The 55303-nt window shown below is 41.4% G+C and carries 67 protein-coding genes and 7 tRNA genes (2 of these 74 only partly in view); 17 read left to right on the top strand and 57 right to left on the bottom strand.

The window, feature by feature from the left end; translation table 11 throughout:
* On the bottom strand, window positions 1-362 hold the 5' portion of the coding sequence (locus NSQ25_RS02830) for a LysE family transporter (protein WP_326136018.1). It extends 226 nt beyond the left edge of the window; 362 of the gene's 588 nt are visible here — the first part of the coding sequence; it begins with the start codon at window positions 360-362; its stop codon lies off the left edge, out of view.
* A gap of 109 nt (window positions 363-471) precedes the next feature.
* On the opposite strand from NSQ25_RS02830, the gene NSQ25_RS02825 reads away from it, so the two are divergent.
* Window positions 472-1035, top strand: coding sequence for an XRE family transcriptional regulator (locus NSQ25_RS02825; protein WP_034284073.1), 564 nt, complete (start codon window positions 472-474; stop codon window positions 1033-1035).
* 33 nt (window positions 1036-1068) lie between these two features.
* Here NSQ25_RS02825 and NSQ25_RS02820 read toward each other — a convergent pair whose 3' ends face one another.
* The 6 genes from NSQ25_RS02820 to NSQ25_RS02795 form a co-directional block, all read right to left on the bottom strand.
* A complete protein-coding gene (locus NSQ25_RS02820) occupies window positions 1069-1362 on the bottom strand; it encodes a hypothetical protein (RefSeq protein WP_041116804.1) in 294 nt (97 codons plus the stop codon).
* Window positions 1363-1712: 350 nt separating this feature from the next.
* Entirely contained in the window at window positions 1713-2765 is a 1053-nt protein-coding gene (locus NSQ25_RS02815; RefSeq protein ID WP_024425426.1) for an LLM class flavin-dependent oxidoreductase, read from the bottom strand.
* Between the two features lie 17 nt (window positions 2766-2782).
* Window positions 2783-3406 carry a nitroreductase family protein gene (locus tag NSQ25_RS02810; RefSeq protein WP_061110612.1) on the bottom strand — a complete coding sequence of 208 codons (624 nt, stop codon included), beginning with the start codon at window positions 3404-3406 and terminating at the stop codon, window positions 2783-2785.
* On the bottom strand, window positions 3390-3863 hold the full coding sequence (locus NSQ25_RS02805; RefSeq protein WP_041116800.1) for a MarR family transcriptional regulator: 474 nt from the start codon (window positions 3861-3863) through the stop codon (window positions 3390-3392). Before NSQ25_RS02805 ends, NSQ25_RS02810 begins: the two co-directional genes overlap by 17 nt.
* A 108-nt stretch (window positions 3864-3971) precedes the next feature.
* Entirely contained in the window at window positions 3972-4514 is a 543-nt protein-coding gene (locus NSQ25_RS02800; protein ID WP_034284082.1) for a dihydrofolate reductase family protein, read from the bottom strand.
* A 78-nt stretch (window positions 4515-4592) separates the two neighbouring features.
* Window positions 4593-5144, bottom strand: a complete 552-nt coding sequence (locus NSQ25_RS02795; protein WP_070326730.1) for a TetR/AcrR family transcriptional regulator — start codon at window positions 5142-5144, stop codon at window positions 4593-4595.
* Between the two features lie 149 nt (window positions 5145-5293).
* Here NSQ25_RS02795 and NSQ25_RS02790 point away from each other — a divergent pair, with 149 nt between their 5' ends.
* The 3 genes from NSQ25_RS02790 to NSQ25_RS02780 all read left to right on the top strand — a co-directional run bounded on the left by NSQ25_RS02790 (window position 5294) and on the right by NSQ25_RS02780 (window position 6917).
* The gene (locus tag NSQ25_RS02790; RefSeq protein ID WP_326136020.1) at window positions 5294-5917 is read left to right on the top strand and encodes a GNAT family N-acetyltransferase; all 624 of its coding nucleotides are present in this window, start codon (window positions 5294-5296) and stop codon (window positions 5915-5917) included.
* 68 nt (window positions 5918-5985) lie between these two features.
* Window positions 5986-6381, top strand: a complete 396-nt coding sequence (locus NSQ25_RS02785) for a VOC family protein (protein ID WP_024425420.1) — start codon at window positions 5986-5988, stop codon at window positions 6379-6381.
* On the top strand, window positions 6378-6917 hold the full coding sequence (locus NSQ25_RS02780; RefSeq protein WP_326136021.1) for a GNAT family protein: 540 nt from the start codon (window positions 6378-6380) through the stop codon (window positions 6915-6917). The genes NSQ25_RS02785 and NSQ25_RS02780 overlap by 4 nt, the downstream gene beginning before the upstream one ends.
* Here NSQ25_RS02780 and NSQ25_RS02775 read toward each other — a convergent pair.
* The gene (locus NSQ25_RS02775) at window positions 6914-7183 is read right to left on the bottom strand and encodes a YesK-like family protein (protein WP_034284090.1); all 270 of its coding nucleotides are present in this window, start codon (window positions 7181-7183) and stop codon (window positions 6914-6916) included. The genes NSQ25_RS02780 and NSQ25_RS02775 overlap by 4 nt on opposite strands.
* A 41-nt stretch (window positions 7184-7224) precedes the next feature.
* Here NSQ25_RS02775 and NSQ25_RS02770 point away from each other — a divergent pair, with 41 nt between their 5' ends.
* Window positions 7225-7698 carry a GNAT family N-acetyltransferase gene (locus tag NSQ25_RS02770; protein ID WP_326136022.1) on the top strand — a complete coding sequence of 158 codons (474 nt, stop codon included), beginning with the start codon at window positions 7225-7227 and terminating at the stop codon, window positions 7696-7698.
* Here NSQ25_RS02770 and NSQ25_RS02765 read toward each other — a convergent pair.
* The 3 genes from NSQ25_RS02765 to NSQ25_RS02755 all read right to left on the bottom strand — a co-directional run bounded on the left by NSQ25_RS02765 (window position 7690) and on the right by NSQ25_RS02755 (window position 10458).
* Window positions 7690-8478 (bottom strand): GNAT family N-acetyltransferase, encoded by a 789-nt coding sequence (locus NSQ25_RS02765; protein WP_326133507.1) that lies wholly within the window; start codon window positions 8476-8478, stop codon window positions 7690-7692. The two genes, NSQ25_RS02770 and NSQ25_RS02765, sit on opposite strands and share 9 nt — an antisense overlap.
* Before the next feature lie 140 nt (window positions 8479-8618).
* Entirely contained in the window at window positions 8619-9821 is a 1203-nt protein-coding gene (locus tag NSQ25_RS02760) for a tetracycline resistance MFS efflux pump (protein WP_034284096.1), read from the bottom strand.
* A 31-nt stretch (window positions 9822-9852) separates the two neighbouring features.
* On the bottom strand, window positions 9853-10458 hold the full coding sequence (locus NSQ25_RS02755; RefSeq protein WP_326136023.1) for a TetR/AcrR family transcriptional regulator: 606 nt from the start codon (window positions 10456-10458) through the stop codon (window positions 9853-9855).
* 423 nt (window positions 10459-10881) lie between these two features.
* Here NSQ25_RS02755 and NSQ25_RS02750 point away from each other — a divergent pair, with 423 nt between their 5' ends.
* Window positions 10882-11334, top strand: coding sequence for a helix-turn-helix domain-containing protein (locus NSQ25_RS02750; RefSeq protein WP_034284102.1), 453 nt, complete (start codon window positions 10882-10884; stop codon window positions 11332-11334).
* A gap of 56 nt (window positions 11335-11390) precedes the next feature.
* Window positions 11391-12284: an alpha/beta hydrolase gene (locus NSQ25_RS02745; RefSeq protein WP_326136024.1), complete on the top strand. Its 894-nt coding sequence runs from the start codon at window positions 11391-11393 to the stop codon at window positions 12282-12284.
* Between the two features lie 35 nt (window positions 12285-12319).
* Here NSQ25_RS02745 and NSQ25_RS02740 read toward each other — a convergent pair whose 3' ends face one another.
* Window positions 12320-13468, bottom strand: coding sequence for a type II asparaginase (locus tag NSQ25_RS02740; protein WP_034284104.1), 1149 nt, complete (start codon window positions 13466-13468; stop codon window positions 12320-12322).
* A gap of 277 nt (window positions 13469-13745) precedes the next feature.
* Here NSQ25_RS02740 and NSQ25_RS02735 point away from each other — a divergent pair, with 277 nt between their 5' ends.
* Complete coding sequence (locus NSQ25_RS02735; protein ID WP_025093561.1) at window positions 13746-14114, top strand: UPF0715 family protein; 369 nt, start codon at window positions 13746-13748, stop codon at window positions 14112-14114.
* Here NSQ25_RS02735 and NSQ25_RS02730 read toward each other — a convergent pair.
* The 3 genes from NSQ25_RS02730 to NSQ25_RS02720 form a co-directional block, all read right to left on the bottom strand.
* A complete protein-coding gene (locus NSQ25_RS02730) occupies window positions 14111-14260 on the bottom strand; it encodes a hypothetical protein (RefSeq protein WP_252050118.1) in 150 nt (49 codons plus the stop codon). The two genes, NSQ25_RS02735 and NSQ25_RS02730, sit on opposite strands and share 4 nt — an antisense overlap.
* An 86-nt stretch (window positions 14261-14346) precedes the next feature.
* Window positions 14347-15108: an SDR family NAD(P)-dependent oxidoreductase gene (locus NSQ25_RS02725; protein ID WP_252050117.1), complete on the bottom strand. Its 762-nt coding sequence runs from the start codon at window positions 15106-15108 to the stop codon at window positions 14347-14349.
* A gap of 81 nt (window positions 15109-15189) precedes the next feature.
* Window positions 15190-15486 (bottom strand): DUF1433 domain-containing protein, encoded by a 297-nt coding sequence (locus tag NSQ25_RS02720; protein WP_163115559.1) that lies wholly within the window; start codon window positions 15484-15486, stop codon window positions 15190-15192.
* Window positions 15487-15605: 119 nt separating this feature from the next.
* Here NSQ25_RS02720 and NSQ25_RS02715 point away from each other — a divergent pair, with 119 nt between their 5' ends.
* Window positions 15606-17015 carry a lipase gene (locus tag NSQ25_RS02715; RefSeq protein WP_326136025.1) on the top strand — a complete coding sequence of 470 codons (1410 nt, stop codon included), beginning with the start codon at window positions 15606-15608 and terminating at the stop codon, window positions 17013-17015.
* Between the two features lie 13 nt (window positions 17016-17028).
* Window positions 17029-17328, top strand: coding sequence for a hypothetical protein (locus tag NSQ25_RS02710; RefSeq protein WP_163115561.1), 300 nt, complete (start codon window positions 17029-17031; stop codon window positions 17326-17328).
* Window positions 17329-17447: 119 nt separating this feature from the next.
* Here NSQ25_RS02710 and NSQ25_RS02705 read toward each other — a convergent pair whose 3' ends face one another.
* The 3 genes from NSQ25_RS02705 to NSQ25_RS02695 form a co-directional block, all read right to left on the bottom strand.
* Window positions 17448-18350, bottom strand: coding sequence for an alpha/beta hydrolase (locus tag NSQ25_RS02705; RefSeq protein WP_326136026.1), 903 nt, complete (start codon window positions 18348-18350; stop codon window positions 17448-17450).
* Window positions 18351-18543: 193 nt separating this feature from the next.
* Window positions 18544-19983 (bottom strand): DHA2 family efflux MFS transporter permease subunit, encoded by a 1440-nt coding sequence (locus tag NSQ25_RS02700; RefSeq protein WP_087975221.1) that lies wholly within the window; start codon window positions 19981-19983, stop codon window positions 18544-18546.
* Window positions 19984-20062: 79 nt separating this feature from the next.
* The gene (locus NSQ25_RS02695; protein WP_025093568.1) at window positions 20063-20635 is read right to left on the bottom strand and encodes a TetR/AcrR family transcriptional regulator; all 573 of its coding nucleotides are present in this window, start codon (window positions 20633-20635) and stop codon (window positions 20063-20065) included.
* Window positions 20636-20906: 271 nt separating this feature from the next.
* Between NSQ25_RS02695 and NSQ25_RS02690 the strand changes: the two genes are divergently transcribed.
* Entirely contained in the window at window positions 20907-21635 is a 729-nt protein-coding gene (locus tag NSQ25_RS02690) for a glycoside hydrolase family 16 protein (RefSeq protein WP_046313988.1), read from the top strand.
* A gap of 42 nt (window positions 21636-21677) precedes the next feature.
* On the opposite strand, the gene NSQ25_RS02685 is transcribed toward NSQ25_RS02690, so the two are convergent.
* Window positions 21678-22079, bottom strand: coding sequence for a MerR family transcriptional regulator (locus NSQ25_RS02685; protein ID WP_326136027.1), 402 nt, complete (start codon window positions 22077-22079; stop codon window positions 21678-21680).
* A 218-nt stretch (window positions 22080-22297) separates the two neighbouring features.
* On the opposite strand from NSQ25_RS02685, the gene NSQ25_RS02680 reads away from it, so the two are divergent.
* Window positions 22298-23347 carry an NAD(P)-dependent alcohol dehydrogenase gene (locus NSQ25_RS02680; protein WP_041116774.1) on the top strand — a complete coding sequence of 350 codons (1050 nt, stop codon included), beginning with the start codon at window positions 22298-22300 and terminating at the stop codon, window positions 23345-23347.
* 329 nt (window positions 23348-23676) lie between these two features.
* Window positions 23677-24138 carry a CarD family transcriptional regulator gene (locus NSQ25_RS02675; RefSeq protein WP_098677662.1) on the top strand — a complete coding sequence of 154 codons (462 nt, stop codon included), beginning with the start codon at window positions 23677-23679 and terminating at the stop codon, window positions 24136-24138.
* A gap of 277 nt (window positions 24139-24415) precedes the next feature.
* Here NSQ25_RS02675 and NSQ25_RS02670 read toward each other — a convergent pair whose 3' ends face one another.
* From NSQ25_RS02670 to NSQ25_RS02600, 15 genes are all read right to left on the bottom strand, one after another.
* On the bottom strand, window positions 24416-24619 hold the full coding sequence (locus NSQ25_RS02670; protein ID WP_003214229.1) for a cold-shock protein: 204 nt from the start codon (window positions 24617-24619) through the stop codon (window positions 24416-24418).
* 367 nt (window positions 24620-24986) lie between these two features.
* The gene (locus tag NSQ25_RS02665; RefSeq protein ID WP_034284113.1) at window positions 24987-25364 is read right to left on the bottom strand and encodes a hypothetical protein; all 378 of its coding nucleotides are present in this window, start codon (window positions 25362-25364) and stop codon (window positions 24987-24989) included.
* Between the two features lie 338 nt (window positions 25365-25702).
* Window positions 25703-25786 (bottom strand) — tRNA-Leu (locus tag NSQ25_RS02660).
* Between the two features lie 48 nt (window positions 25787-25834).
* Window positions 25835-25917: transfer RNA gene (locus NSQ25_RS02655), tRNA-Leu, on the bottom strand.
* A gap of 7 nt (window positions 25918-25924) precedes the next feature.
* Window positions 25925-26000 (bottom strand) — tRNA-Lys (locus NSQ25_RS02650).
* A gap of 31 nt (window positions 26001-26031) precedes the next feature.
* Window positions 26032-26106: transfer RNA gene (locus tag NSQ25_RS02645), tRNA-Gln, on the bottom strand.
* Between the two features lie 20 nt (window positions 26107-26126).
* Window positions 26127-26198 (bottom strand) — tRNA-Glu (locus NSQ25_RS02640).
* A 9-nt stretch (window positions 26199-26207) separates the two neighbouring features.
* Window positions 26208-26298 (bottom strand) — tRNA-Ser (locus NSQ25_RS02635).
* A 4-nt stretch (window positions 26299-26302) separates the two neighbouring features.
* Window positions 26303-26377, bottom strand: a tRNA-Asn gene (locus tag NSQ25_RS02630).
* 223 nt (window positions 26378-26600) lie between these two features.
* Entirely contained in the window at window positions 26601-28448 is a 1848-nt protein-coding gene (locus tag NSQ25_RS02625; protein WP_326136028.1) for a sigma-54-dependent Fis family transcriptional regulator, read from the bottom strand.
* A gap of 103 nt (window positions 28449-28551) precedes the next feature.
* A complete protein-coding gene (lpdA, locus tag NSQ25_RS02620) occupies window positions 28552-29931 on the bottom strand; it encodes a dihydrolipoyl dehydrogenase (RefSeq protein ID WP_326136029.1) in 1380 nt (459 codons plus the stop codon).
* Window positions 29932-29947: 16 nt separating this feature from the next.
* The gene (locus tag NSQ25_RS02615; RefSeq protein WP_326136030.1) at window positions 29948-31078 is read right to left on the bottom strand and encodes a dihydrolipoamide acetyltransferase family protein; all 1131 of its coding nucleotides are present in this window, start codon (window positions 31076-31078) and stop codon (window positions 29948-29950) included.
* Window positions 31079-31095: 17 nt separating this feature from the next.
* Window positions 31096-32133: an alpha-ketoacid dehydrogenase subunit beta gene (locus tag NSQ25_RS02610; protein ID WP_070326714.1), complete on the bottom strand. Its 1038-nt coding sequence runs from the start codon at window positions 32131-32133 to the stop codon at window positions 31096-31098.
* Window positions 32134-32153: 20 nt separating this feature from the next.
* Window positions 32154-33131, bottom strand: coding sequence for a thiamine pyrophosphate-dependent dehydrogenase E1 component subunit alpha (locus NSQ25_RS02605; RefSeq protein ID WP_065215277.1), 978 nt, complete (start codon window positions 33129-33131; stop codon window positions 32154-32156).
* Window positions 33132-33331: 200 nt separating this feature from the next.
* Window positions 33332-33805, bottom strand: coding sequence for a SprT family protein (locus tag NSQ25_RS02600; protein WP_046313976.1), 474 nt, complete (start codon window positions 33803-33805; stop codon window positions 33332-33334).
* 98 nt (window positions 33806-33903) lie between these two features.
* Between NSQ25_RS02600 and cmpA the strand changes: the two genes are divergently transcribed.
* On the top strand, window positions 33904-34038 hold the full coding sequence (cmpA, locus tag NSQ25_RS02595; RefSeq protein ID WP_008346893.1) for a cortex morphogenetic protein CmpA: 135 nt from the start codon (window positions 33904-33906) through the stop codon (window positions 34036-34038).
* 20 nt (window positions 34039-34058) lie between these two features.
* Here cmpA and NSQ25_RS02590 read toward each other — a convergent pair whose 3' ends face one another.
* From NSQ25_RS02590 to acpS, 14 genes are all read right to left on the bottom strand, one after another.
* Window positions 34059-36218 carry a Tex family protein gene (locus NSQ25_RS02590; RefSeq protein WP_326136031.1) on the bottom strand — a complete coding sequence of 720 codons (2160 nt, stop codon included), beginning with the start codon at window positions 36216-36218 and terminating at the stop codon, window positions 34059-34061.
* A gap of 76 nt (window positions 36219-36294) precedes the next feature.
* Window positions 36295-36894: a PP2C family serine/threonine-protein phosphatase gene (locus NSQ25_RS02585; RefSeq protein WP_034283944.1), complete on the bottom strand. Its 600-nt coding sequence runs from the start codon at window positions 36892-36894 to the stop codon at window positions 36295-36297.
* Window positions 36894-37682, bottom strand: coding sequence for an RNA polymerase sigma factor SigB (gene sigB / locus NSQ25_RS02580; protein WP_024427378.1), 789 nt, complete (start codon window positions 37680-37682; stop codon window positions 36894-36896). Before sigB ends, NSQ25_RS02585 begins: the two co-directional genes overlap by 1 nt.
* Complete coding sequence (gene rsbW / locus NSQ25_RS02575; RefSeq protein ID WP_034283945.1) at window positions 37648-38136, bottom strand: anti-sigma B factor RsbW; 489 nt, start codon at window positions 38134-38136, stop codon at window positions 37648-37650. Before rsbW ends, sigB begins: the two co-directional genes overlap by 35 nt.
* Window positions 38133-38462 carry an anti-sigma factor antagonist gene (locus NSQ25_RS02570; protein WP_024425392.1) on the bottom strand — a complete coding sequence of 110 codons (330 nt, stop codon included), beginning with the start codon at window positions 38460-38462 and terminating at the stop codon, window positions 38133-38135. Before NSQ25_RS02570 ends, rsbW begins: the two co-directional genes overlap by 4 nt.
* Window positions 38463-38521: 59 nt before the next feature.
* Window positions 38522-39529: a PP2C family protein-serine/threonine phosphatase gene (locus tag NSQ25_RS02565; protein WP_024427377.1), complete on the bottom strand. Its 1008-nt coding sequence runs from the start codon at window positions 39527-39529 to the stop codon at window positions 38522-38524.
* Between the two features lie 10 nt (window positions 39530-39539).
* On the bottom strand, window positions 39540-39941 hold the full coding sequence (locus tag NSQ25_RS02560; RefSeq protein ID WP_024427376.1) for an anti-sigma regulatory factor: 402 nt from the start codon (window positions 39939-39941) through the stop codon (window positions 39540-39542).
* 2 nt (window positions 39942-39943) lie between these two features.
* Entirely contained in the window at window positions 39944-40312 is a 369-nt protein-coding gene (gene rsbS, locus NSQ25_RS02555; RefSeq protein ID WP_003214235.1) for an RsbT antagonist protein RsbS, read from the bottom strand.
* A gap of 4 nt (window positions 40313-40316) precedes the next feature.
* Complete coding sequence (locus tag NSQ25_RS02550) at window positions 40317-41147, bottom strand: RsbT co-antagonist protein RsbRA (protein WP_034283948.1); 831 nt, start codon at window positions 41145-41147, stop codon at window positions 40317-40319.
* Between the two features lie 115 nt (window positions 41148-41262).
* Window positions 41263-41613, bottom strand: a complete 351-nt coding sequence (gene ndoA, locus NSQ25_RS02545; RefSeq protein WP_024425388.1) for a type II toxin-antitoxin system endoribonuclease NdoA — start codon at window positions 41611-41613, stop codon at window positions 41263-41265.
* 4 nt (window positions 41614-41617) lie between these two features.
* Window positions 41618-41899, bottom strand: a complete 282-nt coding sequence (locus tag NSQ25_RS02540) for a hypothetical protein (protein WP_003214273.1) — start codon at window positions 41897-41899, stop codon at window positions 41618-41620.
* A gap of 293 nt (window positions 41900-42192) precedes the next feature.
* Window positions 42193-43374 (bottom strand): alanine racemase, encoded by a 1182-nt coding sequence (alr, locus tag NSQ25_RS02535; protein ID WP_070326713.1) that lies wholly within the window; start codon window positions 43372-43374, stop codon window positions 42193-42195.
* Window positions 43375-43501: 127 nt separating this feature from the next.
* On the bottom strand, window positions 43502-44518 hold the full coding sequence (locus NSQ25_RS02530; RefSeq protein ID WP_098677666.1) for an outer membrane lipoprotein-sorting protein: 1017 nt from the start codon (window positions 44516-44518) through the stop codon (window positions 43502-43504).
* Between the two features lie 160 nt (window positions 44519-44678).
* Window positions 44679-45044 (bottom strand): holo-ACP synthase, encoded by a 366-nt coding sequence (acpS, locus tag NSQ25_RS02525; protein WP_041116756.1) that lies wholly within the window; start codon window positions 45042-45044, stop codon window positions 44679-44681.
* Window positions 45045-45138: 94 nt separating this feature from the next.
* Here acpS and NSQ25_RS02520 point away from each other — a divergent pair, with 94 nt between their 5' ends.
* The gene (locus tag NSQ25_RS02520; protein ID WP_041116754.1) at window positions 45139-45744 is read left to right on the top strand and encodes a rhomboid family intramembrane serine protease; all 606 of its coding nucleotides are present in this window, start codon (window positions 45139-45141) and stop codon (window positions 45742-45744) included.
* A 54-nt stretch (window positions 45745-45798) separates the two neighbouring features.
* Here the strand turns inward: NSQ25_RS02520 and NSQ25_RS02515 are convergent, their stop codons facing one another.
* The 7 genes from NSQ25_RS02515 to NSQ25_RS02485 all read right to left on the bottom strand — a co-directional run bounded on the left by NSQ25_RS02515 (window position 45799) and on the right by NSQ25_RS02485 (window position 53237).
* Window positions 45799-47295, bottom strand: a complete 1497-nt coding sequence (locus NSQ25_RS02515; RefSeq protein ID WP_061110632.1) for a PH domain-containing protein — start codon at window positions 47293-47295, stop codon at window positions 45799-45801.
* Window positions 47285-47764, bottom strand: coding sequence for a PH domain-containing protein (locus tag NSQ25_RS02510; protein ID WP_024425383.1), 480 nt, complete (start codon window positions 47762-47764; stop codon window positions 47285-47287). Before NSQ25_RS02510 ends, NSQ25_RS02515 begins: the two co-directional genes overlap by 11 nt.
* Before the next feature lie 112 nt (window positions 47765-47876).
* Window positions 47877-49367, bottom strand: a complete 1491-nt coding sequence (locus NSQ25_RS02505) for a DEAD/DEAH box helicase (protein ID WP_061110633.1) — start codon at window positions 49365-49367, stop codon at window positions 47877-47879.
* 165 nt (window positions 49368-49532) lie between these two features.
* Complete coding sequence (locus NSQ25_RS02500; protein WP_034283957.1) at window positions 49533-49871, bottom strand: glutamate synthase; 339 nt, start codon at window positions 49869-49871, stop codon at window positions 49533-49535.
* 127 nt (window positions 49872-49998) lie between these two features.
* The gene (locus NSQ25_RS02495; RefSeq protein WP_070326712.1) at window positions 49999-50691 is read right to left on the bottom strand and encodes an alpha/beta fold hydrolase; all 693 of its coding nucleotides are present in this window, start codon (window positions 50689-50691) and stop codon (window positions 49999-50001) included.
* Window positions 50692-50709: 18 nt separating this feature from the next.
* Window positions 50710-52074: a UDP-N-acetylmuramoyl-tripeptide--D-alanyl-D-alanine ligase gene (gene murF, locus NSQ25_RS02490; RefSeq protein WP_070326711.1), complete on the bottom strand. Its 1365-nt coding sequence runs from the start codon at window positions 52072-52074 to the stop codon at window positions 50710-50712.
* An 80-nt stretch (window positions 52075-52154) separates the two neighbouring features.
* Complete coding sequence (locus NSQ25_RS02485; RefSeq protein WP_041107469.1) at window positions 52155-53237, bottom strand: D-alanine--D-alanine ligase; 1083 nt, start codon at window positions 53235-53237, stop codon at window positions 52155-52157.
* Window positions 53238-53421: 184 nt separating this feature from the next.
* On the opposite strand from NSQ25_RS02485, the gene NSQ25_RS02480 reads away from it, so the two are divergent.
* A complete protein-coding gene (locus NSQ25_RS02480) occupies window positions 53422-53742 on the top strand; it encodes a thioredoxin family protein (protein WP_034283964.1) in 321 nt (106 codons plus the stop codon).
* Window positions 53743-54057: 315 nt separating this feature from the next.
* On the top strand, window positions 54058-54207 hold the full coding sequence (gene fbpB, locus NSQ25_RS02475) for a Fur-regulated basic protein FbpB (RefSeq protein WP_065215285.1): 150 nt from the start codon (window positions 54058-54060) through the stop codon (window positions 54205-54207).
* A gap of 99 nt (window positions 54208-54306) precedes the next feature.
* Here the strand turns inward: fbpB and NSQ25_RS02470 are convergent, their stop codons facing one another.
* Both NSQ25_RS02470 and NSQ25_RS02465 read right to left on the bottom strand, forming a co-directional pair.
* Entirely contained in the window at window positions 54307-54642 is a 336-nt protein-coding gene (locus tag NSQ25_RS02470; protein ID WP_017366657.1) for a hypothetical protein, read from the bottom strand.
* 117 nt (window positions 54643-54759) lie between these two features.
* Window positions 54760-55303, bottom strand: the 3' portion of a protein-coding gene (locus NSQ25_RS02465) for an ABC transporter permease (RefSeq protein ID WP_326136032.1). It continues 224 nt past the right edge of the window; the window shows 544 of its 768 coding nt (coding positions 225-768); its start codon lies off the right edge, out of view; it ends in the stop codon at window positions 54760-54762.

Genomic DNA, 55303 nt, shown 5'->3' with positions numbered 1-55303 from the left:
AATCCATACAAGATCGCTTTTGGGTTGATAAATTGCAGCATCATACCAGGGATAAAATGATTGTAGCGATCAAGTGTTTCGTCATCCCCGCCTTTACTTTTCATGATTTTGACCGCTAAATAAATCATGTATGCAGCTCCGATGAACGCCATGACCCAGCCTATTTTCGGCATCACTTGATAAAGAATAATATTAAAGAAACAGCTCAAACACAAAATAACAAGAAATCCGATACCCACACCTAAACAAAATCGAAATGTTTGCTTGACCCCATATTTATTCGTAAAGACCATGGCCATGATGTTGTTGGGCCCTGGGGTAAAGCTGCTAACAAAAGCATAAATCAACATAGATACAATCAAAATGACACCTCCCTTATACGTTATATAGACTTTAATTACTTTATTACGTATATTGCGTTTTATTGTAACGTTCGGTCTTTATAAAGTAAATAGAGAAAGGAGTTTTTTCATGGAAGACGTACAATCGATTATTTCTAAAAATGTGAGGCTACTTAGAGATCAAAAAAAATTGAGCCTCGAAAAGATGGCAGAATTAACTGGTGTCAGCAAGACGATGATTGGACAAATTGAAAGAGGAGAATCGACCCCTACCATCACGACTTTGTGGAAAATCGCCAACGGATTAAAAGTATCTTTTAGTGAGCTCATTCACTCACCGCAGCCTGAAATCAAGGTAGTACGCAAGGAAGATGCACAGGTTTTAACTGAGGACGACGGACGATATCGTGTGTACACGACTTTTCCTTTTGATAACCGGGGGAAATTTGAAATGTACCGAGTGGAAATTGATCGAGGCGGGTCGCTTCGTGCGAGTGAACACATTGGGGGAACAGAGGAATTGATCACTGTTTTTGAGGGAGTCCTTGATTTATCCATTGGTGATGAACAATACACCTTAAAAGCCGGAGACTCTATTCGTTTTAAAGCGGACCGGACGCACACGTATCAACAAACCGGGGAACAAATGGTCCGAATGCAAATGATTCTTTATTATCCTCATGAAAAAAGCTGACAGGCTTGTCCACCTGTCAGCTTTGCGTTTTATTTAATTAAATCCCGGATCGCGTACCACTGTTCCAGTAAATGTGACACTATATTTTCCTAATCCTAATTCTTTAATAGAGGTTTGTTTTAAAATCCCCACCCAGCCATCCTCTGCATATACAATACTTTCTGGGATGTTTGATGTCGTATATGTTCTTGTTACTGAAACAGTTCGACTGGCCTGAGCCGTTATTTCACTGTTTGTTCGCTCCTTTGCTTCCACTGGAGCAGTTGTGACCCCAGCACCCGTTAAGACAATTGCTCCAACCAAAACAGAAGACATGACCTTTTTCATAAAAAAATCCCTCCCTTTTTTGTTGAACGTATAAACTATACCATAATTTAGAACTTTTGTAAGTTTATTTTTTCATTCTTTTGAAAATTATGATATCATTGTCTTATGCTGGATAGAGCGTGTTACATACTTCTATGCTTTTATCCTCATCTCAATCTAGTGAAACAATTGTGAACGGAGGTGATTTCATGAAAAAATGGCTCATCTGTTTTCAACTTGTTTTCCTCTTCACTTTGACGACCACACCATTTGCTTCTGCCGCCTCATGTCCTACAGTGAAACCATGTGTCATTGATCCTTAAGCATAAGAAAAAGCCGATCAAGCCTATTCTCTTGATCGGCCTTTTTATTTATTTTTGCTCTGCTTCCCAGCGGGCAACCTCTTCTCTTACTTTAGGAGCCACTTCTTTTCCAAATAGCTCAATGGCTTTTAGCACTTGATCATGCGGCATTGAACCAACCGGTACATGAAGCATAAAACGTGTGATGCCTACATTTTTTCTAAGGTGAATAACTTTCTCTGCCACGGTATCTGGATCTCCTACATACAGCGCGCCTTCTAAAGTTCTGGCTGCATCAAACGTAGAACGAGTATAAGGTCCCCAGCCTCGCTCTCTCGCTAATGTGTTCATCACATGCTGTGTAGATGGGAAGAATTGATCTGCTGCCAGGTCTGTTTCTGCCGCAACAAATCCATGAGAATGTGATGCTACAGTTAATTTCTCAGGGTCATGTCCAGCGTGCACTGCCGCTTGCTTGTACAGCTGAACGAGCGGTGCGAACTGTCTAGGACTTCCGCCAATGATTGCGAGTACAAGCGGTAACCCTAGTAATCCAGCACGTACAACAGATTCACGGTTACCTCCACTGCCTATCCAGATTGGAAGCGGATCTTGAACAGGTCTTGGATACACGCCAACATCCTGAATGGATGGGCGATGCTTTCCGCTCCAAGTGACACGCTCTGACTGCTGTAATTTGAGCAGCAAATCAAGCTTTTCTTCAAATAATTCTTCATAGTCATCAAGGTCATAGCCAAAGAGCGGGAATGATTCAATAAATGAACCACGGCCTGCCATAATTTCAGCACGTCCGTTTGATAGTCCATCCAGCGTTGCAAAATCCTGAAATACACGAACAGGATCTGCTGATGAAAGGACCGTCACTGCACTTGTCAGACGAATATTTTTTGTTTGTGTGGCTGCAGCCGCTAAGACGACAGCTGGATTCGATGCGGCGAAATCCTCACGATGATGCTCACCTACGCCAAATACATCGAGACCGACTTGATCTGCTAAAATAATTTCTTCTACTACTTCTCGAATACGCTGTGCGTGACTGACTGTTTTTCCTGTTTGAAAATCAGGTGTTGTTTCGACAAATGTACTAATTCCTAGTTCCATGATGGGAACCCCCTGTCTTATAAATATGTCACAAATTCAGAAACTGGCTTTCTGTAGCCTCTCGCTTGTCTGCTCTCTAGTTTTTCTTTTCCGAGTGTAATCATTAACACAGGAACCAAATCTGATTGAATGTTTAATACCTTTTTCATTGCTTCGGGATCAAAACCGATCATCGGGCAAGTATCCCAGCCTTTATTTTTAGCCGCAAGCATAAACAGCATGGCAGATAATGAAGCATTGCGGATTGCCTCTTCCTTCTGGAAATCTGCTCCTCTCTGCTCATAAAAGCTCACGGTCTCTCTGACCATTTCTTCATATTGCTGCGCATTGATAATGCCTAGCATTTTTAGGCCTTCATATATGTTCCCTGCGTGCTCATAAGCATTTGGATCTCCGAGTACGATGATCGCTGCTGAAGCAGAGTGCACTTTATATTGTCCAAATGCCGCTTCTCTTACTTGTTCTTTCAGCTCTTCTGTTTGGACGACAACATATTGTGTGTGCTGTAAGTTAAAAGCGGATGGTGCCAGCTTGACCTCTTCAAATATGCTGTTAAGCTCTTCTCTCGAAATCGAGATATTTGGCAAAAAATTTGATGCGGATCGTCTTTCACGTACCAACGTATCAAAGCTGAGTGTCATCTTGTTTCCCCTTTTCGCGAAGTTGTTTTGCACCTAAACCGATTTTTTTCAGTAATTCAATGAGCTGCTCTTTTTCTTCTTTTTCAATAAAGGCTAGATTTTGTGAAATGACCTCTGTGTGTTTAGGGAAAATGTCGTCAAACAATTGCTTCCCTTTTTCCGTCAGCCGTACATGAAAGACCCGCTTATCTGAAGGCGCACATTGCCTTTTCACCAGTTCTTGTTTTTCTAGTTTGTTCACGACATATGTCATGCTTCCACTTGGGATTGACAGGATGTCGCTAATTTTTTGAACAGGCTGAGGCCCTTTACTGTAGAGCAATTCTAGGATTTGAAAGTTTTCAAATCCGATATCATAACGTTCAATGTCTTTTTGGATATTTGTAAAAAGGGCTTGATAGGCTTTCATCCACACGCGGAATAGCCTTAAATCTAATTCATGATCATGCTGCACCATGGCAACTACTCCTTTTTCAAGAAATCCTAAAACTAGGATAAATTTATCCTAACACTAGGATATTTTCTTGTCAACGAGTTTATTTCATAAAAAAAAGACCACCTTGGTTCAGTGATCCTCTTCTTTTAAGATAAAATGCATTTCAGCAATTTGCTTGTATTGATGTACTCCCTGTAATGAAAACCTAGATTCCAGATCCGCCGGTGAAAATAGAGGAATTCCTCTTCCAATCATGACAGGTACGATTTGAAGAAAAAGCTCATCAACCAATCTTGCTTGTATGAAAGATTGAAGCAGTCCCCCGCCGCCGACAATCCAAATATGCCGGCCTGTTTCATTCTTTAATTTTTTGACAAATGATAAGATATCTTCGCGAATGATATGCGTTCCTTCCAAACTGTCTTGTAACGTACGTGACATGATATAACAAGTCTTTCCTTCATAAGGAAACCCATCTGGTGACAGCTGAAGCACTTGTTCATATGTATTGCGCCCCATGATCAGCGTATCGACTGACGCATAAAAGGTGTCATAGCTCGTTTCTTCTTCGCCCTCTGTCCCTATCAGCCAATCGAGGCGGTGATCCTCTCTCGCTAAATATCCATCGATACTCATCGCCCCATAAAAAAGCAGCTTCCTTTTCTCACTCAAACCCACCACTCCCTTTCTCTGAATAAGAACATACATTCTATTCAATTGTATCAGAAAGGAAAGACAAAGGATACATGTTTACGATTCCTGTTCCACCTTGACGAGTAGCTCATATAATTTATGCGCGAGCTTGCCGGCATCAATGGTCATTTCTTCATGAATCCATTCCTCGAGTACACCCACGACACCAGACACGACAAAAGAGGCCTCGATTTGTTCATTTTCTGTAATCGGCCGCTGATCATGCTGCCACTCTTTCATGATTTTTTCTTTGAAAAATGCTTTGAATTGGTTTGTCGTTGGGCCATTTGGTTTTACAAATAACGTCAACATATATTGATTCTCTTTCAAGTACTCCGTCGTTTTGTTTAAAAAGGAAAGCATATCAAGAGGGTCCTGACTTGGAAAGGTTTCATCATATAATCCCCCGAGCTGATCGAATAGTTCTTTCTCAAGCTGTTCATATAAATCAAACACATCTTGATAGTGCAAATAAAAGGTTCCCCTGCCTAAATCCGCTTTCCTTGATAGCTCTGATACCGTAATCTGCTGCACTTCCTTTTCCTTTAACAGCTCAAGAAAGCTTTCCCGAATGGCTCTTTTTGTTTTGATTGTTCGTCTGTCCTTCATGACATCCCCTCCATTGCTGAACAATCAGGCGCCGAATGTCTATTTATGAACAGGATTTCATCCATTGCCGATGTTCGATTGGTCTACTTCTTATTATAATCAACACATGTTCAATAATCTATATGTGTTCAGTAAAGGAGGACCATCATATGTTTCATTTCAGACTTGCTAGAGAGGATGAACTGCCTCAAGTGGCAGAGTTGTTAAATGATTCGTTTCAGGACTATTCATTTTTTGACCTATTATGTGAAAAGGTCAAAAACCGGTCTGCTTTCGCTCGTCAGCTGCATTTGGTCAATACAAAGGTGTATTTTCAGCATCAAATCTGTTTGGTCGGGGTTGAGAACGAAAAAATTGTGACTGCTGCCCTTTTAAAGCATCCGCGTCTTCCTGAACCAGGCGTCATGGATTATGTGCTGTCAGGTGGGTTAAAGCTGCTCTTCACTGGCGGTATATCGGCGATTCAGCATGTGTTCCGTGTGTTAAAGGAGGCGAAAAAAGCATGTTCTTCCTTAAAGCAGCCTTACTGGTATTTAGAAGCACTTGTCGTGGCAAAAGACGAGCAAGGAAAAAAACTCGGAAGCCGCATGTTAAGGCAATGCCTTTTTCCCTTTATCGCCCGGCAAGGCGGCGGACTGTTCACACTGATGACACACAACGAGGCCAATCGTCATTTCTACCGGAAAAATGGCTGGATGGAGTTTGATGAAAGGGTACTGCGCGGAAAGGAAATGTCCTTGGAAAGCTGGAGCTATAAAACCGTGATTAAATAAGGTATCCTCGTCAGGTGATGATATAATAGAGTCAGTTCAATCAATGATCATACTTGGAGGAGAAACTGATGATACGACGACTTGATCATATCGTGTTGACTGTACAACATATGGAGGACACCATTCGCTTTTATACAAACGTATTAGGGATGAAGGAAGAAACTTTTGGTGAAGGCCGTAAAGCGCTTCGTTTTGGTTTACAGAAAATCAACCTTCATGAAGCTGGTCATGAATTTGAGCCAAAAGCGGCTCATCCTCTTCCTGGATCTCATGATTTGTGCTTTATCACCGATTTAGACATGGACAGTTTGCTGCTGCACCTCCGGAAGCAAGTGGTCCCCATTGAAGAGGGGCCGGTCAGACGCACCGGTACATTAGGTCCAATTGAATCTGTTTATATCCGTGATCCTGATCTGAATTTAATTGAAATCTCTCGATATATAGAGGAGGGTGATCCGTCATGACTCGTATATTTTTGAGACCGATTGAAGAGCAAGATTATCCTGGTATTCAAAGAGGATGCCAGCATGCAGAGACACTTTATATGACTGGCACACGCAAAACGTTCACACTAGAAGAAATCCGCTCCGCCTATACCCGCTTTTTGCAAGATGACAGCAGACGAGATTTCGCTATTTGTCTGCTAGACACGAAAGAGATGATTGGGGATGCGGCGATTGTGGACATTGATCCATTCAATCATACGGCAAGCTTCCGCATTGCGCTTCACGGGCCGGAGCATTTTCAAAAGGGATATGGCACTGAAGCGGTTCGGATGGTTCAAGCATTTGCCTTTGACACATTAGAACTCAACCGTCTTGAGCTTGAAGTCTTTTCCCACAATCCAAGGGCCTTTCGAAGCTATGAGAAAGCCGGATTTCAATATGAAGGAAAAAGACGCCAAGCGCTCTATTTCAACGGTACATACTCAGATGTCATCATCATGGGCATCCTTCGTGAAGAATATAACCACATGATGAATACAGATGCTCCTGTTTAAGAAAAGTCGTCTTTTTTAAAAAATTGAATCCCAGTGACGATGATTAAACAAATAATGGAAGATAGAACGATAGAGACACTCGCTAGACTAAGCGCCATGCCTTCCCATCTTCCAATAAAAAAACTGACAATCAATAAAACCAAACCAAATAAAATCAAGCATATAGGGACAATGAACCCCGCATGGCGCTGCCGGCGTCTTTTCCCTGCCCACCATGAGAGACACAAAACAACGATTGTAAAAAAGGCGGTTTGCAGCCAGAACATGTGATATCAACTCCTAACCCATAACAATGGAGGTACTTCAAATGAACATTAGACCCATTGAGCAAAAAGACAACCCGTATATCGCAGCGATTATCCGCAGCTCACTAGAATCAGCGAATCTAGCGATTGAAGGAACAGCCTACACTGACCCCCAACTTGACCAGCTTTTCGAATACTATCAATCATTGACTCATGCAGCCTATTGGATTGCTGAAGAGCATGGTGAGATTGTGGGCGGTATAGGGATTGCTCCATTTACAAATGGAGTATGTGAATTACAAAAGCTTTATTTAAGTCCAAAAGCACAAGGAAAAGGTGCGGGCAAAAAACTGATGGATACGGCGCTGGAATATGCCTCTACATACTATGAAACGTGTTATTTAGAAACCCGCCGGGAATTAACAGCGGCTATAGGCCTTTATCAGCGGTATGGCTTTTCTCTTCTTTCAGAACCGCTTGAAGGCTCTGAGCATTCTGCAATGGATGCTTGGTATCTCAAAACCTTCTCATCTTGAACCATAAAACAATCGATAGGTTTTGAGCCTCTGAAAGCCTAACTTCTCTGCTAGTTTGATTGAAGCTAGGTGATGGACATCGCAATCCCAATGCAGTGTCCTCTTTTTTTCAAGACAGATGCTGATCATATGCTGAGCTGCCAGCAGTGCCAAACCTTTTCCTCGATATGTTTCATCTGTCCAAATATCTATCTCCGCACGATCCTTACTTGAAAAAATAGAGACACATTCACTTACCACGTTCTCTCCATCTAAAATGGCAATCCCGATTCCCTTTGATAGAAAACGAGCTGTTTCTCCCCAATAGGCTTCGTAATAGCTGGGAGGAAAAGTCCTGCTTGCAGTCATCACCTGCTCATTTGTCCGCTCTACTCTATAGCCTTGATGAGACTGAGTGGCATGAGAATATGCCTGTGAATAAACGTACGCATGTCTTTCCATTTCATTCAGATGTGACCCAAGACATTTTTTCATCATCGCATCTGTTAATGGATTTGCTGAAAATATGGTAAATCGGCCGTTTTGTCTTTTCTGCCTTTCGTACACATCCACGATAAAGGCTGAGGAGCGTAACAGCTCCGCTTCACTCCTTCCTGCTACATAATAAATGCCGCATGAAGCTTCGAGAAAATAAACAAGCGGATGCGCTTCATTATCTACATAAAGATGCCCTTTTATGACACCATCCATGACCGCATCTACAAACACTGGATATGCCGGATCGATCTGCCGAATTCCTTTTTTCATTGATGGTGTCTTTTGCCGTTCTAAGAAATGCACGATTTCTCCTCCTTCCCTTCCATTATAAAGAAAAAGCTGCTGACATTCAGGTCTCTTTTCAGCAAAATGAATTCTTCTGCATCAATAGCGCAATTTAAAAAAGAGACCTTAGTTAAAAGGTCTCTTACTTCTGCATGACATTATTCTGCCGCTGCCTCTTCTGACACTTTTCCCTTCCAAATCAGGGTTAAGCCTAATCCAAGAAATAAGACAACACCTGCGAATAGAAATGGGAAGTGAATATTTTGGTCAAATAAGATGCCGCCAAGTGCCGGCCCGAAAATCGTACCTAGGCTTGTGTAGGTGGAGTTCATTCCTGCGACAAATCCTTGCTGGTTGCCAGCGATTTTAGATAAAAAGGTCGTTAATGCTGGACGTAATAAATCAAAGGCAAGGAAAATGACACATGTGACAATCAGAACAACCAAAAAGCCTGAAACAACAGTTGAAACGAAAGCAAGGACAGCCCCGATAATCAGACATAGCTGAATGACTCTTTTTTCTCCTAGGGCATTTACCAGTTTACCAAACACAAGTACTTGTATGATGACAGCCACAATCGAGCTGACGGTAATGATCACGGCAATATCTTTTGGACCAAATCCAAACTTATGATTTGTGAACAAGCTAAAGACTGTTTCATATGCAGATAGTCCAAATGCGAGGACAAACACAATGATAAAGGCGATGAGGTAGCTTGGATGAATTGATTTTTTCAAATCTTTAAAGAAAGTCGATTCTTTCACTTCATTCATTTGCTTCGCTCGCTCTTCTTTTGTTAAAGGCTCCTTCAGCATAAACATAGACGAAATAACGGCAATAAACGCAATCCCTGCCGCAAAGAAGAATGGCAGGCGTACGCCGTATTCTGCAATAAACCCGCCAATTCCCGGGCCAATGATAAAACCGGTACTAATGGCCGCAGAGACATAACCCATCGCCTTTGATCTTTCTTGAACGGTCGTAATATCTGCGACATACGCAGTGACAGCTGGCATAATAAATGCCGCACTAATACCGCCTAGAAGCCTTGCAACATACAGAACATACACGTGTGTACCAAGACCAAAAACGAGTTCTGATAATGCGAATAGAAACAGCCCAGACACAATCATAATCTTTCTTCCGTAGCGGTCTACCCATCTACCTGCAATAGGTGATGCGATGAGTTGAGCAACGGCAAACGCCGCCACAAGGTACCCCATTGTACTTCCTGTTAGATGCATGACATTCATGAATAGCGGCATGACAGGAATAATGAGACCGATGCCTAAAAACGCAATAAATATATTACTTAATAAAATAACGAGTACTGCTTTTTGCTCACGAATCGGTTTTTGCATGATGTTTGTTTCCCCTTTACTGACTCACTTGTTACTCATGATGGTTGATTCCGTGAATAAACAATGAGATCGCCTCTTTTTGTAACTCTTTTTTCTGCTCGATGGTGTCATTTTTATATAACACGTCTAATCCATAAAAAACGGAAAGTAATATTTTCACTTTTGACTCCACATGCTGGATCGTCCAGCTGCCATCTTTGTTTCCTTCAAGTAAGATATCTCTCATCACATCATCAAAATCGACATCAATCTTGTTCAGCCGTTCCATGACTTCGTCTGATGTAAAGGCACTGGCACAAAATTCCTCACTCGCTCTCATTAATGGGTAGTTAATGCCCATTTGACTGAGCAGTTCTGCAAACCCGGCAAGCTTGTCGATAGCTCGGTTCAGTGTTTTCTTCTCCTCTTGCCACGTTTCCATCATCAAACGATGATCCTCTTCCATAATATGAAGAAACAAAAACTCTTTTCCTTTGAAATGATGATAGAGATTGCCTTTACTCACCTCAGCAGCCTCTAAAATATCGCGCACGGATGTTTCTGAATAACCTTTTTTTGCAAATAAATCACGTGAAGCGGTGACGATTTTTTGCTTCGTCTTCTCACTCTTTCCAGCCCCGCTTTGTGTACTTGTCATGTGTCACAATCCCTTTCTACCCTGCATTTTTTCATGCAGACTAAATAAAACCGACCAGTTGGTTTATTTTTTTAATTATAAATGGATTTTCCTTATAATACAATGAAAAAGTCATCGACTTCATAAGGAGTGATCCATGTGAAAACAAACAAAACAGTCATTTGCGCTATCACCAAAAAGGACTTATATGTATTTTTCTTCTGCGACCTTTTCATGGCTACTTTGGTGTACTACGTGTTCAAATTCAAACCAACCACATTTTATGAATGTGCAGGGGTCATGGGAAGTATACTATGTCCCTTTTTAATGAAAAAATGGATATACCGGTGATTTCCCTTTTAAGTGTAATCCGTCATTCATTTAACTTTTCTTTATATTTAACTTCACTTAACTATAAAGATTGCCTATAATAGAAGAGAGGTGATGTCATTGGATGAGGAAATCATTCATTACGGTAAAAAGATCATTGAATACTCGAATGCTCTAGGCTCAATTTATGTAGAAGAGTATCAACGATTTTTAAAACATGAGTATGCAGATTTATCAGCCAAACAAGAGCTGACGCTTGAGCTGCTGCGCACGAAAACGAGAACAATCAATGAATTAGCTGATTACTTTTCAATTTCTGCCAGCGCAGCTAGCCAGCTTGTATCAAAGCTTGAGCAGCTCGGCTATGTCAAACGAGAAATTAATCCACATAACCGAAGAGAAATCATTGTTGATTTTGCTCAAAAGGGCCATGACTACCACAAGAATACGGAAGACATTCAATTGCACCTTATTCAAAAATATTATGCAAAGCTTCCAAAAGAAGATTTAAAAACATTACTATCTCTATACGAAAAAATCTATCAGATTGCGAAAGAAGCACCTTAATACGGTGTTTCTCTCACTGATATTTAAGTTATCTAAAATATTAAGGGGATGAAAATATGCAAAGCATTCATTTACAAGATGGCCGGTACATTGGTTTGACTCAATACGGTGATCTTGAGGGGTTTCCAATTTTCTTTTTTCATGGAACACCTGGATCAAGAGTGATGTTTTTAGATGATGATCCAATCTCTCAAAAGCTCGGCATTCGTCTCATCTGTTTGGATCGACCTGGATTCGGTTTATCCACCCCTCTACCTGACCGCACAATTTTAGACTGGGCAAAAGACGTGCTGGAAGTGGCAGATGATCTTGGCATTCAACATTTTTCAGTGATGGGTGTATCTGGAGGCGGCGCATTCGCAGCTGGTTGTGCCTATCAATTGCCGGATTGCGTCCTTTCAGCTGCTCTGATCTCAAGTACAACCCCTTTTCAAGGCGGAGAACCGCCAAAAAGCATGCTGAAAGAAAATAAAATAGCCTTTTTCCTTAGTAAGAAGTTTCCTTGGCTATTGAAAGCAAGCTATCGTTCCCAGAAAAAAATGATTAAGAACAAACCAGAGAAATTTAAGAAGCTGGCCAAAAACGGGAACAAGCATTTACATCCGCGGGATCGGCAATTCCTTCAAACCGATGAGCAGTTAGAGATGATGATGACACATTTATACGAAGCGACTCGTCAATCGGTGGATGAATGTATTCGTGAACCCATTTTACTCTCAAAACCATGGGCATTCGATATGAAAGATATTCAAATCCCTGTTGATGTCTGGCACGGAAAAGAAGATACAATGGCTCCATTTGTAGAAATAGAAAAAATAGCTCAGGCGATTCCAAACGTCAAAACCCATTATATAGATCAAGCAGGGCACTTTCTTACTGATGTAGACGAAATTTGGCGAGATATTTTACTCTCTTTAAAGGAGCGTGCTGAACATCAGGAACATGCATAAAAAAAGACCCAATATGACTTGGGTCTTTTTCTTCATTAATACTGTTCATAATACCTTTGCACTTTAACTGGATCTTTTGTCTTCGTCAGTGCCAGCATGAGCAGAATACGTGCTTTTTGCGGGTTTAATGAATCAGAGGACACAAAGTGATGTTCATCATCCGTTTTTTCGCGGGTGACAATTCCATTCCCCGTACGGCTTGATCTCACAACAACCACATCTTTTTTCACTGCATCTGTTGCCCCTTTGATGGCTTCTGTTGACATCGTTCCATTTCCTGCTGCAGCGACGACAATCCCTTTCGCACCTGCTTTGACTGCGGCATCATACATATATTTTTGATCATTTTGATAGCCGTATAAAATATCGACTTGCGGCAATTCTTTTATCTTTGATACATCAAATTCACTTTCAGTCGTATGTTTTCTTGTTGGTTCGTTATAAAAGGACACCACTTCACCAGTAACTTCTCCGATGTATCCTTGCTCAAGTGACTTGAAGGCATCGGTTGTGGTCGTGTTTGTTTTCGTAACAAATCGAGCTGATGCAATTCGGTCATTTAATGTGACCATGACCCCTTTGCCCTTTGCTTCTTTGGCTGATGCAATTTTCACCGCATGATACAAGTTGAGCGGACCATCCGCACTGATTGCCGATGCTGGTCTCATTGAGCCAACGACCACCACAGGCTTATCACTTTTGACAACCAGATGTAAAAAGTAAGCTGTTTCTTCAAGTGTATCTGTTCCATGCGTGATGACAATGCCATCTACTTGATCATCTTTTAATAGTTCATTCACTCGCTTGGCTAATTTTAAAAGAAGAGCGTTATCAACATTTTCACTGCCGACATTCGCGACCTGCTCACCTGTAACATTTGCAATATCCTTCAGCTGTGGAACGGAAGCAATGACTTTATCAATGCCAAGTGAACCAGATTTATAGCCCGTCGTATCTGTATCACTGTCTGAACTGCCAGCAATCGTCCCGCCTGTGGCTAATACCTTAATATTTGATAAGGACTTATTCCCTGTTTCAACGACCTTGTTTTTCTCTTTTGTTTCACTCGATACGTTCTCTTTTTCATTTTGGCTATTCTCTTGAGTGCCCGTGTTCGCACAGGCTGCTGTCACCAGTAATAAAACAGAAAGAAGGACAGCACCTAACCATTTTGTCATGTTCATTGGATCATCTCTTTTCCTCATTTGATGGATTTCATGGCTAAATCTCTTTCTATAGGCTTTACTTTATACCATACCTTCATTCATCGGCATGAGGCTAAAGGTATAGAACCAAATAAAGGTAAAAAGGGCATTATATTAATGATTTATTCAATTCTTATTACCTAAATTTGCTGTAATTAAGTTGAGTATTGAAGGTGGCGTATTTTAAAAATAACTGATGCTTGTTAATGAATTTATGATAAAATATAGTAAATTTTACAAAAAAGGAGTATACATTTTGCATTCGCTTCAACCCTTTTACAAAATCCTAATCACTCTATTCATCAGCTCTATTTTACTCGGCTTGTTTGTCTGCTTATTTCCACCTATTCAAGCTGAGCCTGCGTTTCTAATATTTTATATTCCTATCTTTTTTGTTTTTTATTTCGTCTTTGCGGTTCCTTTGCAGTTATTGTTTTCTTTGCAGCCAAAGGCTTTCCATCCTCTTTATTTAGCTGCGTATTTACTGATTGCAATGGTTGTCATGCTCTTTTTCATTGATGGAATTGGGAGTCAAGCGTCTTTACCCATCATCATCATGAGCAGTCTTATCTACTGGACTTGTGATTCTTTGTTTTATCAAAGAATGCATGAAAAAAACACCTAACGCGAAGGTGTTTTTCTCATTAGTTTCTTTAAAGCATTTTTCTCATCAAATAATCGGTATCCATTTTGAGCGATCTTCCTAGGACGTACAAAATCCTTTTCTGTAAAGTGACAAAGGGCAATTTTGTAATGCTTAATCGCCTTCACTTGTTACATTTCTCCTATGCTTGACCACACAGCCAATCATGCCATAAAAAAATCACTAAGGAAATCTACCTCAGTGATGGGAATCGTTATTTCATACTTGTACCAGCATGTGAATAGATCGGATCTTTTAATTCAAATTCGAATGTCTTTCCGTCCACAATACCGACTGTTTTTTCACTATCATAAAGCTCAAGCAGACAAGCTGCCATTTCTTTTGATGTATGATATTTCTTGAAATTGCCTTCATATTCAAATTCGTCTACATCCAATGAACGCTTTGCAAATTCTGATTCTGTCGCGGAAGGTGCTAATATTTTCGCCTGTAATTTGGCTCCTTTTCCTTTCAACTCTAGTGCCAGTCCTTCTGTAAAAGCACTCACGTAAAACTTCGTGGCTGAATAGGTGACGGCATTGCCGACGACTGTATAACCGGCTCGTGAAGAAATGTTAATGAGCTGCGCTCCCTCTACTTGCTCATAATCACGGACAAATAAGGTGGATAGAATCGTTAATGCTTCGATATTCAGATGAAGCATATCCCCTATTTTACTTAAATCTTGTTCTCCTATAGAGCCAAAGTGACCAAACCCTGCATTATTAATGAACGTATCCAGCTCATAATCAGACAATGACTCATAAAATGAATACACTTGCTCTATGTTTGTTAAATCGACTGACTGTATGACTACTTTGATATCGGGATATTGATCATGAATCTTCTTTTTCAATTCTTGGAGTTTATCGAGCCGGCGTGCAGCTAATATAAGATTTTTCCCTCGTGCTGCAAAGGCGAGAGCCGCCTCATATCCAATACCTGAGCTTGCTCCTGTAATGACTGTATAACTCATTTTATATCCCCCTATTCGCTACGCGCTATTTGACTGTTAGAAGCTTATAAAAAATTGGTGGTTAATTCCTTATGATTACTTTTAATATTTGCAAAATTCTTTCTCACAAGCAGCCTTTTTTTCTGCTTCGACTGAAGACCCTCCAATTTCATCCATCGACTTATTATAAATTCCCCAGAATTCTTGTTTTGGATCTTTGTTTAGATACCCCTCAACACTAATTCCACCCATTGGGTCTATATCATACTTCTCTTTATATGTAATATCACTGATATTTTCATAATTGGCTTTTAAAAACGATGTCATTCTTTTTTTTGCTGTTTCAAACAACTTTATTTCTTGTTCATTTTGTAGTTTAACATCATTTTGATGCTTCATGAAAATTCCTCCAACTGCTATAATAACAAAAGAAATCAGGATAATTATGGTTCCTCTTTTGATCAATCATATCATCCTTTCTATTTCTTATATTTTATAATAAGAGAGTGATATTGTACATGAACAGTAACAATCGCCCCACTATATCCGATTACGAATATTTTAAAATAAGTCAAGTTAGTTATCAGGATAGATTATTAGAAAAAAATTTTGGTGAAGCTAAACCAATATCAATAAGTGCAGACAAATATTTTTTTATAGACAATATTCGGAGAGACCCTGACACAGGACTCGATGCATATGTATTCATTCAAGCTAAAAAAGAAAAAGGTAAATGGGTCAAGCCAAAAGAGCCTGATAATGTAATCATTGGGTTTGCTGGTACAAATCCAAATGATCAACTTGTTCAAGATGTAATTAAGGCTGACGGTGGAAATGTTGTTGCAGGAAAAAACCCAAAAGAAAAAATTAAATACATTACTAGAAAAAACTCTAACATTTATAGTAAAGGTGAACGTTTCATAGATGATGATATACAAAGAGTTAAACTGGCAAGCGGTGATTACAAACTCATCACAAAAACGTCTCAATTCGATCAATCTGATCAGCTAGTTAGAGAAGTAAAAAGAAAGTATGCTGGTCCCAATACAGTTATTTCAGCAACTGGTCATTCACTAGGTGGAGCAGAGGCTGATTATGCAGGAGTGATTAACGGCATCTATTCAGTTGGATTCAATAACCCATCTATTGTAAAGCTTCATGACAAAGAAACTCAACAAAAAATAAAAAATGGTGATTTTAGAGCGATGAATAAATCCATCATTAATCCAGATGACATGGTCGGTGCTGGATGGGGTCTTGAATATGATCAACATAACGGAACAACGATTTATACTAAAGATCCATCTGATGCAAGACTAAAGAGAAAAAACCGTTTGAAAGCTGTCGCTCTATCTGCTTCACTTATTCCACTTGCAGCTGACTTTATTATGCAAGCACTTGGAATTGATGACACACATGCTATAAGCGAGTCTAATTTTAAATTTGACCATAAAGGCAATATTATCAATGTCGACGGAAGTAAAGATGTGTATAATCGTGACTTAGAAACCATGACCTCTTATGCTAATATGGATGGCCAAACAATAAAAGTAGATAAGGCTGTTGCAAAAAGATTGGCTGATCAACTTAATTTAGCATTAGAGGAGTTAAAAAACGTAAAAAAAGAAGTAGAAGCATTTCCAAGAGAACACAGTTTAACAATATACAATCTTTCAAATCAATTCAAAAGTAAATTAGATCAATTTGAACAACTTGGGCCAAATGACGTCGATCAAGCCCTATTAGAAATAGCTCCTTATACCAATAAAGGAACACCGTTTTTTTATGATGAAGACGAACAGTACAACTTTGAAGCTTCATTGCATTATATGATTCAGGATTTAGAAGATATAGCTGAATTCATTGTAAAAATGGCAGAAAATCTTACAGAAAAAGATGAGGAATTAGCAAGATGGCTAAAGTTATAGGAGGTCATAATTAGTGCCTGATATGAACGCTGAACTAGAAATGATAAAAAAGGTCCAACAACAAAATGAGTTGAAAAGTCAGTTAAAAGCAAAAGCAAAAACTGACGTAGGCTCCTTAAAATCAGATATTGCGAAATCGACAAAACTAACAGCAGCAACAAAAACAATTGCACAGACTTATTTAACACTATTTTCATCATTTGAAGGTAAATCGCTTGATGCATTAGTGGATAGATTAAATCAAAATGCGCAAAAAACATTACAAGTTAAGCATGATAGAAAAGCTTTTATCAATAGTATTAGAACTAAATAGAGAAAGATAGTCAAATTCAAGTATTAGTAAATCAATCTCTTTAGACAGCTTGTCACAATTAAAGAGAAGTAAAAAGCACAGGTTGCACCTGTGCTTTACCTATTTATGAAAAGAAGCCCTCAAAGTCTCTGTTCAAACGCTTTCTTTAATTGATCCCCCATCAAATGCCAAGCCTCTTCAGCTATGGCTAAATCTCCGGCGTGCGTGAAGCCGTGTGGAACGCCTTTAAATTGTCTGTACGTGACGTCTACCCCAGCTTCTTTTAAATTAGCAGCATATTGCTCGGCTTCTTCAGCCAGCGAATCCTTCTCTGCTGTGATGACGAGAGCAGGAGGCATTTGTGCTAAGGATGAACGATCTGCAAAAACCGGAGAAACGAGCGGATTGTGCGGATCTTGGCCTTGCAGATAGAAGGAATTAAAGAGTCTCGCCAATTCAACTGGAATCGCTTCTTCAAACACTGGCTTTTGTGCTGGATCAGTGGCTAGATCAAGCGGCGGATAATCAAGCACTTGATAGGCAATTGGGAGTGTATTTCCTTTTTGAATATTCAATAGACAAGCAGCCGTTGCCAAATTTCCTCCTGCGCTATGTCCGCCAATAGCTAATGCATTCCGATCGATTTGAAGCTCCTCAGGATGTTCATACAGCCACTTCAGTACATCGTAGCATTCATGAAGAGCGGCTGGGAAAGGGTGCTCGGGTGCAAGCTGATACTCGACATTGACGACGATACATTGCGCCCGGTCTGCAATGACTGGACACCAGGGATTATCCATTTCAGCACTGCCCATGATAAATCCGCCGCCATGTAAATTCACAAAAACAGGAAGCAGCTGTTTTTGTGTGTTCACTGGCTTAAATACCCACACCTTTGTTTCGCCAGCACTTGTTGGAATGTCATATTCCATTTTGTTCACTTCAGGAGGATTTACTGGCTTTAGTTCCGATTGACTCGCTAATGAACCTTCAGATGCCTGGCGTAATGAAGCAGCGATTTTGATTTGTTCTTCTAAGTTCATGATCTCAGACTCCTATCTTATTCATTTCTTAGTTACTCATTCGTTTCCTTTTGCTCTTTTCCTCCTACCGAATCAACAGCAACTTATATTGGTTCACTTTTTACCTATCTCCCCTTTTCCCCTCTCTTTGAAACAAGCATTGAGCAAATAAAAAAGCACTGCGGCGCTATGTCCTCAGTGCTTTTGATTTCTCTTATGAAACTTGCTGTTCTACCTTCACTCGTTTAATAAAGAAAGCGATAATTAGACCAATCACGGTCATGATCACAGCAAAGATAAATGCATGCTGGACGCCATTTGTAAAGGCGAGCAGCTGATTCACCGGATTTGCGGGATCAGACACATTTTCCATAAAGCTGCGGGCGCCTGAAGAAAGGATCGAGATACCGACCGCTGTACCAATGGCTCCTGACACTTGCTGCAATGTATTCATAATCGCTGTACCATGCGGATATAGCTCTGGCGGCAGCTGATTCAATCCATTTGTTTGAGCAGGCATCATGATCATCGCGATTCCGATCATTAAGGTAATATGAAGGGTGACAATGAATCCAATCGACGTATTCACACTTAGATTCGTAAAGCCAAACATCGTCGCTGCGACAATGACAAGACCTGGAATGACAAGCCATTTTGGACCAAACTTATCAAATAGACCACCCATGATTGGAGATAGGAGTCCGTTGATAATTCCACCTGGCAACAGCATTAAACCTGCTGTAAATGTAGAAAGTGCCAAGGATGTTTGCAGATACAATGGTAAAATCATCATAGCAGACAGCATCACCATCATACACACTAAAATCAGAAGCAACCCAATGACAAACATCGGATATTTAAACGGGCTTAAGTTCAGCATTGGTTCTTTCATGTTCAACTGTCTTAAAGAGAACACAAGAATCCCAATGACACCTACTACAATTGCCACGATCACATGCATACTGCTCCAGCCGCCGCCTTCACCGGCACTGCTAAAGCCATACACAATTCCGCCGAAACCAATGGTTGAAAGCACAATTGATAAGATGTCGATTTTCGGTCTTGTTGGTTCTGTAATATTTTGCATAAAAATAAAACCAAATACGAGTGCAGCCATTAATAAAGGAAGTGAAATCCAGAAAATCCAATGCCACGTCAGCGATTTCAGAATAAGACCGGAGACGGTTGGACCGACTGCTGGTGCAAACATGATCACAAGACCAATAATCCCCATTGATCTGCCTCGTTTATGAGGCGGGATGATGACCAAAATCGTATTAAACATCAATGGCAGAAGCAATGCTGTACCGACTGCCTGCACGACACGTGCTACCATTAAAATACTAAAGACCGGCGCAACCGCCGCAATAAATGTTCCGATGATCGAAAAGACAAGCGATGTAATGAAAAGCTGTCTTGTCGTAAACCATTGAAGAATGAGTCCTGAAATCGGTACGAGAATACCAAGTGTTAATAAATATCCTGTTGTCAGCCACTGAGCAGTCGTCGCTTCAATTCCAAAGTCTAACGTTAAACTTCTCAGCGCCATGTTTAATGCCGTTTCACTGAACAGGCCAATAAATCCAGCCGTGATAAAAGAAATAATTATGGGCAGCGTTCGAATGTCAGAAGCTGCTGCTTTCTGTTTGTTCATATTAAGTTGGCTCCTTTTCTTTTTCAATTTAGATGAACCTTAGGAAGTCAGGGTGGTCAGAAATGAGCCACTTTCATGTCTATTGAAAGACGGATAAAATCTGTTTTTCTGCAGCAAATTGAGCTATTCTTTCGATTGAATAGCCGGATTCATGTATATAAAACATGAGCTCAGGCGTCATTGGAGAGGACATACATAACGTTGTCAGTTCTATATCCTGTATGTTCGCTTCTCCCTTTTCTCTCGCTTCTTCAAGCAAATCACGAATGATTTGTCTAAGTGATTGACTGTAATGACTCTCATACACTTTACTTGTCTGCTCTAAATTCCCAGAAATTGTGAGCATCCGAATCCAGTCTAAATGGTGACCGACGATGAGATGAATTTCTTCAAGAACGTAGCGCAAACGTTCACGGACCGGCTGATCACTTATTTTGCTCAAGTAAAGATGCAAAGCTGGTATCAGCTGTTCAAATCTCTCCCCAAGGATAGAAAGGCACAAATCACTTTTATTGGCGTAGCGGCGGTAAAGAGTACCCTGCCCAACACCAGCTGTTTTCGCAATTTTATGCATGCTGACATTTTCCACACCAAATTCTTGAAACAAGGAGAAAGCGATCTCTTCAATTTCCTCCCCAATATCCTTTTCCACCATGCTCACCTTCTTTACCTTCATCCACATGACACTTATCTCTATGTGTTAAATCAAAACACTTTAGGTTTTTCTTAGGACAATTGTCCCGATATTATCTTACGGACAACTGTCCGCAATGTCAATCATTATTTTTTACTTATGATCCTTCTTTCAATTCTATTAAATAATACACGCTGTTTATCATTATTTAGACCGATTTTCCCTTTTGAAAGAATCATGTATGATCAATAAAGAAAGCGCTTCCACAAAAGGAGAGGAGAATGCGAATATGTACCGTATGAAACGAATGTTGATGCTGCTTGTCACTGGATTAGTCTTGAGTTTGTCCACATTTACTGCGGGTGCCTCGGCACAAACGGGTGGATCGTTTTATGAACCTTTTAACAACTATAATACGGGGTTATGGCAAAAAGCCGATGGATACTCGAATGGAAACATGTTTAACTGTACGTGGCGTGCAAATAACGTGTCGATGACCTCATCAGGTGAAATGCGTTTATCGCTCACAAGTCCCGCCTATAACAAGTTTGACTGCGGAGAAAACCGCTCCACACAAACTTACGGCTATGGGCTATATGAAGTCAACATGAAGCCAGCCAAAAATGTGGGGATCGTCTCTTCTTTCTTCACTTATACGGGACCGACTGATGGCACGCCTTGGGATGAGATTGACATTGAATTTCTAGGAAAAGATACGACAAAGGTACAGTTTAACTACTATACCAATGGTGTAGGAAATCATGAAAAGATCGTCAACCTTGGTTTCGATGCAGCGAACTCTTATCACACGTATGCATTTGACTGGCAGCCAAACTCTATCAAATGGTATGTCGATGGACAATTAAAGCATACCGCCACCACTCAAATTCCTCAAACACCAGGGAAAATTATGATGAACCTGTGGAATGGTGCAGGTGTCGATGAATGGCTCGGCTCCTACAACGGTGTTACCCCGCTCCACGCACATTATAACTGGGTGCGTTACACAAAAAGATAACTCTATCAAAAAACCTGTGACAAGTCACAGGTTTTTCTTCGTTTAATTAGAATGAGTTTTCAGCTGATGAGCGAGTTTTTTCTCATGATTGTGGATAATATCTTCATAACTTTCTATTTTGAAATCCAATCGTTTAATGGTCTCTTCGATTTCCTTTTGTTTTTGGACGAGTCTTTCTCGTTCATTGACCAAAATGTTTTTTCGCGAAGATAACGTATGATCATCATCCTCAAAAAATAAGGCTGTATATTCTCTAAGCGCATCAATCGAGAGCCCTGCATTTCTCATACACTTGATAAATTCAATCCATTGAAGATCATTCTCTGTATAATCACGAATTCCATGATCATCACGTTTGATTTCCCTAATCAAACCAATATTTTCGTAATATCTAAGTGTCGCAGTGGATAAATCGAGCTGTTTTGCTGCTTGTGCTATTTTCATTATGCCCTCCTTCTTTCTCTTACCTTCCGATCTCCCTTTCCTCATCATCTCCATTTTGAAAAAGAAAGCAAGATGCTTTGGGCTCAATTCTTGATTCAGGAATGTTATAAAAGCCTGAATTCGCTATGACAGAAGGTTTTCTGTTGACTTATAGTTCACTTTAAGACGTACAGTATAGAGGAAAGAATCGAATCTTATTTTTGAAAGGATGATCAAGAATGTGTCAGACGCACCAATCAAATGTTTTAAGTGTTTCACACGCAAAAGCGAATTTTGAACGGACGACCATTGAACGAAGAGCGCTTCGTCCACATGATATTTTAATTGATATTCAATTTAGCGGGATCTGTCATTCAGATATCCACAGCGCTTTTGATGAATGGGGCGGCGGCATTTTCCCGATGGTTCCAGGTCATGAGATCACTGGGGTCGTTACAGCTGTAGGGGATGATGTGACGAAGTTTCAGATCGGAGACCGTGTAGGCGTTGGCTGCTTTGTGGATTCCTGCGGCACCTGTGAATATTGTCAAAATGGAGACGAGCAGTATTGCACAAAAGGGGTCGTCCAAACGTATAACAGCCGTGACTATGACGGGGAGCCGACTTATGGCGGCTACAGTCAAAAAATTGTCGTGACTGAACGATTTGTCGTCAGCATTCCTGATCAACTGCCCCTTGATGCCGCAAGTCCTCTTCTCTGTGCTGGCATTACAACTTATTCACCATTAAAGCACTGGAAGGCAGGCCCTGGCAAAAAGGTTGCTATCGTCGGAATGGGCGGGCTCGGCCATGTTGCTATTCAATTCGCGAGTGCTCTAGGCGCTGATGTGACGGTATTGAGCCGCTCTTTGAATAAAAAAGAAGAGGCGCTGTCATTTGGCGCAAAAGACTACTTTGCTACAAGTGATCCTGATACGTTTCAGACACTAGCCGGTCAGTACGACCTTATTCTCAATACGGTCTCTGCCAACATTAATGTGGATGCCTATTTGTCCTTACTCCGTGTAGATGGAACCTTGGTGAACGTCGGTGCACCGCCTAAGCCGGATCAATTCCACGTCTTTTCATTAATTTCCGGCCGCCGCAGCATTGCTGGTTCACTCGTTGGCGGCATCCAAGAAACACAAGAAATGCTCGATTTCGCAGCTGCTCATAACATTGCACCACAAATTGAAGTGATCAATGCGAATCAAGTTGATGAAGCGTATGAACGGGTGTTGAAAAGTGATGTGCGTTACCGGTTTGTGATTGATATTTCGACATTATGATCGGATTCCATTTTGAAAGACTAGCTCAATGGCTAGTCTTTTTTTTTAACATGATTTCCTCATAAACAGCTTTTTACGTTTGAATGACTGGATACGGATATAAAGGCTGGCTCCCGAGCTGTAATTGTGGATATCCTGTTTTTCTTATAGCGAGGAGGATATGTTCAAATGAAAAAAATCACATCCAAAATTCCCACAAAATAACCTCCCTTTTTTAGAACAAAATTTATTGACAACAAATAAATAAACATGTTATTATTAAAAATTTGATTATTTTACCCATAAGTGTGGTACCCTTAAAGTAGATACATAATATGGAGGTGGATGATATGTTTCAAATTGGTGATAACATTGTTTATCCAATGCACGGAGCAGGTATAATTGAAGCCATAGAAGAAAAAGAATTCTCTGATGAAAAACAACAGTATTATGTGATTAAAATGTCAATCAGTCATATGAAAGTAATGATTCCAACACGGAAAATGTCAGGTTCACGTATTAGACCTGTTACAGATATACTGGCTTTAAAGAATGTAATGCACATTTTCCAGCATGGCAAATCAGATCAATTACTGACATGGAAAGAACGGCATACAATTAACACAAACAAAATAAAAACGGGTAACATCCAAGAAGGTGCTGAAGTTGTGCGTGATCTGATGCGTATGAAGAAAGAGAAAGCACTCAATGCAAGTGAAAAGAAAATGCTGGATGATGCCCATGAATTTTTGCTAAGTGAATTAGAAGTCATCAAAGGGATTACAGAAAAACAAATTAAAAGTTTCTGTTAAGAACCTCTTCCACACTCACCATTTTTGAATACATGTTCTCTACGAACATTTCCATCCTTCAATTTATTAAAGAAAAAAAGAATTTATTTAGGCAAATTCCGCATATTGTAAATCCAATATGCTATACTGTTGATAAACCTTTGAAGCATGAATTTTTTTACGATTACCTTGTAACACCTCCCTACTTGTACGCTGAGTAGGGTTTTTTATTGAAAAAATGCGTGAAAGCATAAAAAAACAGGCTCTCTACAGAGAACCTGTTTTAAAAGGATGAAGATTAAGCAGTTTTTTGAACGTTAGCAGCTTGAGCTCCACGAGAACCTTGCTCTACGTCAAATGTTACTTTTTGACCTTCGTCTAAAGATTTGAATCCGTCACCTTGGATAGCTGAGAAATGTACGAATACATCGTCGCCTTCTTCACGTTCGATAAATCCAAAACCTTTTTCTGCGTTAAACCATTTTACTGTACCTTGTTCCATGTTTGTTGCCTCCTCGTGCGTATACCACACAATGTATTATACTATCCTTGCCCAAAGTATCCTCAAGACGAAAAGTCTTTCTTCATGCTATCCTTTACGCCGAACAAAAATAATTATTCTTATTGTAGCATGAATCGGAAATAATTGCAATTTAGGATTTAAAAGAACAAAATCAACGATCCCACATAATTTTGTTCTTCTCTGACTTTAAGATAATTTTTTCTACAAAATGGACGTTCAATCTCGAAAGGAATAAACAAGTTCATAACGTCATTCCATTTTTCAGACATCTGTCAGTATTATTTAAAAGTGGTAATAACGAAAACATTACTGTACTCTTAGAAAATTGATGTCATTTCTATTTCAGCTAATATTCAACATTTTTATTCCTATCTATTATTAAAGTTACTATAAGACTAGCTACGCTGACTAAAGTTCCTGCGATAGAAACAACAATTGTCAAAAAGCCATCTGGAATAAAAAATCCTATTGGAATTAGTACCAGAAAAGAGAGAACAATAAAACATTGGTATACACCAGATATAGTTCTCACAATCAAGTTACTGAAAAAAGACATCACCAACGGAGGAATGAATAAAAAAACCACTATTCCAATTGATATTATTAAGATGCGAGGCTGATCAAATGAAATGACATTATCTCCAGGGGAATTTTGGGCAGCCACTAGCATAACAACTATAGACATCATTAGAGTAAGTAAAACTAGAGAAAACCTTTTTATCATGCTATAACTCCTTTTTCATATTGAATAGTTTTATAGGGACAGGCTAATTTAGTCAACCAATTTTTATGTTGACACAAATTGCTGTATTTTCTGGATAATCATGAATTGGTCATGAGCTTATAAATTTTTTGAAGTTGACCTTATGCAACTTAATTCCATTTTATCAAATTATCTCATCGAAACCTTTATTTAAAAATATAAAAAATGAAAGGAAGCTAGAAGCTGAATAAAAGAATTTATTCATGATGTTCTTATGGACAACAACCGCATCATGACTGGTAACTATACTTTAGAGGATACAAAAAAAACCAAAGGTCTACAAACTTTGGTTTCTTAGATGCGGCCGAGAGGACTTGAACCTCCACGGGTTATTCACCCACTAGGCCCTCAACCTAGCGCGTCTGCCATTCCGCCACGACCGCGTGTATGATGTGCTCATATATTCATAAGTGCACTGTTTGAAAAAACAATGCGGGTGAAGGGACTTGAACCCCCACGTCATAAAGACACTAGATCCTAAGTCTAGCGCGTCTGCCAATTCCGCCACACCCGCGTGACAATGGTGAGCCATGAAGGACTCGAACCTTCGACCCTCTGATTAAAAGTCAGATGCTCTACCAACTGAGCTAATGGCTCATCTGCTATGCAGAAAAACATATATAAAAAATGGCTGGGCTAGCTGGATTCGAACCAACGCATGACGGAGTCAAAGTCCGTTGCCTTACCGCTTGGCTATAGCCCAACGAATCAAAAAACAAAACATGACCCGTACGGGATTCGAACCCGTGTTACCGCCGTGAAAGGGCGGTGTCTTAACCGCTTGACCAACGGGCCATACAATAATGGCGGAGAAGGAGGGATTTGAACCCTCGCGCCGCTTACACGACCTACACCCTTAGCAGGGGCGCCTCTTCAGCCACTTGAGTACTTCTCCATTATGGCTCCGCAGGTAGGACTCGAACCTACGACCGATCGGTTAACAGCCGATAGCTCTACCACTGAGCTACTGCGGAATAATAAGACATGTTTCATTATATCTATGCCAGAAAAATGTGTCAAGAATTTTTAAGTGTTTCATTCCTGTCTCATTAGCGACGGCTTTTATAATTTAACATATACTAATATAACAGTCAAGCCTTTCTTCCTTCCTTTTTGTTTTCTGTTTAGACATGACAGAAAGACCCCGACCTCTAATTGAAAGACCAAGGCCTCCTTGCTGCTGCGCTCTTTATGGGTTCATGACAGCTTATACTTCCGCATCCACTTGTAAAAGGTGCTTCTTGGCACGCCTGCTGACCTCGCTGCTTCTGACACATGGCCCTTCGTTTTGTGAAGTGCGTCTATCACTGTTTGCTTTTGAATGCGTTCCCTAAACGTGAGTTCTTTTGGATTCTCGGTATACTCTGGTAGATGCAGCTTCTGCTTTTCCTGATCCATCGTCTCTAATACCTCCGCATATTGCGATTCACCAATCCATCCTCCTTTAGGAAACAGTACCCTTATATGTTCAAACAGATTAAAAAGCTCTCGTATGTTTCCTGGCCAATGGTACGCTTCTAGCTTACGAAAAAAAGATTCAGGAAATGTCGCATTCCATTGGTGTTTCTTTTGGTAATAACGATATAAATCAACAATGTCTTCTTTTCTTTCTCTAAGCGGCGGGATGTTGATTGGATAGACATGAAGACGGTAATACAAATCTTCACGTATTTTTCCTTCCTTCAGCAGTTCATTCATATTCCGGTGTGTCGCTGTAATGATTCTAATATCCAAAGGGATTTCGTGTGTCCCGCCGAGCGGTACGACTTTCCTTTCTTCAATGACCCTAAGAAGCGCCACTTGCATGGCATAAGGGATTTCGCCAATTTCGTCTAAAAAGAGCGTTCCTTTTTGTGCCTGTTCAAATTTCCCCTTTGCTCCATGACGTTTTGCCCCTGTAAAAGCCCCTTCAGCATAACCAAATAGTTCGCTTTCTAACAGGCTTTCAGGTATGGCTCCACAATTAACGGCAATAAACGGTCCTTCATGTCTTTCACTAGCTAAGTGAATCGCTCGAGCGGCCAGTTCTTTCCCTGTACCTGTTTCTCCCCAAATATATACATTTGTATCTGTTTGTGCCGCTCGTTTTATTTTGCTGAGTGTCTGTTGAAATACCGTACTTGTTCCAGATTCCCCGGGAAATTGAGCAAAAGAAACGGTTATATTGCTCTTCGCTGCTTCTTCAAGCGAAAAAGACATGCCAAGCATCTTTCCGTCCTGCTCCGACTGAATGATCTGCGTGCCCCGAATCGCAAATGGTTCCCCCATAAGCCGCTCGACATCCATTCCGTACCAGTCTGAAAACCGGTCTCTAATCGGCCTGCTTGCCGAAACAATCTGCTTTTTCTCATTACAGACAACATACGGCTCGTCCGCTTCTACTTGCTGGAGACAATGACTGATCAGCTCCATCTCTTTCCTTTTTTGCTGGACCTGAATTTCTCTCTCTATGGCATATGCAACTGTTGAAGCCATTCCAAGCATAAAAGGATGACTTTGATCCGCCATACAGGAGATATCAATGACTCCTATGATCGTGCCATCTGCATCACGAATAGGGGCCGCTGAACAACTCCAGTGGTGGGAAGCGACTGAAAAATGCTCAGTTCCGTTGATCGCTACAGCTTCCCCAATGACCAGTGCCGTTCCAATAGCGTTCGTCCCCACATCGGCTTCGGTCCAGCGCGCGCCCTCCATAAAATTTATTTTTTTCGCTTCCACCAGCGTCCTTTGGCTTCCTGTCAGACTTAGCACATAACCATCTGCATCGATGAGTAAGGCCATCATGTCAGATTCTTTTAATTGCTGACTGATTTTATTTAAGTAAGGAAGAGCGGCATTTAGAAATAGTGAGTACTTCTTTTTTTGAACACTGAATAATTCCTTTTCTAACAACGACTGTCCTTTATCTAAATACGGATTCACATTTGCCTGTTTACACCTGTGCCATGACTCCATCACTCTCTTATCCAGACGAGACCTATCAAGCAAACCTTCACGAACAAAACGTTTCCAAGTATTTAAATAGCAAGGCGTCGGATTCATTCCATCCTCTCCTCTGGGGGCTTTTTATCCATTATAGATAATTATAAAAGCGCTTTCAATTATTGGCTGACCCAGGAAGTCATTCGGATAGAAAATTTCTCTATCAGCAGTGCACCGCTCGCCCATTTGTTTGCAGCAAGGCTTCGTGTATCGCCTCAGAGAGTGTCGGATGTGCCGCAATAAACTGCTCTAATGTATCAGCTGTCAACTCTGTATGCATCATCACCGCCGCTTGTCCAATCAGTTCTGTGGCATTCGGTCCGATGATGGATACACCTAAAATTTCTTGATATTGCGGTTCGACAATGACCTTTACTTGACCAGCTGGCTGATTTAAAATTAGTGCTTTTCCATTTGCAGAGAATGCGAATGTCCCTATCCGAATCTCCCCATATTGTTTTCTAGCATTCTCTTCATTTAAACCGACACTAGCGATTTCTGGAGACGTGTAGATGCACCTTGGAATCACTTGTTCATTGACCTTTACATCTTCCCCTGATGCATGTGATGCCGCAATTGTTCCTTCATGAAAAGCAGCATGAGCAAGCTGAACGCCGCCTGTCACATCACCGCACGCATAGATATGCGGGAGATTGGTTTGCATATGCTCATTCACGCAGATGCCGTTTCTATCAAATTCAATGCCGATCTGCTCAAGATTCAGCTCTCCCAGCCTCGGCTTTCTGCCAATGGCGACTAAACAATGATCGGACTTGATTTCACAGCGCTCCCCATGATCCTTCTCAACCACCACTTTTTTTGAGATTGCATCAAGCTGTTTGACTGCTGCTGATGTCAAAATTTCCACACCTGCTTTTTGAAGCTGATCTTGAAGACAGTTAGCTGTATCGTGGTCTTCTTCAGGTAAAATGTGTGCTGCCTGTTCCACCATGACAACCTTTGATCCCATTCGGCTAAAGATGCTTGCAAACTCACAGCCGATCACCCCTCCACCAATGATACAAAGCGAATCTGGTATTGAAGGGAGCGTCATCGCATCCTTACTATCAATGATCCACTCTCTATCAAATGGGGCGAAAGGTAAAGCAGTAGGTTCTGATCCCGTAGCAATAATGACTTGTTTTGCCTGAATAATTTCAGATTTCCCTTCACTTTCTATCAATAGCTCATGTGCTGAAAGAAATGATGCCTCCCCATTTAACACGCTGATTTTGTTTTTATTCATCAAATAACGAACGCCATCAGTCAGCTGCTTGACGACTGACCGCTTCCGCTTTTGAACGGCATCCCAATGAATGACAGGCTCCTTTTCTGGAAGCTCAATTCCAAAATGTCCAGCTGATTTCACATGCTCGTACATATCGGCGCTTTGCAAAAGTGCTTTCGTTGGAATACAGCCTTCATTCAGGCAGGTCCCTCCTAACAGGCCTTGGTCGATTAGTACAACCTCTCTACCAAAACGGGCGGCAGTTATTGCCGCCACATATCCTGCTGGCCCGCCTCCTATAATGACAAGCGTCATTCAATTCACCTTCTTCCTATAAAAGAATGGATACTGGATTTTCTAAATACGTTTTAACAGTTGATAAAAATTGTGATGCCGGCGCTCCGTCCAGCACGCGGTGATCAAATGTCAGACTGAGTGGCAGGATCGTCCCTTTACATAATTCATTCCCATGATAAACAGGCATGTGATCCGCTTTGCCAACGCCAAGAATACCTGCTTCCGGCGGATTCAAAATCGGTGTAAAATGTTCCACACCATAGGCACCTAGGTTAGTGATTGTAAAGGTAGAGCCTTCAATTTCATCGTGAAGAAGTCTGCCTTCACGTGCTTTTTTGCCATACGATTTGATACTCTTCGCCAGCTCAATAAGTGAAAGTTTTTCCGCATGCCGAATAACAGGCACTGCCAGACCGTAATCTAAAGCAGCAGCGATTCCAAGATGTACATACTCAAAAGTTTCGACTCTATCATTCTGATATTGACTGTTCATTGCAGGATGCTCTAGCAGGGAAAGAATCACTGCTTTGGCTACAAAATCGGTCATGGTTAATTTCATATCGTGTCGTGCTGCGGCTGTTTCGTTCAACTCAGACTGTAATGCTGTCAGCTTTGTCACATCCGCTTTCATCGTTATTGTTAATTGTGCACTTGTTTGCAGGCTTTCCATCATTCGCGAGGCAATGGTTTTCCGCATCATGCTGACTGGCTGATGCTTTGGTTCATTTTGTTGGTTTTCTTTTTCATCAGGAAGTGCCCGAAGCACATCCGCTTTCGTGATTCTCCCATCTGGCCCTGTTCCCACTAAAGTATGAATATCCAGATTAGCGCTTTGAGCAATCTTACGTGCCACAGGGGAGATTTTCTTTCTCACTTTCTTTTGTTTTGGCAGCAGGTCTTTTTCTTTCTTTTCCTCGACCTGTTCATTTCCTTCACCGATATAGCAGATGACCGTGCCAGGCGGTACACCTTCTCCCTCAGGCACTTTTATATCCAATATGGTTCCTTCTGCAGGTGATTCGATCTCCATTTCAATTTTTTCAGAGTTGATGCTTGCAATGCTTTCCCCTTTATTTACGGTTTCTCCGACCTCTTTATTCCAGACAGATACCGTTCCTTCTTTCATTGACATGCCCAATTTCGGCATCACAACCTCGACAGCCATCTCCCTCTCTCCTTTCTTTAGTTCAAGATCTTGTCATGACTCTTTCCAACCATCTCTAATACGGTGTTCACAACCTTATCAGGTGTCGGCAAATAGATATCTTCAAGCGGTGGTGAAAACGGAACCGGTGTATGAGGAGCCGTCACTTTTTTGATTGGAGCGTCAAGTAAATCGAATCCTTTATCCGCAACCAGAGAAGAAATATCTGCGGCAATTCCGCACCTTGGATTTGCTTCATCTACAATGACAAGCCGATTTGTTTTTTCTACTGAAGTTAGAATGGCTTCTTCATCGAGCGGCGACAAGCTTCTTGGATCAATGACCTCTGCTTCAATTCCACGTGTAGCTAATCGCTCTGCCGCTTCGAGTGCTGTATGAACTTGTTTGCCTACCGCAAAAATGGTCACATCTGAGCCTTCTCTTTTCACCTCTGCTTTACCAAGCGGCAGCGTGTAGTATCGCTCTGGAACATCTCCTGTGATATTGTAAAGCGTTTTATCTTCAAAAAAGATGACAGGGTCCTGATCCTCGATGGCTGCCAGCAGCAATCCTTTGGCATCGTATGGTGAAGAAGGCACCACTACTTTCAATCCAGGGATGCTTGTAAATAGCGCATACAAGCTTTGCGAATGCTGAGCAGCTGCTCTAAAACCCGCCCCATGTGTCGTTCTGATCGTGATCGGTACCTCTGCTTTTCCGCCAAACATGTATCGGAATTTTGCTCCTTGATTCAGCACTTGGTCCAGACAGGTGCCGATAAAATCATTAAACATGAGTTCTGCAATTGGTCTTAGCCCTGTGGAAGCTGCTGCCATGGCCGCACCTACATAGCCAGCTTCACTAATCGGTGTGTCAAGAACTCGCTCACGTCCAAACTCCTGAACGATTCCTTTCGTTACACCAAGCACACCGCCCCATGCTTCATCATCCTGTAAGTGATCGACATGAGCACCTCCAGCAACATCTTCTCCCATTAAAATGACATCCTCGTCTCTTCTCATGGCAAGTTTAATCGCTTCATTTAATGCACTAGACATGCTGATTTCTCTTGTCATTTTCCTCTCCTCCTTCTGATTTATTGATACGAAACATATACGTCGGTCAATAATTCGGTCTGAGCTGGATATTCACTTTCTTCACTGAATGTAACGGCTTCATCTATCGCTTCTGCTACAGCCGCTTCAATCTTTGATAGCTCCCCATTCGTCAGCAGCTGCTGCTTGATCAATTCATTTTTAAAAAGAGCGATCGCATCTCTCTCTTCTTGGTGTTCTGTTTTTTCTTGATTGGTTTTATAACGCTGGGCATCTCCTTCGAAATGGCCATAATTTCGATATGTCATGCATTCAATTAATGTCGGACCTTCTCCATTTTTTGCTCGTTCAATTGCTTGTTCTGCGGCTTGATAAACGGCCATCACATCTTTTCCATCTACTTGAATCCCAGGAATGTCATAACCGGCCGCTCGATCCACGATTGATTTGCAGCTTGAAGCATAAGAAAATGGTGTCGCTTCCCCGTACCCATTGTTTTCTGCAATGAAAATGACGGGCAGTTTCCAGATGGCCGCGAGATTGATTCCTTCGTGGAAAGTTCCTTGATTGTTTGCACCATCCCCAAAAAAGCAAACGCTTACATTTTCTGTCTTTTTATATTTAGCGGTGAGGGCTGCCCCGCACGCAAGAGGAAAGCCGCCTCCAACAATTCCGTTGGCACCGAGCATTCCTTTATCAAAATCTGCAATGTGCATGGATCCGCCTTTGCCTTTACAGAGACCTGTGGCTTTCCCATAGATTTCTGCCATCATTCCTTTTAGATCACAGCCTTTCGCTATACAGTGGCCGTGGCCCCGGTGTGTACTTGTAATACTGTCTTTTTCATTCAGATGAGCACAGACTCCTACGGCAACAGCTTCTTCGCCAGCATAAAGATGGACAAACCCCGGCAAAATTCCTTTTGTAAAAAGCGTGTGCACCCGGTCTTCAAATTGGCGGATTTCCTGCATCTTTTGATACATCCATACGGCTTTTTCTTTACTCAATGCCATTTCCATTTAGTAAAACCTCCTATCCTTTTTTGCTTGCACTTCTATACAAGCAAAAATCGTGCCAACATGAAGACACATGAACACTTAGGTTTTGACCGAATCACACTGATGAAAAAAGAGACAAAATGAGACATGCGTCTCTTTTTGTCTCAATATGTCCACACATCTATTGGAACAAAAAAAGCATCCCCTTAGAGGAATGCTTATCACAATGAATCGATTGTGCGCAGCCACTTTAATTTTCCTTTGCAGACGCCGCATACATAACGAGAGGTATCAAACCGTCTTTTCCTTATAAAAGACCGGCCGCATCCTGTGCAAATATATTCATGGCGTTTCCCCGCACGGCGCTTATTTTGTACGGTCTTTAGCGGTGTACAAAAACGCGGGGCTCCTACTTGCTTTAATAACGCTTTAAAATCACGGTCGCGATGCTGATAGCCCTTTCCTTCAAGATGCAGATGATAATGACACAGCTCATGCTTGATGATTCCGATTAATTCTTCTCGTCCATGCTCCTCTAGGTATCGGCGGTTTAGTTCAATGTTGTGTGTACCAAGTAAATATCGCCCGCCTGTCGTTTTTAACCGGTCATTAAAAACAGCCTGATGGCGGAATGTCTTGCCAAAGAACTGCTGGGAAATGTGCTCTGTTAACTGCTGTAGCTCTTTCTCGTTCAATCAGATCGTTCCTTTCTATAAAAACCTCGAACGGGACAATTTCCCCTATGCATACATTGAAGGTACATCCACTGTTTCGACCAAAGGAGGAATGGGCGATGCCCAACTGGCTGAAAAATCAGATGCAGAAGGCATTTTATGAGAAAAATCATTATCAAATCAAATTGCTGAATCAATGCTGGTACTTCTATAGAAAAAAACATTCAGTCACATCAAGGCACACCCCATCCTAAGGTGCGCCTCGTTTTTTTGTTTACTCTGGTTTCAGCATGGTGAGGGCAACGCGGCCTTTTGCTTGGTCAACGGAGTCCACCCATACGGTCACAATGTCACCAACTGATACAACATCAAGCGGATGCTTCACAAAACGGTTGCTTAGCTTAGAAATATGCACAAGCCCATCCTGCTTTACTCCTATATCAACGAATGCGCCGAAGTCTACAACGTTTCTCACCGTTCCTTGCAGCTCCATTCCTTGCTTCAAGTCTTCCAATTTCAACACATCTGTTTTGAGCAGCGGTTTTGGCACTTCATCCCGCGGATCACGCTCAGGTCTTGTCAGCTGATCAATGATATCTCGAAGTGTAATGGTCCCAATGTCCAGCTGCTGGGCTGCTTCGTCCAGTTTAACTTCAGCAATCTTCTCTTTTAACTGCTCTGTGCCAAGATCGTCTGGCGTCATGTTGATCATGCGTAAAAACTGTTTTGTTTCTTTATAGCTCTCAGGGTGAATACCTGTACGATCAAGCGGGTCTTGTCCATCTGTAATGCGAAGGAAACCGATACACTGCTCATATGTCTTAGCACCGAGCCTTGGAATATCCTTCAATTCTTTTCTGCTTGTGAATCTCCCAATCTCTTCGCGGCGCTTGATGATATTCCCTGCAACGGCTTTTGAAAGGCCTGATACGTATTGCAGCAGCGCCTGTGAGGCTGTATTGACGTTCACACCGACTTGGTTGACGACTGTCTCAACAACGAAGGTTAACGAGCTGTTTAATTGCTTTTGACTCACGTCATGCTGGTATTGGCCCACACCGACAGACTTCGGATCAATTTTCACGAGCTCTGCTAAAGGATCTTGTAATCTTCTAGCGATTGAGATGGCGCTTCGTTCTTCGACTTGCAGATCTGGAAACTCTTCTCGTGCCAGCGCTGATGCGGAGTAAACACTTGCTCCTGCTTCATTCACGATCAAATAGGACACCGGCTGATCCAGCTCTTGAATCAAGTCTGCAATGAATTGTTCTGTCTCTCTTGAAGCTGTTCCGTTTCCAATCGCAATGACTTCGATGTTTGATGATTGAATGATCTCTTTCACTTTTTGTTTCGCTTCCGCTTTTTTCTGCACGGGCGGATGCGGATAAATGACGCCAATATGGTGGACTTTGCCTGTATCATCCACGACAGCTAATTTACAGCCTGTCCGAAATGCAGGGTCGACTCCAAGTACACGCTTCCCTTTCATCGGCGGCTGAAGCAGCAGTTTTCTTAAGTTTTCAGCAAAAATATGAATCGCTTGTTCCTCTGCTTTTTCTGTCAGCTCTTTTCTTATTTCTCGTTCGATGGAAGGCTGAATGAGGCGTTTATACGCATCATCGATTGCCGCTTCAATAAACGGTCTCGCCGTCGTCTGTCTGCCTTTTAGAACTTGTTTGTCGAGATAGAAGCGAATATTTTCAGCAGGTGGTTCGATGGCTGCCTTTAAAATGCCTTCTTTCTCCCCGCGGTTGACCGCTAGTACACGGTGCGGAACAATCTTTTTGATTGGCTCTTGATAATCGTAATACATTTCATAGACGTTTTTCTCATCGCTTTCGACGTCTTTTCCTGATGTGATCAGACTGCCCTTTTGGTACGTTTCACTGCGAATCCATTTTCGCATATCTGGATCATCTGCCAGCTGTTCAGCAATGATGTGCTGCGCACCCTCAAGTGCCTCTTCTACATTTGTCACTTCTTTTTCTTCGTTAATAAAAGCAGCTGCTTTCTTCTCGACCTGATCGCTTGGCAGCGTGAGTAAATATTCCGCCAGCGGCTCCAGCCCTTTTGCTTTGGCTACATTCGCCTTTGTTTTGCGCTTTTGTTTGAATGGCCTGTATAAATCTTCGACCTCTTGCAGTTTATGAGCCTGCTCAATTTTCTGTTTTAATTCATCGGTTAGTTTGTCTTGTTCAGCAATTAAGCGAATGACTTCTTCTTTTCGGTTCGTGACATTTTGGATATATGTATAGCGCTCTGAAATGGTTTGAATTTGCACCTCATCCAGTGAGCCTGTCTGCTCTTTCCGATAACGGGCAATAAAGGGGACGGTGTTGCCATCCTCTAAGAGCTTGATCACACTTTCAATTTGTTTTGTTGAAAGCTTTAATTCTGCCGCAATTTGTTTCAATAAAAAGTCAGATGTCTTCATACTTTGCATCCTCTCACTGTGTCTTCTCTTTTAGTGTATCAAAAAAACCGGCAAAACAGAAAAAAGGTCAGCTATTTTACGTGAGCTGACCAAGTACATAGGTGAGATCGTCCTTTTTGTCTTGTGTGTATGTTTCAAGCTGTTTGGCGATGTCTTCAACTGAATGTCCATGCTTTAAACACATGCGCATGTTTGGCACATTCAGTCCGTCTGAATACATAATGAATATCGATCCTTTTTCGTAGGAATAGGTGTATGTTTTATATTTTCTAGGTTTCCCTGATAAGTATCCTGATGTCGGAAGTGGATAAATATAGTCGCCAGAAGGTGCATTCAAGATAAACCGAATATTGCCAACCGAACAATAGGTAAATTGCTGCTGGGAAAAATTCACCTTTAATATGGCCACAGTGGCCCCGCGTTTATTTTTCATAGCCTGATTGCATCTGTCGATGAGGGCCGCCACATCCTCATGTCCATATTCTTCGACAATTTCGCTGACTAAAGAAGATGATTCATTGGCGTACTGGCCGCTGCCTAATCCGTCTGCTACAGCACAAATTAGTTCTTCATCATCTGCTTTAATAAAAAAACTGTCCCCGCAGCATGGTTTTCCTTCTTTATTCGATTGATAGATAATGGCGTTTACATGCTCATGCTGTTCAATCTGTTTCATTACCCTAGCTCCATAGACGCATCTTCTGATAATGCATCTCGCAGTTTTTTCACTGCCTTCCGCTGAAGTCTCGATACATGCATTTGAGATATGCCAAGTAAATCGCCTGTCTCTTTCTGACTCTTATTTTGCAAGTAAGTCAGATTGATAATCTCTTTTTCTCTATCCGACAGCACATGAAGCACACTCTCAAGCATCATTTTTTGATTCACACGTTCGTAGCCCTCTTCCTGTGAGCCGACAACGTCTAAAATCGTCACAGTACTTCCTTCAGAATCAGCCTCTACGCCTTGGTCAACAGACAGCGCTTGATAGCTTTTGCCCATCTCCATGGTTTCAAGTACTTCTTCTTCTGTTACATCTAAGTATTCTGCAATTTCTTGGACTTTAGGTGATTTCTGTGTCTCTGTTGTCAAATGATCAACTGCCATTTTGATTCTTGGTCCAAGCTCTTTAATCCGCCTTGGTACATGGACACTCCATGTCTTATCTCGTAAAAAGCGTTTGATTTCCCCGATGATGGTTGGAATGGCAAAGGCTTCAAATGATTTACCGACGAGCGGGTCGTATCGTTTAATGGCGCCAAGTAAACCTATCATTCCAACTTGTCTAAGGTCCTCATGAAAGCTTTTTCCTTTAGAATATTTTTTCGCCAGCATATCAACCAAGTTTGTATAGCATTCGACCAGCGTGAGCTGCGCCTGCTCGTCTTGATTGGTTTGATAGCTTTGGATGAGGCGGTCTACTTCATCTTTAGTTAGTTTCATAGTTTTGGATGGTTGTGTCATGGTCAACTCGCTCCCTGTTTAAAAACTTTGTCATCGCCACGGTAACTCCGGAGTTTGCTTGCACCTCGACTTCATCCATCAATGTTTGCATTAAGTATAAACCAAGACCTCCTTCTGCCAATTGATCCACCGTATGAGCAGATGTGTACGGTCCCAGGTCTTCCTGTTTTTGCTTAAAGTCAAAGCTACCGCCTTTGTCAGCGACAATGATTTCTAGACGATCCTCGTAGACAAGAAAGCGAACAGCCACCTCTCCATCTTCGCCGTCTTCACCTTTGTAGGCATGCTGAACTGCATTTGTACAGGCTTCACTGACGGCTATTTTTAAGTCTTCAATTTCTTCATAGACATATCCCATCCGGCTCGCTACGCCTGACAGAGTCAAACGAATGATGCCTACATATTCTGGTTTTGCCGGTATTTTCATCTCGATTCGATCTACTGATTCGTTCATTGTACCCCACCCTCTGACTTTGCAGAAATGTCAATGATGTCCTTTAATCCAGTGATTTCAAACAACCTTACAAGCCGTTCTGACAAGTTCTCAAGCTTTAATGTGCCACCTGCTTTTTGAGCCGCTTTAAACAGCCCAACGAATACACCTAAACCTGTACTATCCATATACGTAACATCCTTTAGACAGATTTCAAGATGCTCTCCCGCCTCAGCTTTAGGCATGAGCGTTTCTCTTAGCTCAGGAGCGGAGTACACATCAATTTCACCGCTGACACTGATTTTCGTTTTTTGATCTATTTGATGCTCTTTTACAGACATATTCATTATGCATTCACCTCGAAATTCTTGTTTCCTAAAGTTTTATATACCCGCATGTTCACTTTCTAAACCTTTCTTTTGAGAACAAGTAAAGTAAAGTCATCGTGCAGCTGAAAATCCTGCAGTTTGAGTAAGCTGGCGTAGATGGCATCCACCATTTCTTGAGCTGAGTAGGATAGGTGCTCTGATATGAGTGTTTTGATGTCCTCCCTCTCTAAGAAACCATCCTCTGACTTGGATTCTGTGACCCCATCAGAGAATAAGATCACCATGTCTCCTGCATCCAAATGCTTCTCGTACTGTCTGTAGTCAAATTCTGGTGCGATCCCAAGGACAAGCCCTTTTGCGTCTAAATCGTAAAATGTGTTCTCTTTTTTGCAATAGAAAAAGCCCGGCTCATGACCAGCCGATGCGTATTTAAACTCATGCGTTTCTTTATTATAGCTGCCATAGAACATCGTGATAAACATACTTGGGTCTACGTTTTGCTCGACAACACGATTCAGGGTTTTCAGCACCTTTGTTGGGCCGCTCCCTGACTCTGGCAAGGAATCCATCGCATATTTAATCATCGACATACAGAGCGCAGCCGGGATTCCCTTTCCAATGACATCTGCGATCGCGATATTGATTGTATCGTGATCTGTTACAAAGTGGTAATAATCTCCACTCATCTGTTTTGCCGGTACACTAATTGCACCAATATCAAAGGTATCTCCTTCTGGAATTTTCGTTTCCAGAAGGGTTTGCTGAACATTTGCAGCAATTTCAATTTCAGATTTTATTTCTTGCTGGATGCCTCTGAGTGTTAAATGTTCTTGGTAGGCAAGTCCGTACCCAATCATGACTTCAATTAAGAAGTCTAGTGAATGAAAAACATCTTCCGGCAAATCAGGGTAAAGCTCCTGAATCACTTTTCGGTGAACACTCACTATTTCTTCAGGAGGTATTTGATGCTCAATGGTTTTACGGCTAAATTTTTGAGCTTGATAAAGCGATGTTTCAGTTAAATCACTGATATAACGACTGAGCAGCTGATGGTACCGCTGCTCCATTACCTCCTTAAAATCCATGGTTTCCCTCCTAGCGAAGCCACTTAACAGCTTGTATCTCCGTTCCTTGTTCTGGTGCAGAATCTAATTTAAATTCATCCATCAGCCGTCTGACGCCCGGAAGACCTGCTCCGAGTCCGCCTGATGTTGAAAATCCGTCTTCCATTACTTTACGTATATCCATGATACCCGGCCCCTCATCTGCTGCGATGACTTTGAGTCCACGCTTTCCGCGCTCCATCACTTCTTCTATACAAATCTGACCTTTACCAGCGTATAAATAGATGTTTCGAGCTAATTCTGAAATGGCCGTCGTAATTCTTGCTTGGTCAACTGTTCCAAATCCAAGTTCTTTTGCAACATTGCGCCCCAATTGTCTTGCTGCGACTATGTCCCATTCCGTCAATATTCTTACACAGGATTGGTCTTTCATATCTATTCCCCCAATTCCCGCTTCAGTGTCTCAAGCCCTTGTTCAAGATCTAGTGCTGTCTGAATTTCTTCAAGCGATATTCCAAGTTCAATCAGCGTCACAGCGACTGCCGGCTGTATTCCTGTTAATACAACTTTCGCCCCCATGAGCTTGGACATCGTGATCACATCACCTAATACCTTTGCAATAAAGGAATCAATCATGTCAACGGATGTGAGGTCAATGACAACACCGTTTGCTCCTGTTTCATGAATTTTATTCAGCAAGTCTTCTTGAAAGTGGAGAGCTGTTTGATCATCAAGCTCCCACTGTATCGAAATCAGAAGACAGTTATATAGTTTTAAGATTGGAATCTTCGGGTGATTTCTCACTGGGTTATCCCTCCAATGAAACAATTTTTCGATTTGTCATTTCCAAAGCAGTTTGAATTCCTTTTTGAAGGGTATTCTTTGTTGTAACTTGAGATAAATCAATTCCAAGGTTCACAATGGTTTGGGCTATTTCTGGACGAATACCGACAAGCAAGCACTTCGCACCTACTAATCTCACAGCCTCTGATGCTTGAATGATATGATGCGCTACCATTGTGTCAACGACAGGTACACCCGTAATATCAATTAAGACGACTTGTGAGCGATGTTTGACGACACCGTTGAGCAGATTCTCCATAATTTTTTTGGCACGTTCTGTGTCAATTGTTCCAACAAGCGGCATGACGGTAATGTGCTCAAATACTGGAATCAGCGGGGCAGAAAGTTCCTGCAGCGCGATTTTTTGAAGGTTGACTGTTTTCTCCCATGAGATGGAATACTGGTTTAAGATCTCGTTATGAATAGGTGTGATGAATCGATCAATTTGCCAGATGAGGTCATGACTTTCTTCTGTTGTATCTTTGTCATCGTTCATTTTGTGATATAAATGTGAACGGATTTCTGTTAGACCATTTGCCAGTAACTTAAGTGATATACCCATTTGAACAATTTTTAAAGCAAAAGTTTGCACTTTTTCTTCAAAATCTTCAGCATACCCTTCTGAAAGAGATGTAATGATTAATTGAACATATTCCGAACAGATGGTTTCATACATATTGTCGTTCAGCATCATGTCCGTTTCTTTTTCTCCGAGTCGTCTAAAAATGTCCGTCCACTCTTTTTGTAATTCCTCTCGATGCTCTCTTGCAAAAGCTAACACGATATGATTCGACATGTTTTACCCCCTACGTACATAAACAGCACTTCTTTTAGTCTTTCTTCATTATAACGTTAATAAAAATTGAACACAAAAAAAGTTGCTCCCAACAGAGCAACCAAGTATCACCATATTAAAAATCAATAAGAGCCAAACTAACTTGTAAGGCTTCATCAACCTTCTCCATCATCTCATCATCAAGATGTGTGATTTTATCTGTCAATCTTTGTTTATCGATTGTACGAATCTGCTCCAAGAGAATGACAGAATCTCGTTCAAAGCCGTAGCGCTTTGCATCAATTTCGACGTGAGTCGGTAATTTCGCTTTTTGTATTTGGGCTGTTATGGCTGCAACGATAGCAGTCGGGCTGAAGCGATTTCCAATGTCATTTTGAATCACCAATACTGGGCGAACCCCGCCCTGCTCGGAGCCAACAACAGGAGATAAATCAGCAAAGTAAACATCACCGCGTTTAACAATCAAATGTTTAACCCCCGCTGACTAATCGCTCAACTGTATTCTCAGCCTCAAATTCTGCGTATTGTGCCTCTGAAGAGATATTCAGATTAATTTTCGCCATCTCCATGTAGCCGCGTCTCATCGATTCACGATTTTGTCGAATATTGCGTTCACGAATATACGTTTTTGTCGCTCGGTAGATCAATTCATTTCTTGTTACCTTATCCTGCTCTGCTACTCGTTCGATTTCAGACATCAAAGCCTCCGGTAGTCGAATCTTCATTTCGTTTGTTGCGCTGGATTCAGACAAAAAACATACACCTCCACAAAACTTACGGATACCGTTTCGATCCATTCCAAGACTAATCATACCATTATTCAATGCGCAAGCAAAGCTGTTTTTTCATGATTTCTTATTAGAACATGAAGCGGCTGTTCACCCGTAAATCAAAGATGATAATGGAGTTCTTCTTTCACATTATACGCTTTTTTCCGAAAATCATACGGTATTTCCAAAATCTCTAAAAAAGGGAGAATGTTTACCCCTTCTTTGTAGAATAAAAGGAACGATGTCAGTTTGACGATCGTTCCTGTGAAAGCTGTTTAGAAAAAGCTGGACCCGCCTTGAAGAAGCGGATTCCGCACATGCACCCTTTTGCCGTCCTCTATATAAACTCTTGGGACGCGTTGGCCAATGGAGCAAGTGACTTCATAGTTAATGGTTTCAAGCCTTTTTGCAATTTCATCGACTGATACCATTTCTTCACCTTGTCCACCAATCAAAACGACTGGCTCCCCTGCCGGAAGGTTCTCTTTCAGTTCAACCATGAATTGATCCATACATATCCTTCCGGCAATCTTCCGGCGCTTACCGCCAACAAGTACTTCCGTGCCTGCCAGCTTCCGGATCCATCCGTCTGCATAGCCGACTGGTACCGTACCGATCCATGTATCTTGATTAGCTGTATACGTCGCCCCATAGCTGACACTCTCACCCTTTTGAATGAGCTTCACATGGGCAAGCTTTGTATGAAGAGACATGGCTTCTTCCAGCTTGAAAGGAAGTTCATCTTTGATTTCCTCTGATGGTGACAGCCCGTACATACTGATGCCGAAGCGAACCATATTAAACAACACTTCTTTAAACCTCAAACCTGCTGCACTATTGGCACAATGAACGAGCAGCTTTTCCGTATGAAGCGGCTGAAGCAGGGTTTGAAAGGTGTCGACTTGCCGCTCAAAATAGTTCTCATCCTTTTCATCTGCTGTCGCAAAGTGAGTAAATACACCTTCCAGCTTTAAATAAGAATGCTCGCTGACAAGCTTCTTTACTTCATTCACTTCCTCTAACGTTTTCACACCTAAACGGTTCATTCCGCTGTCTATTTTCAAATGAAAACGAATGGGTTGTCCCATCTGCCCTTTCATCATATCGACGATTTCCCTCAGCCACCTGGTGGAGTAAGCGGTCATGATCACATTGTATCGAACAGCGGTTTTGACATACTCCGGCGGTACTGCGCCGAGTACAAGAATCGGTGCTTTAATGCCTTGATTTCTTAAAGAAATGGCCTCATCTAAAAAGGCTACAGCTAACAAGTCTGCACCTGCTTTGAGGGCAACTCTTGCCACTTCTATATCTCCATGTCCATATGCATTGGCTTTCACAACAGCCATCAATTGAACATTTTGACCGATATGATCTTTCATATGTGAAACATTGTGCTTGATTGCTGTTAAATTAATTTCTGCCCATGTGTCTCTATAAAAGGCATTTGTGTCCATCAGTCACACTTCCCTATTGAATGATTCAATCCCCTCATATGATACTAAAAATCAAGAATAATGTGAAACAAATCAAAGAAAATCAGCCCTTGCACAGGGCTGATATGTTGTTTTTTAAGGCTCTCGCCTATTTAGCTGACTGGCCTTCTACACTCTTTGCGACCATCAAAAGCTCTTCCTTCGATAAATCACTTGAGGAAATTAAATAGTCAACCCCGTCAGATGTCCATGAGAGGGATTGATCTGTCAGAACCCCTACTGTCATACCAAGATCGACCGGCTCGCCGTTCATCGTGACAGGCGTAGATGCTTCAGCTACTCGCGCTTTTTCCTGAATGAGTGTGAAGGATTTCTTGCCGCCGTACGTAATTACATAACGCTTCCCAGCATCTGTCGTCATTTCTTTCTCTTCCATCTTCTTCACGCCTTCTGGCATATCAACTGGTGTTTTCACCGCAAAGCTGTCAGATGGGTCTGCACTTGTGGCAACATCCATTTGAGAGAGTGTCATGTTTTTCTTCTCATCAAATGCATCTTTGTCAAAGGATTTATTGAATTCAAAGTGAGAGAATTCCACTTTCACCATTGGCTTTTTGTCGCTATCCAGCACTTTCACACTGGCAGGCGCCATTGTTTTCTTATGAAAGGTAATCTCTTGGGTAGGCAGCATTTGGTTGTGCTGATAATTGGTCTTCGTTTCGAACACATACTTTGACTCTTTCGCTTTGAACTGAGCTGCACTGTCATTTTTAATGTCCTTCACAAGTGATTCGAATAAATAGACCTGACTGCTATTATTCGGCCAATCACTATGGAAACGGAAGCTCTTGTTCAATGAAGGTGTCAGCACAAACACACCATTGCCATTTCTTAAAATGACTTGACTCTGATCCTTTTTCGGATTTTCTAAATAGACACGGTAAAGCTCCGGCTTTTTGTACCAAATTTCTACCTGGTACTCCTGCGGGTCATTTCCTGTCTCAATGGTCATTTTTGCTTTGGCTTTGTATGATGTCATTTCCTCTGCCTTTTTGTTTAAATCTCCAACGATATCCTTCTGAGATTTTTGACCGCATGCGGAGAGAATCAGTACAAAAAGGATTCCCGTTACAAGCAAAACAAAGCTTTTTCTCACCCTTTTCAACCCCTTCGTTAATTGTGTTAAAAGGAAGAAACCGCTTGTTTGACTTTAACAGTACGCCTCAAGAGTTAACTGCGTACCGCGAACCATCAAAGCCTGTTAGCAACTCGCCCTTCCTTATCGCACTACCCAATATATGAAGGGGGGACAAACAATATGCAGACTAGCTTGACAACCTTTCAATTAAAACTTGTGCAGCAGCATATTCCTTTGTATGGGTTATCGACACATGGACCTGATCGCCCTCTGCTTTCTCGCTTTTGATGAAGGGTTTCCCCTTATCGTCTTTTTGAATGTCTATGTCATGAAAGCTTAAATGCTGACCGATTCCCGTTCCGTATGCTTTAGCGAAGGCTTCCTTTGCCGCAAAGCGTCCTGCCAAAAATTCCAGCTGTCTTTTTTCACTGAGTGTAAGAAAGACGTCCTGTTCACTTAAAGTCAAAATTCGTTCCGGTAAACGGGGCTGTCTGCTGAGCACCCGCGAAAGACGGTCGATCTCTACAATATCAATGCCTATTCCTTTGATCATGAGGTACCTCCTATGATACTCGTACTAATTTGAGTGTTCGCTTCATAAACGTGTTACTATAAACTTACCATTATCTAGTCAAAAGGGGTTTGTTATGTTTATTCGAACGGAGAGCTTTCAACAATTTATTAGATCGTATCCAATCGTAACAGCGATCCTTGCTTTACAAATCGGCCTGTGGCTTATATTTGCGGTTCCTATCCCTATTATACAGCTTGGACAGGATCATCTCGTCGGTTTCAATTATGGTGTAGCAGCTGGGGAATGGTGGCGTCTCGTCACACCTATTTTTCTGCACGGGAGTCTCACGCATATTTTATTCAATTCCATGTCCCTTTTCTTGTTCGCCCCAGCGCTTGAACATTTGCTTGGGAAGGTTCGATTTCTAATCATTTATCTCGGTGCAGGATTCATTGGCAATCTCGGAACCTATTGGGTGGAGCCTTTAGAGTATGTACATGTTGGCGCTTCTGGTGCGATCTTCGGTTTGTTTGGGGTTTATCTATACCTTGTCCTGTTTAAACCGCACATGATGGACCGCGGGAATTCACAAGTGATTTTAACGATTCTTGCTGTTTCTGTCATCATGACGTTCGTCAATTCGAACATCAATATCATGGCTCACTTATTTGGATTGATCGGCGGTATGATTCTAGCACCGATTACGCTGCTTTTCCATTCGAAAAAAAGACGCTATTAATCTCATAAAAAATGTCGATCACTCCTCAAGCAGGAGCTGATCGACATTTTTCGTTTAAGACGATTGATTTTTTTCATACGAATACCAATCAAATACACGTGCCGCATCTTCTTCCTCAAGGTGATGCACACCAAAGGAATCAAGCAGCGCAGAGGATTTCACAAAGGTGTGAATACTGGCGACCCGGCCTTTCTTTTGGAAAAAAGATTGCGTCATCGTATAGTTTTGCATTCGTTTTCTCAAGACAATGCCAGTGGTCTTGCCAATGCCTCTTGATGTCATTTGAATCAATGAATCTTTGATTGTATATCCTGATTGTTTATAAGCTAAATAGCCAAAGAATAGAGCAAGCGGTAACGGAATGAGTCCCAAATATCCCCATGGCGGAAAGCGTACCGACAGGATGATACCTACAAGTAACGGCACAAAGCCATAAGAGATCAGGTAGCGCTTGAGCGAACGTTTTGGCACTTTTTTCAGCTCTGTTTCTGGTGCTACATGATAATGATCGGTGAATTGTGACAGCAATTCATTTATTTTTTTCTTCCGAATGAGCGGAAATAAGACGGAAGAGGTTTCTTTCTCTGTAATCGAACCTCCCGCACTAACAAGCATCACCGTCGCAAAACCAAAAGGCTCACGGATCATATTCTCTTTGATTTTCACTGCTTGAATTCTCGCAAGTGGAATGGTCATTTGATGTCTCTCGATGAGCCCCCTTGTAATGATGATGTCATTCCCTTTTCGTTTTGCAGCAAAATTCGCATACTGAAGTGCTGTTACCCCGACACTCAGGATCCACGCGATCAATACGGCAAGAAATATCAAAATCGCATAGATTTCAACGCTCGCATGACTTAAAAAAGAGAACTGCTTGAAGAACCCGTCCAAAGGAAGAATTTCATCTATTTGCGTGTAGATGGCGAGACACCCGGATATAATGACTCCGATACCGCTTGAAGTGGTCGCAGCCAAAAGCAATTCTGGCACACCCATACGATAGGAGACATTGATTTCTTCCTGCACAGGTTTTTGCACAGTCAAATGGCCAGGCAGATCACCCGCTTCATCCGTCATTTCTTCTTCCTGCAAGCTTTTCTTCCGGTTGAAAATCGACTGCTTTAATTGTTCCGCTTCTGCTTTTGTAATCGCGGTCAGGCTCACTTCTGGACCATCCGTTCCGCCTGCCGTTTCGATTTGGACCCGTACTAAACCGAAAATCCGCTGAAAAATGCCTTCACTTGTATTAACCGTTTGAATTCGTTCTAACGAGATATATTTTTTCTTTTTCGTAATCACACCCGATTCCACACGAAATTCATCGTCTTCCATCCGGTAAGTGAATCGTCTCCATTCTAAAATGGTAAAAACGGCTTTCCACAAAAGAAGCACACCAAGAATGATAAATGCATAAAAGCGAATGCTCGAATTCGAGTTCACAAAAATCAGCACGAAAAAAGGGATAATGAAGTTTTTGATCATGGATACAGCATCTGATATAAAATCAATGAACATCGAGATGGGATGTACACGTTTTGGTTCAGACATCATCTTCTGTCACCCTTGCTAAACGAGATATGTAATCACGAAGCTCATCTGCCTCTTCTAATTCTAGCGCCGGTATATCATGAACTGTGGCAGCAGTCGAAATTTGAACAGATGCCAAACGGTAGCGCCTTAAAAGCGGCCCTTGAGATGTATCAACATGCTGAACACGAACCATCGGCACAATTACACGTGTGACGCGAATGAGTCCATGCTGTATTTCAATTTCATTTTCGAATACTTCGTAGCGCCAGATGTGATGGCGGATTTTTGGTATGAGCCAAATGCCAAATATGACCTGTAAGACCCATAAACCAGAAAGGATCGCTCCAATCCAATATGGCCATTGAAAATAGTAGCTGGCAACAAATACCCCAATGATGATGAGTAAAAAAATCAATGAGATAATTCCATTTTGAAGACGCCATACCTTTAAACCATTTAAACTAATTTGACGTTGCGGCTGTTTTCTCACATTCTTCCCCCATTCTCTTACTTTTCTATCAATATATTACGTAACAAAGCCTAAAAAGTTTCAATTTCAGCCTGTTAAAAAAAGCGAACCCTGCAAAGGATTCGCTTTAGAATTAATTGTTATAAGATTTCTTTTGACGACGATCGTTAGAAGAACGATTGCGGTCATTTGAAGAACGCTTTTTATCACCGTAAGATGAACGGCCTTTCCCGCGATAGCCGCCTCCGCCGCCACCGTCTCTACGTTTAGAAGAGCTGCGGTTGTTACGATTGCGTTTTGAAATCATTGGTGCTTCATCTGTTAAACGAACAGGCGTTGCATCCGGCTCTTTTGTCATCATTTTGATCGCAGCTGCAACCACTGTCACAGAATCATGATCTTCCAACAATTCAGCAGCAGCTGTCATGTAGAAGTTCAAGTTGTTTTCACTGATGATTGTACGCAGACGATCAATGGTTACTTGCTGTTGTCCTTCGATTGCCTCATCTAGTGTTGGTTCTTTCATACGATCCATTTTACGTTTAGTCGTTTGCTCAATCGCACGAAGCATATCTTTTTCACGTGGTGTGATGAATGTCATCGCCATACCTGTACGTCCAGCACGTCCAGTACGTCCAATACGGTGAACGTAGCTTTCTGGATCTTGCGGTACGTCAAAGTTATACACGTGTGTGACGCCTGAGATATCAAGTCCACGTGCTGCAACGTCTGTTGCTACAAGCACATCGATTGAACCTTCTTTGAATTTACGAAGCGCAACCATACGTTTTGCTTGAGTCAGGTCACCATGAATTCCTTCAGCTGTATAACCTCTAAGGTTAAGTGCTTCAGTCAATTCGTCAACACGGCGTTTCGTACGGCCGAAGACAATTGAAAGCTCAGGTGATTGAATGTCAAGAAGACGAGTCAATGTATCAAACTTTTTACGCTCGTGAATATCCAAATAGAACTGTTGGATGTTAGAGACTGTCATTTCTTTCGCTTTTACTTTTACGTGTTCTGGGTTTGTCATAAAACGCTCTGCAATGCGCTTAATTGGTGCAGGCATTGTCGCAGAGAATAAAAGTGTTTGGTGTTCACTTGGTACATTTGAAAGGATCGATTCAATGTCTTCAATGAAACCCATGTTTAACATTTCGTCTGCTTCATCAAGCACAACTGTTTCAACATTTTGAAGACGCATTGTACGACGGTTAATGTGATCGAGTAAACGTCCTGGAGTCCCTACGATGATATGAGGATTTTTCTTGAGCGAACGGATTTGGCGGCCGATATCTTGTCCACCGTAAATCGGAAGTACGCGCGCACGCTTGTCTTGGCCGATTTTATATAGCTCTTCAGATACTTGAATCGCTAATTCTCTTGTTGGCGCAATGATAATCGCTTGGATGTTTGGAGAAGCTGGGTCAATTTTTTCTACAAGAGGAATACCAAATGCTGCAGTTTTTCCTGTACCTGTTTGTGCTTGTCCAATGACATCTTTATTCTGAAGACCGAGAGGAATTGTTTCCGCTTGAATCGGTGTTGCTTCTTCAAATCCCATGCGGTTAATAGCTTTCATGAGACTTTCGCTTAATTGAAAATCTTGAAACGTTATAGTCAAATTATTCAAACTCCTTCTAATTGCTGTTTCAGTAATCTCGTGAATGATCATTAAAAACTGCCCTTTTCCGAAAGGACAGGTCCATTATATACAAAGCCCGAATTACCCTACCTTATATCTTACCATTACCCTATTTGTTTTTCAACAAGACAGAAATGGATATATCTACTGTTCTACAATGACAGATTCACCTTCACTTTGATCTCCGTCCATCCATTTCCACTTTTCAAACAGTTGAATTTTTCCGTTATCCAGCTGCTTTGGAGTAGAATTGCAAGTCCCGCTTCTCATGCTGCCGTCCTTGCTTACATGGTGATATCTAAAATGAAGTGTTCCATCCTCATTCACAGTTCCTACAAGTACGCCAGATATAATACTGCCGCCTTGATATGTGCCCGTTAATATATTCCCGTCCTGACGATATTGAAATATGGTTCCTGCTGATACTTCTCCGTTACTCGAATTAGACTGCGGGACAAAGGTTTTTCCGTCATATTGAAACAACCGAATCAACCACCTTTTCTTTCCTATTGTACCATATGCCTGTCACTCATTCGACAAAAATGATGCAAATTTTAACAAGTGGGATTCAATTTATATTAGTTTAGCCACATTTTAGCTTTTCTATAGATTAAATTGCTTTTTTTAGAAAATGTTCTACTTTCTCAAACAATTGCTGGGCACATGGCTCATGACAAACATGATGTTTACAATCGGGCAAATAAAACATTTCTTTCTGGCGAGACGGGACTTTATGATAAATAAATTCTGCACTTGAAGCAGGCACAATCCCGTCGCTTTCACCTTGAACAATTAACACAGGCAGATGAAGCTTCTCAAGCGAATTCTTCGTTTGCTTTACCAGCTTCACAAACTCTATCGCAGCTGACAGCGGCGTGCTTGTGAGCTTATGGCGATATCGATCATATAAAGGGTTTGTATCAATGATCCCTGACAGGGACTCCTTTACCATCTGCCTTGTGTCTTGCATTATTTGTTTTGGGTTCACATATTTAGCCGCAGCACTTAATAGAACGAGACGGGCAACTGGGTACTTCGCTGCTAAGTAAGAAGCAATCATTCCGCCCATAGAAAAGCCGATCAAATACACGGTGTCACAAGTTCGATAAAGGGATAGAAGTTCGAGTTCAGCTGTCGCTATCCATTCTTGATAAAGAATGCCTTTTAACTGAAGCTCATCCCCATGCCCCGGAAGCGTGACAGACTGCACTTCCCAATCTGCCGTCTGTTTTAAATATTGCGCCAGCGGTTCTACTTCATAAGGGGCACCCGTAAAACCGTGGATACATAAACAGCCAATCATTCTGTCACCTTCTCACTTTTATAGTGCAGTAATGACTTCTTCCAATTTCATGCCGCGTGAGGCTTTGACAAGCACAACATCGTCAGGCCCTGCCACTTCAGCTAGTTTTTTCTTCAGGTCCTCTTTGTCCATAAAGGAGAAGACGTGCTCAGCCCCGAATGATTTTTTCGCTCCTTCAGCAATGAATGCACCTAGACGGCCATACGTCATGACATGATCAATAAATTCTGGCTTGATGTAACGGCCTAATTCATAATGATACGTTTCTTCTTCGCTGCCCATTTCGAGCATATCTCCAAGTACAAGAATACGATTGGCGAAGCCGTCCATATCTCCCACAAGATCAATGGCTGCTTTCATAGAAGTAGGACTTGCATTATATGCATCATTGATGACAGTGATTCCTTTGTCTGTTTTAATCAGCTCAAGACGCATCCCCGTCAACTTCGTTTGCATCAGTCCTTGGGCAATTTGTCTTTCATTCAGCCCAAAATGCTGGCCTATAGCAATAGCAGCAAGTGCATTCTTCACATTATGTTTCCCTAATACAGGAATGAGAAAACCCTGGGCATACCCTTCGACCTGAAATTCTGTTCCTTCTGCAAGCTGGTTGATGTGCGTTACCTTGATATCACAGTCCTCTGCTTCTCCAAAGGTTTTTACACGCTGAGAGAGTGAACTTGCTCTTTCGCGAAGCAAAGGCTCATCACCTAAGTAATAAAAGATGCCGTCTTCTTTTAACCCTTTTACGATCTCACATTTTGCATCAGCAATGGCTTCTCTTGATCCTAAATCTTGCATATGAGATTCCCCGATATTTGTGATGACTGCCGCATCCGGCTCAGCGAGATCTGATAAAAATTCGATTTCGCCTTTTGCACTCATGCCCATCTCCAAAACCGCAATATCTGTTCCTTCAGGCATTGCAAGAATAGTGAGCGGAAGACCGATATGATTATTAAAGTTACCGTTTGTTTTATGAACTCGATACGCTGTTTGCAAGACGGAATGAATCATATCTTTCGTTGTGGTTTTCCCATTACTTCCTGTAATACCGACAACACGAGGGTTTTCTTCTTTTAAGTATGATTTCGCCAGCTGTTGAAGGGCAGCTAGTGTATCCTCTACAAGAATTACCGGAACGCCTTCTGGCGGATTGGCTTCTTTTTGATTCCAAAGTACAGCTGATGCTCCAAGCTCCACTGCTTTCGAAGCAAATGTGTGACCGTTAAAATGTTCTCCGATAAGCGGGATAAACAGGGCGCCGTTTGATACTTTTCGTGTATCTGTTGTCACTCCGTGAATCTGTTCTTCGCCAAAAGCTTGATTAGATAGGGTTCCACCAGCCATTTGGGCGATTTGTTTCACTGTACGTTTGATCATGATTTTTCGCCTCTCTTTCTCATTTCACGTTTGAAGGAAAAGAGACACTACCTAAGGATAGTGTCTGCTTGCTGCTCACATTAAAAAGTTGTTTTAATGGTTTGTTTTTCTTGATGGCGTTCAATTGCAAGTGACACCAGCTTTTCAATTAACTCTGGATACTCTACACCAGTGTGCTTCCAAAGTAATGGGAACATACTAAATGGTGTGAATCCAGGCATTGTATTCACTTCATTGATCAACACTTCACCTTTTTCTGTAAGGAAGAAGTCTGCACGTACGAGACCAGATCCATCGAGGGCTTTAAATGCCTTAATTGCCATGTCATGAATCGTCTTATATTCATCCTCTGACACACTCGCCGGAATGATCAAATCTGTATCGCCATCTTCATATTTTGCTTTGTAATCATAAAAATCTGTTTTAGGTGCAATCTCACCAACGACAGAGCATTTCGGCTCATCATTGCCTAATACACCAATCTCGATTTCTCTTCCAACGACGCCTTCTTCTACGACCACACGACGATCATATTGGAAAGCGAGGTCAAATGCAGTCTGCAGTTCTTCTTTGCTGCGGCATTTGCTAATTCCAACACTTGATCCCATGTTGGCAGGTTTCACAAAGCATGGATAGCCCAGTACCTTTTCAACCTGTTCTAAGCTGTCTGGTGTCGCTTTCTCGTAGTCTTTTTTATTGAAAGAAAGGTGCTTTGCTTGTGCAAGTCCTGCTTGTGCAAAAACATCTTTCATCATGACTTTATCCATACCCGCGGCAGACGCGAGAACGCCGTTGCCGACATACGGGATATTTAACAGTTCAAGTAATCCTTGCATTGTGCCATCTTCTCCATTTGGTCCGTGCAGCAACGGGAAGACAACATCAATTTTCTCATCAGCCGATGCAGGCTGTGGAAACATGCTTTCATTTAAAGAAGTTGGTAAAAACGTCTTTGCGTTCTGTTCAAATTGAAGCATTTTGACGTTTGATACTGGTTCAGTGAGTTTTTCTCCTCTTAACCATTCACCCTCTTCTGTAATATAAATTGGATGTATATCGAACTTCTCAGTGTTAAGTGCTTTTGTAACTGCAAGGGCTGTTTGCAGTGATACATTATGTTCGGCTGACTTTCCGCCGTAAATCAATCCTAAACTTATTTTCAATGGATACTCCCCCCACTAAAATTCATCTTTACTATCTTATCACTTTCAAGCAAAAATGCTCTAATTAATTTTTGTTGTTACGTAATTGAAATGATTTGTAAAGGTTGTAAGCGCCTCCCGAGCATTTGTATGTCATTCGCCTTTATTTTATATTAAAATGACATTGAAAAGGAGTTGTGACAAATTGAAAAAAATCACAAGTACTGAACAATTCAATGAAATGATTCAATCAGACAAAGAAGTCATCGTTAAATTCTTTGCAACATGGTGTCCTGACTGTACAAGAATGGACATGTTCATTCCAGACATCCTAGAAGCTTATGCTCACCATGAATGGTTTGAAATAAATAAAGATGATTTCCCTGAATTAGCTGAAACGTATCAGGTAATGGGCATTCCAAGCCTGTTAATTTTCAAAAATGGTGAAAAAACAGGTCATTTACACAGTGCAAATGCAAAATCGCCTGAAGAAGTGACAGAATTTCTTCAAGAGCACGTTTCTTGATTGATGAAACGAAGGACATCAGCAAACTCTTGCTGATGTCTTTTTTCTTTTTAAATCTCTTCATAAGACGAGCTGCACAGCCAAAACGTTTCAAATTGATGTTTCACTTACGACAAGTCACGACAACATTATTTCCTGGGAAAGAATGCAGCGTCGAACCAGCTTGGAATATGTCGGTTACGTGAATTTTCTGAATTGAATCTTTACTTCTGACATTTGTCTTTGTATAATGGAATTGCTAATTGAAAATGATTATCAATTTCATCTATGTGAAATCCTATAGACGTCCATTCTTATTAAGGAGCGATGAGTCACATGTCTAAGAAGAAAATTAAAACCTACCAGCAATTGATTGAAGAGAACAAAAAGGCCATCATGCGCGATCCTCAAATGATGGAAAGTATATACGAAACCATCGACAAAAAACACCAGAAGCAGCTTGCAGCTGCTGGGCGTGAATCATAACTATGAGAGAGGAGCAGTCATCACTGACTGCTCTTTTGTCTGCTTCAACAAAATAAAAAAGCCGATAAAATCTGTTATTCGATTTTATCGGCTTTTGTTTTAATGTGATTTCGCTACACGGTCCTGCTTCATACCTAAATAAATGAGCATATATGTGAGATAACCCATTGTCATCGTTAAACCACCGAAGAAAAATTGAGAAAAGACTGGTTCCTCAAATGTCGTGACGGCAGCAAGAACGATCCAGCTCGCATATAAATAGACCATGAACCATTTCATATTTCTTTTAAGTGTATACAGAAAGAAAAGACCCGCTAACGAAAAAATCCCCAGCGCTAGTCTGAAATAAACAAGATGATCAAATTGGAAGGCAAAAGACACAAACGAAAACGACAGCAGCAGCAAAATTGGTAAAGCCGTAATGAAATTTTTCACGATAGTGCCACCTCCATGACTCCCTCTTATTATAAGACAAAATCAGCCGGTTATCGTGAAATACAGACTCGTTTTCACAAAGATGTCACGAATTTTTCTTGTTATTTGACACAATTTTTACACATTTACATCACGTTTCCAAAAAAGAATCCAAGCCGATCCAATAAAGAAAACAAAATGCGCCCCTACTATAAATAGAGAAAACAAAATGCTCATCCCATGAAAAGGCGGCGGTCCTTGAAAGCTGTACTGAGTAAAGTCCGTATTCGCGAAAAGGAGGATTTTCCCCCACTGATTTTCTAAGAGAGACATGATCGGCACAAGTGATTTCGCCGCATATAAAACAAAAAACGAGGTCACAAGGGCAACAAGACTGTTTCTAAACAAACTGGAACACATAAAAGCAAAGCTTGCCATCATGATCACTTCCCCCCACTGAGATCCAATGACGGCAAACGTATGCTGAAATAATTGCCCTGTTCTTTCATCAAAATCAGTACCGAAGAAAATAAGACCAAATAGAAAAGCCAAAACATAATAAAAAACAAACAAATAAATGACTGTCAGCACAAGTGTGATGTATTTTGACAGAAAAATGTGCAGTCTTGTTTTTGGCCGGATCAATAGAAACTTGATCGTCCTTTTCTGAAACTCTGTTGAG

Source organism: Bacillus sp. FSL R5-0512 (genome assembly GCF_038593295.1).
Lineage (GTDB): Bacteria > Bacillota > Bacilli > Bacillales > Bacillaceae > Bacillus > Bacillus safensis.
Note: the sequence above shows the minus strand (reverse complement) of the source record. Positions and strands in the feature narration are given on the sequence as shown.

Bases quoted from the DNA above. Each gene is read 5' to 3' on its own strand.
- NSQ25_RS02825 (WP_034284073.1), top strand. From the start codon at position 472: ATGGAAGACGTACAATCGATTATTTCTAAAAATGTGAGGCTACTTAGA.
- NSQ25_RS02820 (WP_041116804.1), bottom strand. From the start codon at position 1,362: ATGAAAAAGGTCATGTCTTCTGTTTTGGTTGGAGCAATTGTCTTAACG.
- NSQ25_RS02815 (WP_024425426.1), bottom strand. From the start codon at position 2,765: ATGGAACTAGGAATTAGTACATTTGTCGAAACAACACCTGATTTTCAA.
- NSQ25_RS02810 (WP_061110612.1), bottom strand. From the start codon at position 3,406: ATGACACTCAGCTTTGATACGTTGGTACGTGAAAGACGATCCGCATCA.
- NSQ25_RS02805 (WP_041116800.1), bottom strand. From the start codon at position 3,863: ATGGTGCAGCATGATCATGAATTAGATTTAAGGCTATTCCGCGTGTGG.
- NSQ25_RS02795 (WP_070326730.1), bottom strand. From the start codon at position 5,144: ATGAAGGACAGACGAACAATCAAAACAAAAAGAGCCATTCGGGAAAGC.
- NSQ25_RS02790 (WP_326136020.1), top strand. From the start codon at position 5,294: ATGTTTCATTTCAGACTTGCTAGAGAGGATGAACTGCCTCAAGTGGCA.
- NSQ25_RS02785 (WP_024425420.1), top strand. From the start codon at position 5,986: ATGATACGACGACTTGATCATATCGTGTTGACTGTACAACATATGGAG.
- NSQ25_RS02780 (WP_326136021.1), top strand. From the start codon at position 6,378: ATGACTCGTATATTTTTGAGACCGATTGAAGAGCAAGATTATCCTGGT.
- NSQ25_RS02775 (WP_034284090.1), bottom strand. From the start codon at position 7,183: ATGTTCTGGCTGCAAACCGCCTTTTTTACAATCGTTGTTTTGTGTCTC.
- NSQ25_RS02770 (WP_326136022.1), top strand. From the start codon at position 7,225: ATGAACATTAGACCCATTGAGCAAAAAGACAACCCGTATATCGCAGCG.
- NSQ25_RS02760 (WP_034284096.1), bottom strand. From the start codon at position 9,821: ATGCAAAAACCGATTCGTGAGCAAAAAGCAGTACTCGTTATTTTATTA.
- NSQ25_RS02755 (WP_326136023.1), bottom strand. From the start codon at position 10,458: ATGACAAGTACACAAAGCGGGGCTGGAAAGAGTGAGAAGACGAAGCAA.
- NSQ25_RS02750 (WP_034284102.1), top strand. From the start codon at position 10,882: ATGTCATTGGATGAGGAAATCATTCATTACGGTAAAAAGATCATTGAA.
- NSQ25_RS02745 (WP_326136024.1), top strand. From the start codon at position 11,391: ATGCAAAGCATTCATTTACAAGATGGCCGGTACATTGGTTTGACTCAA.
- NSQ25_RS02740 (WP_034284104.1), bottom strand. From the start codon at position 13,468: ATGAACATGACAAAATGGTTAGGTGCTGTCCTTCTTTCTGTTTTATTA.
- NSQ25_RS02725 (WP_252050117.1), bottom strand. From the start codon at position 15,108: ATGAGTTATACAGTCATTACAGGAGCAAGCTCAGGTATTGGATATGAG.
- NSQ25_RS02720 (WP_163115559.1), bottom strand. From the start codon at position 15,486: ATGAAGCATCAAAATGATGTTAAACTACAAAATGAACAAGAAATAAAG.
- NSQ25_RS02715 (WP_326136025.1), top strand. From the start codon at position 15,606: ATGAACAGTAACAATCGCCCCACTATATCCGATTACGAATATTTTAAA.
- NSQ25_RS02705 (WP_326136026.1), bottom strand. From the start codon at position 18,350: ATGAACTTAGAAGAACAAATCAAAATCGCTGCTTCATTACGCCAGGCA.
- NSQ25_RS02700 (WP_087975221.1), bottom strand. From the start codon at position 19,983: ATGAACAAACAGAAAGCAGCAGCTTCTGACATTCGAACGCTGCCCATA.
- NSQ25_RS02690 (WP_046313988.1), top strand. From the start codon at position 20,907: ATGTACCGTATGAAACGAATGTTGATGCTGCTTGTCACTGGATTAGTC.
- NSQ25_RS02685 (WP_326136027.1), bottom strand. From the start codon at position 22,079: ATGAAAATAGCACAAGCAGCAAAACAGCTCGATTTATCCACTGCGACA.
- NSQ25_RS02680 (WP_041116774.1), top strand. From the start codon at position 22,298: ATGTGTCAGACGCACCAATCAAATGTTTTAAGTGTTTCACACGCAAAA.
- NSQ25_RS02675 (WP_098677662.1), top strand. From the start codon at position 23,677: ATGTTTCAAATTGGTGATAACATTGTTTATCCAATGCACGGAGCAGGT.
- NSQ25_RS02670 (WP_003214229.1), bottom strand. From the start codon at position 24,619: ATGGAACAAGGTACAGTAAAATGGTTTAACGCAGAAAAAGGTTTTGGA.
- NSQ25_RS02665 (WP_034284113.1), bottom strand. From the start codon at position 25,364: ATGATAAAAAGGTTTTCTCTAGTTTTACTTACTCTAATGATGTCTATA.
- NSQ25_RS02625 (WP_326136028.1), bottom strand. From the start codon at position 28,448: ATGAATCCGACGCCTTGCTATTTAAATACTTGGAAACGTTTTGTTCGT.
- lpdA (WP_326136029.1), bottom strand. From the start codon at position 29,931: ATGACGCTTGTCATTATAGGAGGCGGGCCAGCAGGATATGTGGCGGCA.
- NSQ25_RS02615 (WP_326136030.1), bottom strand. From the start codon at position 31,078: ATGGCTGTCGAGGTTGTGATGCCGAAATTGGGCATGTCAATGAAAGAA.
- NSQ25_RS02610 (WP_070326714.1), bottom strand. From the start codon at position 32,133: ATGACAAGAGAAATCAGCATGTCTAGTGCATTAAATGAAGCGATTAAA.
- NSQ25_RS02605 (WP_065215277.1), bottom strand. From the start codon at position 33,131: ATGGAAATGGCATTGAGTAAAGAAAAAGCCGTATGGATGTATCAAAAG.
- cmpA (WP_008346893.1), top strand. From the start codon at position 33,904: ATGCCCAACTGGCTGAAAAATCAGATGCAGAAGGCATTTTATGAGAAA.
- NSQ25_RS02590 (WP_326136031.1), bottom strand. From the start codon at position 36,218: ATGAAGACATCTGACTTTTTATTGAAACAAATTGCGGCAGAATTAAAG.
- NSQ25_RS02585 (WP_034283944.1), bottom strand. From the start codon at position 36,894: ATGAAACAGATTGAACAGCATGAGCATGTAAACGCCATTATCTATCAA.
- sigB (WP_024427378.1), bottom strand. From the start codon at position 37,682: ATGACACAACCATCCAAAACTATGAAACTAACTAAAGATGAAGTAGAC.
- rsbW (WP_034283945.1), bottom strand. From the start codon at position 38,136: ATGAACGAATCAGTAGATCGAATCGAGATGAAAATACCGGCAAAACCA.
- NSQ25_RS02570 (WP_024425392.1), bottom strand. From the start codon at position 38,462: ATGAATATGTCTGTAAAAGAGCATCAAATAGATCAAAAAACGAAAATC.
- NSQ25_RS02565 (WP_024427377.1), bottom strand. From the start codon at position 39,529: ATGGATTTTAAGGAGGTAATGGAGCAGCGGTACCATCAGCTGCTCAGT.
- NSQ25_RS02560 (WP_024427376.1), bottom strand. From the start codon at position 39,941: ATGAAAGACCAATCCTGTGTAAGAATATTGACGGAATGGGACATAGTC.
- NSQ25_RS02550 (WP_034283948.1), bottom strand. From the start codon at position 41,147: ATGTCGAATCATATCGTGTTAGCTTTTGCAAGAGAGCATCGAGAGGAA.
- alr (WP_070326713.1), bottom strand. From the start codon at position 43,374: ATGGACACAAATGCCTTTTATAGAGACACATGGGCAGAAATTAATTTA.
- acpS (WP_041116756.1), bottom strand. From the start codon at position 45,044: ATGATCAAAGGAATAGGCATTGATATTGTAGAGATCGACCGTCTTTCG.
- NSQ25_RS02520 (WP_041116754.1), top strand. From the start codon at position 45,139: ATGTTTATTCGAACGGAGAGCTTTCAACAATTTATTAGATCGTATCCA.
- NSQ25_RS02515 (WP_061110632.1), bottom strand. From the start codon at position 47,295: ATGATGTCTGAACCAAAACGTGTACATCCCATCTCGATGTTCATTGAT.
- NSQ25_RS02495 (WP_070326712.1), bottom strand. From the start codon at position 50,691: ATGATTGGCTGTTTATGTATCCACGGTTTTACGGGTGCCCCTTATGAA.
- murF (WP_070326711.1), bottom strand. From the start codon at position 52,074: ATGATCAAACGTACAGTGAAACAAATCGCCCAAATGGCTGGTGGAACC.
- fbpB (WP_065215285.1), top strand. From the start codon at position 54,058: ATGTCTAAGAAGAAAATTAAAACCTACCAGCAATTGATTGAAGAGAAC.